Source organism: Acinetobacter sp. V116_7, from assembly GCF_056735735.1.
Genome location: NZ_JBWZIF010000012.1, coordinates 228,060 through 275,961, shown reverse-complemented (window position 1 = coordinate 275,961; position 47,902 = coordinate 228,060). Strand labels below are relative to the sequence as shown.

At 40.3% G+C, this 47,902-nt stretch carries 47 protein-coding genes (1 of these 47 running past the window's edge); 20 read left to right on the top strand and 27 right to left on the bottom strand.

Annotation, left to right across the window (positions count from 1 at the left end; genetic code table 11):
- Nucleotides 1-224: 224 nt before the first annotated feature.
- Nucleotides 225-821, top strand: a complete 597-nt coding sequence (locus AC1PJP_RS03920) for a glutathione S-transferase family protein (RefSeq protein ID WP_479766550.1) — start codon at nt 225-227, stop codon at nt 819-821.
- 64 nt (nt 822-885) lie between these two features.
- Here AC1PJP_RS03920 and AC1PJP_RS03915 read toward each other — a convergent pair whose 3' ends face one another.
- Nucleotides 886-1,587 carry a TIGR04219 family outer membrane beta-barrel protein gene (locus tag AC1PJP_RS03915; protein WP_081399233.1) on the bottom strand — a complete coding sequence of 234 codons (702 nt, stop codon included), beginning with the start codon at nt 1,585-1,587 and terminating at the stop codon, nt 886-888.
- A 641-nt stretch (nt 1,588-2,228) separates the two neighbouring features.
- Here AC1PJP_RS03915 and AC1PJP_RS03910 point away from each other — a divergent pair.
- Both AC1PJP_RS03910 and AC1PJP_RS03905 read left to right on the top strand, forming a co-directional pair.
- Entirely contained in the window at nt 2,229-3,707 is a 1,479-nt protein-coding gene (locus tag AC1PJP_RS03910; RefSeq protein ID WP_005300319.1) for a sodium-dependent transporter, read from the top strand.
- Between the two features lie 12 nt (nt 3,708-3,719).
- Nucleotides 3,720-3,863 (top strand): methionine/alanine import family NSS transporter small subunit, encoded by a 144-nt coding sequence (locus AC1PJP_RS03905; RefSeq protein ID WP_004790262.1) that lies wholly within the window; start codon nt 3,720-3,722, stop codon nt 3,861-3,863.
- A 39-nt stretch (nt 3,864-3,902) separates the two neighbouring features.
- On the opposite strand, the gene rsmB is transcribed toward AC1PJP_RS03905, so the two are convergent.
- A complete protein-coding gene (rsmB, locus tag AC1PJP_RS03900) occupies nt 3,903-5,207 on the bottom strand; it encodes a 16S rRNA (cytosine(967)-C(5))-methyltransferase RsmB (protein ID WP_192454696.1) in 1,305 nt (434 codons plus the stop codon).
- Nucleotides 5,204-6,166: a methionyl-tRNA formyltransferase gene (gene fmt, locus AC1PJP_RS03895; RefSeq protein WP_192454695.1), complete on the bottom strand. Its 963-nt coding sequence runs from the start codon at nt 6,164-6,166 to the stop codon at nt 5,204-5,206. The genes rsmB and fmt overlap by 4 nt, the downstream gene beginning before the upstream one ends.
- Nucleotides 6,167-6,514: 348 nt before the next feature.
- Between fmt and ilvD the strand changes: the two genes are divergently transcribed.
- From ilvD to AC1PJP_RS03880, 3 genes are all read left to right on the top strand, one after another.
- Nucleotides 6,515-8,344, top strand: a complete 1,830-nt coding sequence (gene ilvD, locus AC1PJP_RS03890) for a dihydroxy-acid dehydratase (protein ID WP_034590616.1) — start codon at nt 6,515-6,517, stop codon at nt 8,342-8,344.
- 320 nt (nt 8,345-8,664) lie between these two features.
- Nucleotides 8,665-9,954, top strand: a complete 1,290-nt coding sequence (locus tag AC1PJP_RS03885) for a hypothetical protein (protein WP_144732382.1) — start codon at nt 8,665-8,667, stop codon at nt 9,952-9,954.
- Between the two features lie 79 nt (nt 9,955-10,033).
- Nucleotides 10,034-10,765: a sulfite exporter TauE/SafE family protein gene (locus AC1PJP_RS03880; protein ID WP_318652043.1), complete on the top strand. Its 732-nt coding sequence runs from the start codon at nt 10,034-10,036 to the stop codon at nt 10,763-10,765.
- On the opposite strand, the gene AC1PJP_RS03875 is transcribed toward AC1PJP_RS03880, so the two are convergent.
- The 4 genes from AC1PJP_RS03875 to AC1PJP_RS03860 form a co-directional block, all read right to left on the bottom strand.
- Nucleotides 10,762-11,664: a LysR family transcriptional regulator gene (locus tag AC1PJP_RS03875; RefSeq protein ID WP_151828093.1), complete on the bottom strand. Its 903-nt coding sequence runs from the start codon at nt 11,662-11,664 to the stop codon at nt 10,762-10,764. The genes AC1PJP_RS03880 and AC1PJP_RS03875 overlap by 4 nt on opposite strands.
- A 79-nt stretch (nt 11,665-11,743) precedes the next feature.
- Nucleotides 11,744-13,039 (bottom strand): solute carrier family 23 protein, encoded by a 1,296-nt coding sequence (locus tag AC1PJP_RS03870; RefSeq protein ID WP_004790247.1) that lies wholly within the window; start codon nt 13,037-13,039, stop codon nt 11,744-11,746.
- Between the two features lie 297 nt (nt 13,040-13,336).
- Nucleotides 13,337-16,021: a phosphoenolpyruvate carboxylase gene (ppc, locus tag AC1PJP_RS03865; protein WP_192836115.1), complete on the bottom strand. Its 2,685-nt coding sequence runs from the start codon at nt 16,019-16,021 to the stop codon at nt 13,337-13,339.
- Nucleotides 16,022-16,191: 170 nt separating this feature from the next.
- Entirely contained in the window at nt 16,192-16,815 is a 624-nt protein-coding gene (locus AC1PJP_RS03860; RefSeq protein ID WP_192836116.1) for a TetR/AcrR family transcriptional regulator, read from the bottom strand.
- A gap of 149 nt (nt 16,816-16,964) precedes the next feature.
- Between AC1PJP_RS03860 and AC1PJP_RS03855 the strand changes: the two genes are divergently transcribed.
- The 4 genes from AC1PJP_RS03855 to dnaJ all read left to right on the top strand — a co-directional run bounded on the left by AC1PJP_RS03855 (nt 16,965) and on the right by dnaJ (nt 22,926).
- Nucleotides 16,965-18,071, top strand: coding sequence for an efflux RND transporter periplasmic adaptor subunit (locus tag AC1PJP_RS03855; protein WP_005300346.1), 1,107 nt, complete (start codon nt 16,965-16,967; stop codon nt 18,069-18,071).
- The gene (locus AC1PJP_RS03850; RefSeq protein ID WP_192836117.1) at nt 18,068-21,193 is read left to right on the top strand and encodes an efflux RND transporter permease subunit; all 3,126 of its coding nucleotides are present in this window, start codon (nt 18,068-18,070) and stop codon (nt 21,191-21,193) included. Before AC1PJP_RS03855 ends, AC1PJP_RS03850 begins: the two co-directional genes overlap by 4 nt.
- A 139-nt stretch (nt 21,194-21,332) precedes the next feature.
- Nucleotides 21,333-21,710 carry a hypothetical protein gene (locus AC1PJP_RS03845; protein ID WP_004790237.1) on the top strand — a complete coding sequence of 126 codons (378 nt, stop codon included), beginning with the start codon at nt 21,333-21,335 and terminating at the stop codon, nt 21,708-21,710.
- A gap of 103 nt (nt 21,711-21,813) precedes the next feature.
- A complete protein-coding gene (gene dnaJ, locus AC1PJP_RS03840) occupies nt 21,814-22,926 on the top strand; it encodes a molecular chaperone DnaJ (protein ID WP_002119101.1) in 1,113 nt (370 codons plus the stop codon).
- 114 nt (nt 22,927-23,040) lie between these two features.
- On the opposite strand, the gene AC1PJP_RS03835 is transcribed toward dnaJ, so the two are convergent.
- Nucleotides 23,041-23,400, bottom strand: coding sequence for a hypothetical protein (locus AC1PJP_RS03835; protein ID WP_151988803.1), 360 nt, complete (start codon nt 23,398-23,400; stop codon nt 23,041-23,043).
- Between the two features lie 183 nt (nt 23,401-23,583).
- Here AC1PJP_RS03835 and dapB point away from each other — a divergent pair, with 183 nt between their 5' ends.
- Nucleotides 23,584-24,405 (top strand): 4-hydroxy-tetrahydrodipicolinate reductase, encoded by an 822-nt coding sequence (gene dapB, locus AC1PJP_RS03830; protein WP_056481932.1) that lies wholly within the window; start codon nt 23,584-23,586, stop codon nt 24,403-24,405.
- A 50-nt stretch (nt 24,406-24,455) separates the two neighbouring features.
- Complete coding sequence (locus AC1PJP_RS03825; protein ID WP_004790231.1) at nt 24,456-25,109, top strand: START domain-containing protein; 654 nt, start codon at nt 24,456-24,458, stop codon at nt 25,107-25,109.
- 38 nt (nt 25,110-25,147) lie between these two features.
- Here the strand turns inward: AC1PJP_RS03825 and AC1PJP_RS03820 are convergent, their stop codons facing one another.
- Both AC1PJP_RS03820 and dkgB read right to left on the bottom strand, forming a co-directional pair.
- Nucleotides 25,148-26,338 carry an MFS transporter gene (locus AC1PJP_RS03820; RefSeq protein ID WP_192454690.1) on the bottom strand — a complete coding sequence of 397 codons (1,191 nt, stop codon included), beginning with the start codon at nt 26,336-26,338 and terminating at the stop codon, nt 25,148-25,150.
- Between the two features lie 4 nt (nt 26,339-26,342).
- Nucleotides 26,343-27,146 (bottom strand): 2,5-didehydrogluconate reductase DkgB, encoded by an 804-nt coding sequence (gene dkgB / locus AC1PJP_RS03815; protein WP_005300363.1) that lies wholly within the window; start codon nt 27,144-27,146, stop codon nt 26,343-26,345.
- Between the two features lie 120 nt (nt 27,147-27,266).
- Between dkgB and AC1PJP_RS03810 the strand changes: the two genes are divergently transcribed.
- Entirely contained in the window at nt 27,267-28,169 is a 903-nt protein-coding gene (locus AC1PJP_RS03810) for a LysR family transcriptional regulator (RefSeq protein WP_192454689.1), read from the top strand.
- On the opposite strand, the gene AC1PJP_RS03805 is transcribed toward AC1PJP_RS03810, so the two are convergent.
- Entirely contained in the window at nt 28,153-28,527 is a 375-nt protein-coding gene (locus AC1PJP_RS03805) for a hypothetical protein (protein WP_479766549.1), read from the bottom strand. The genes AC1PJP_RS03810 and AC1PJP_RS03805 overlap by 17 nt on opposite strands.
- Nucleotides 28,528-28,617: 90 nt before the next feature.
- On the opposite strand from AC1PJP_RS03805, the gene AC1PJP_RS03800 reads away from it, so the two are divergent.
- Nucleotides 28,618-30,042 carry an aminotransferase-like domain-containing protein gene (locus AC1PJP_RS03800; RefSeq protein WP_479766548.1) on the top strand — a complete coding sequence of 475 codons (1,425 nt, stop codon included), beginning with the start codon at nt 28,618-28,620 and terminating at the stop codon, nt 30,040-30,042.
- 2 nt (nt 30,043-30,044) lie between these two features.
- On the opposite strand, the gene ahr is transcribed toward AC1PJP_RS03800, so the two are convergent.
- The 8 genes from ahr to AC1PJP_RS03760 all read right to left on the bottom strand — a co-directional run bounded on the left by ahr (nt 30,045) and on the right by AC1PJP_RS03760 (nt 35,330).
- Nucleotides 30,045-31,073, bottom strand: a complete 1,029-nt coding sequence (ahr, locus tag AC1PJP_RS03795; protein WP_192454685.1) for an NADPH-dependent aldehyde reductase Ahr — start codon at nt 31,071-31,073, stop codon at nt 30,045-30,047.
- A gap of 38 nt (nt 31,074-31,111) precedes the next feature.
- Nucleotides 31,112-31,672 carry a DNA-3-methyladenine glycosylase I gene (locus AC1PJP_RS03790; RefSeq protein WP_005300378.1) on the bottom strand — a complete coding sequence of 187 codons (561 nt, stop codon included), beginning with the start codon at nt 31,670-31,672 and terminating at the stop codon, nt 31,112-31,114.
- Between the two features lie 30 nt (nt 31,673-31,702).
- Nucleotides 31,703-31,948 carry a hypothetical protein gene (locus tag AC1PJP_RS03785; protein ID WP_001287364.1) on the bottom strand — a complete coding sequence of 82 codons (246 nt, stop codon included), beginning with the start codon at nt 31,946-31,948 and terminating at the stop codon, nt 31,703-31,705.
- 9 nt (nt 31,949-31,957) lie between these two features.
- Nucleotides 31,958-32,494, bottom strand: a complete 537-nt coding sequence (locus AC1PJP_RS03780) for a M23 family metallopeptidase (protein WP_192454684.1) — start codon at nt 32,492-32,494, stop codon at nt 31,958-31,960.
- Nucleotides 32,495-32,541: 47 nt separating this feature from the next.
- Nucleotides 32,542-33,576: an A/G-specific adenine glycosylase gene (mutY, locus tag AC1PJP_RS03775; RefSeq protein WP_479766547.1), complete on the bottom strand. Its 1,035-nt coding sequence runs from the start codon at nt 33,574-33,576 to the stop codon at nt 32,542-32,544.
- A 141-nt stretch (nt 33,577-33,717) separates the two neighbouring features.
- Complete coding sequence (locus tag AC1PJP_RS03770) at nt 33,718-34,080, bottom strand: HIT family protein (protein WP_005300389.1); 363 nt, start codon at nt 34,078-34,080, stop codon at nt 33,718-33,720.
- Nucleotides 34,081-34,263: 183 nt separating this feature from the next.
- Nucleotides 34,264-35,001, bottom strand: coding sequence for a dienelactone hydrolase family protein (locus AC1PJP_RS03765; RefSeq protein WP_192454682.1), 738 nt, complete (start codon nt 34,999-35,001; stop codon nt 34,264-34,266).
- 170 nt (nt 35,002-35,171) lie between these two features.
- Nucleotides 35,172-35,330, bottom strand: a complete 159-nt coding sequence (locus AC1PJP_RS03760) for a DUF1328 domain-containing protein (RefSeq protein WP_002053759.1) — start codon at nt 35,328-35,330, stop codon at nt 35,172-35,174.
- A gap of 193 nt (nt 35,331-35,523) precedes the next feature.
- On the opposite strand from AC1PJP_RS03760, the gene AC1PJP_RS03755 reads away from it, so the two are divergent.
- The 3 genes from AC1PJP_RS03755 (at nt 35,524) to AC1PJP_RS03745 (ending at nt 38,631) form a co-directional block, all read left to right on the top strand.
- The gene (locus AC1PJP_RS03755; RefSeq protein WP_004790211.1) at nt 35,524-35,982 is read left to right on the top strand and encodes a YcgN family cysteine cluster protein; all 459 of its coding nucleotides are present in this window, start codon (nt 35,524-35,526) and stop codon (nt 35,980-35,982) included.
- Between the two features lie 108 nt (nt 35,983-36,090).
- Entirely contained in the window at nt 36,091-37,263 is a 1,173-nt protein-coding gene (locus AC1PJP_RS03750) for a PQQ-dependent sugar dehydrogenase (RefSeq protein ID WP_199988026.1), read from the top strand.
- Between the two features lie 102 nt (nt 37,264-37,365).
- On the top strand, nt 37,366-38,631 hold the full coding sequence (locus tag AC1PJP_RS03745; RefSeq protein ID WP_004790208.1) for a replication-associated recombination protein A: 1,266 nt from the start codon (nt 37,366-37,368) through the stop codon (nt 38,629-38,631).
- A 1-nt stretch (nt 38,632) separates the two neighbouring features.
- Here the strand turns inward: AC1PJP_RS03745 and AC1PJP_RS03740 are convergent, their stop codons facing one another.
- From AC1PJP_RS03740 to dapA, 5 genes are all read right to left on the bottom strand, one after another.
- Nucleotides 38,633-39,481: a formate/nitrite transporter family protein gene (locus AC1PJP_RS03740; RefSeq protein WP_192454680.1), complete on the bottom strand. Its 849-nt coding sequence runs from the start codon at nt 39,479-39,481 to the stop codon at nt 38,633-38,635.
- 152 nt (nt 39,482-39,633) lie between these two features.
- Nucleotides 39,634-39,837: a hypothetical protein gene (locus AC1PJP_RS03735; RefSeq protein ID WP_013196537.1), complete on the bottom strand. Its 204-nt coding sequence runs from the start codon at nt 39,835-39,837 to the stop codon at nt 39,634-39,636.
- 190 nt (nt 39,838-40,027) lie between these two features.
- Nucleotides 40,028-40,747, bottom strand: a complete 720-nt coding sequence (purC, locus tag AC1PJP_RS03730; protein ID WP_004790203.1) for a phosphoribosylaminoimidazolesuccinocarboxamide synthase — start codon at nt 40,745-40,747, stop codon at nt 40,028-40,030.
- Nucleotides 40,748-40,782: 35 nt separating this feature from the next.
- Complete coding sequence (locus tag AC1PJP_RS03725) at nt 40,783-41,388, bottom strand: lipoprotein-34 precursor (NlpB) (protein WP_081399090.1); 606 nt, start codon at nt 41,386-41,388, stop codon at nt 40,783-40,785.
- Between the two features lie 15 nt (nt 41,389-41,403).
- A complete protein-coding gene (dapA, locus tag AC1PJP_RS03720) occupies nt 41,404-42,297 on the bottom strand; it encodes a 4-hydroxy-tetrahydrodipicolinate synthase (RefSeq protein WP_005300412.1) in 894 nt (297 codons plus the stop codon).
- Nucleotides 42,298-42,626: 329 nt separating this feature from the next.
- Between dapA and pncA the strand changes: the two genes are divergently transcribed.
- The gene (gene pncA, locus AC1PJP_RS03715) at nt 42,627-43,271 is read left to right on the top strand and encodes a bifunctional nicotinamidase/pyrazinamidase (RefSeq protein WP_479766546.1); all 645 of its coding nucleotides are present in this window, start codon (nt 42,627-42,629) and stop codon (nt 43,269-43,271) included.
- 40 nt (nt 43,272-43,311) lie between these two features.
- Nucleotides 43,312-44,274, top strand: coding sequence for a bile acid:sodium symporter family protein (locus tag AC1PJP_RS03710; RefSeq protein ID WP_447500792.1), 963 nt, complete (start codon nt 43,312-43,314; stop codon nt 44,272-44,274).
- A gap of 4 nt (nt 44,275-44,278) precedes the next feature.
- Here the strand turns inward: AC1PJP_RS03710 and AC1PJP_RS03705 are convergent, their stop codons facing one another.
- The gene (locus AC1PJP_RS03705) at nt 44,279-44,749 is read right to left on the bottom strand and encodes a 2-thiouracil desulfurase family protein (protein WP_416707219.1); all 471 of its coding nucleotides are present in this window, start codon (nt 44,747-44,749) and stop codon (nt 44,279-44,281) included.
- 528 nt (nt 44,750-45,277) lie between these two features.
- Here AC1PJP_RS03705 and hppD point away from each other — a divergent pair.
- A complete protein-coding gene (hppD, locus tag AC1PJP_RS03700) occupies nt 45,278-46,333 on the top strand; it encodes a 4-hydroxyphenylpyruvate dioxygenase (protein ID WP_005300424.1) in 1,056 nt (351 codons plus the stop codon).
- Nucleotides 46,334-46,399: 66 nt separating this feature from the next.
- Here hppD and AC1PJP_RS03695 read toward each other — a convergent pair whose 3' ends face one another.
- Nucleotides 46,400-47,179: an IclR family transcriptional regulator gene (locus tag AC1PJP_RS03695; RefSeq protein ID WP_416707220.1), complete on the bottom strand. Its 780-nt coding sequence runs from the start codon at nt 47,177-47,179 to the stop codon at nt 46,400-46,402.
- 296 nt (nt 47,180-47,475) lie between these two features.
- A protein-coding gene (locus tag AC1PJP_RS03690; RefSeq protein WP_013196543.1) for a VOC family protein crosses the window boundary here: on the bottom strand, nt 47,476-47,902 show its 3' portion. The gene runs 122 nt beyond the window's last position; only the last 427 of its 549 coding nucleotides appear in the window; its start codon lies beyond the right edge, outside the window; its stop codon occupies nt 47,476-47,478.

Sequence of the window (47,902 nt, the reverse complement as noted above, 5' to 3'; positions counted from 1 at the left end):
AAGTGAAACCTCTTAGCGCTGATGGTAGTGTGGGGTTTCCCATGTGAGAGTAAGTCATCGCCAGCTCATTATTCTAAACACCCCGGTCTCGAAAGAAACCGGGGTGTTTCTTTATTGCATGAATTAAATGAGAAAAAATAAAACTGAAAATATTATGAAAGATTCATGCTATAAATAATAAGAAAATTACATACTTAAATATGAATAATAAGGGAAAAGTATTTATGATAATTTATGGTGATGTAGGTTCGGGCAATTGTTATAAGATTAAACTATTACTTTCCTTATTAAATATTAAACATAGATGGGTCCACATTGATATTTTAAAAAAAGACACTCAAACAGCAGATTTTTTATTCCTAAATCCTAATGGAAAAATACCTGTATTGGTTCTAGATGATGGTCGTGTTTTAAGTGAATCTAACGCTATTTTAGGCTATCTGGCGGAGGGAACAGAGTTTATTGCTACAGATTCCTATACGAAAGCAAAAATGTATCAGTGGATGTTCTTTGAACAGTATAGTCATGAACCATTTATTGCAGTTGCTCGTTTTATTAATAAATATTTAGGGTTACCACCAGAAAGAATAGAGGAATATCATAATTTACAACCGAAAGGTCATAAAGCACTATCTATTATGGATAAAGCTTTAGTAGAGTATGACTATCTTATTGGAAATCAATTAACTATTGCTGATATTGCCTTAAATGCATACACGCATGTCGCGGAGGAAGGTGGTTTTGATTTGGAGCTATATCCAAATATTCAAGCCTGGTGCCAAAGAATTCGAAAATATTCAGGTTATATAGGTATGGGCTAATTAAAAAAGGACTCTATAAGAGTCCTTTTTTTATATAGGAAGGAAGTTTCGAACCCGTGCCAAGTTAGAAATGGGCTTCTAAACCGACATAAGGGCCCTTAAATTCAAATTTAAGATCATTATTATCGTAGTCATCTAAATCAATATTGAGTACGCGATACCCTGCTGTTAAACCAAGATCAATAAGTAGATTATCTGCAAATTTATATTTTACTTCTGCTAATGCGTCTGTGATTCGTGCATCATCAAAGTTCGTGTAGGTTGCTTCACCTTTAGCACTCAAGCCTGTAAATGGAAGTTTGACTTCACCAGATAAATAAGCAATAGGATATGTTTTATCAATATCCACGCGTTTACCTGTATAAGCAGTAATATCACCATTTAGTACAGTTGCACCAAGCCCAGCATCTACACTCACAATATTGTCTAGTAACTCATAATAGAGAATAAAATCGCTATGATCTAAATCAACTTTATAGTTAGCTTGACCTAGAGTTTCTGATTTAGTTTGAGTATCTAAATTTACATAACGTATTTTTGCATTTGGAATAAATGGGATTGGGTGTTCTATTGCCAATGAGAGTTGAGCACTACCTTTTTGATCTAGATCTTGATCATCAGGAAATTGAGAAGACATATTCGCTTTACCATCGTAAAACCAGTAGCCGACATCTCCCTTTACTCCAACAAAATCTGCTTGAGCAAGGCCACTTAAGCCCATCCCGAGCGTTAATAAAGATATTTTTAATATTTTCACTTTGAACATCCGCATAAAAGAAATCTTTGAGCGCATCATATAGACATCTTGCTACAGATGCATTGATAAAAAATATGAGTCTAAAGCATATATTATTAATAATTTTTCTAAGCTAGATAAAATATTAATCATTTCAAATAATTAATATTTAAATTTTTCATTTGGATGACATTAGTCCTCTACAGATTTTAGTATAAATTTTGTCATCTAAAAAAAGGGTATTATCACATTTTAATTGGAAATTAAGGAAGAAATTAATGGATAAGTCGAGTAATTAAATAGATCTTTTTAAGATTTGGAAGAAAATGTCATTGAACAATATTGTCTGACTATTTGATTTAAACGCAAAGATTAGCTGAAAAATAACCAATTGTGAAAAAAACTTAAAAAATTCGTAAAATTTCTGATGGAAATTACAGTAAAAAGAAATAAAAACAGGTATTGTTCAGCTATATAGGGGCAAAAAATGGACAAAAATCTTTAAGGAAGAATTTTCTATTTTTGCTTGTTTGAAATGAAAATAAAAATACTCACAAGGTGCCTTTTATTCTCAATCAAACACAAAAGTATTCTTTGGTTCTTTTTTTGCATGCGGAATAACAATCAACAATAGCAGTAAAAATAAGCAATCTTTTAACATTAGGTGTTTTATGACAGATTCTCGTGAAAACTGGACGTCACGATCTGGTTTTATTATTGCAGCCGTTGGTTCGGCTGTAGGCTTAGGTAATATTTGGCGCTTTCCATACGTTGCTTATGAAAATGGTGGTGGTGCGTTTCTTATTCCTTATCTATTGGCACTCATTACTGCTGGTTTACCGTTACTATTTTTAGATTATGCGGTTGGTCATCGTAGTACTGGTTCACCTCCAAAAGCATATCGGGCCTTATTTAAAGGTGGAGAAACATTAGGTTGGTGGCAAGTTTGTGTCTGTATCATTATTGGTTTGTATTATGCGAGCGTTTTGACATGGGCAGGTAGTTACGTTTACTTCTCTATTGGTCAAATGTGGGGAAGTGATCCGGAAGGCTTCTTCTTTAATACCTATTTACAAACCTCAAAAGCGACTGGTTTTGATTTACAGTTTGTAAGTCATTTATTCTGGCCGATTGTTGGAATTTGGGCACTTACTTTAATCATTCTTTATGGTGGGGTGAAAAAGGGTGTGGAATTATCCAATAAAATTTTCATGCCATTATTATTCATTCTATTTACTATTTTGGTGATTCAGTCATTGCGTTTACCTGGTGCAGTTCAAGGTTTAAATGCATTCTTTACGCCAAACTGGTCAGCAATGATGGACTATAAAGTATGGTTAGCCGCATATGGTCATACTTTCTTTTCATTATCTGTTGGTTTCGGGATCATGGTTACCTATGCATCTTATTTAAAACCAAAAACGAATTTAACTGGCTCTGGCTTAATCGTTGGTTTTGCAAATGCATCAACTGAGATTTTGGCAGGGATTGGTATTTTTGCTGCTCTTGGTTTTATGGCACATGCAGCAGGTACTGATGTTAAAGATGTCGTGAGTGGCGGTATTGGATTAGCATTTATCGCATTCCCTAAAATTATTTCAAGCTTAGGCGCTGGGGCTGATTTATTTGGTCTTTTATTCTTCTCTTCACTTTTCGTCGCAGGTATTTCTTCGATGGTCAGTATTTTGGAAGTGCCTATTGCAGCAATGCAAGATAAGTTGAAATGGGGCCGTAAAAAAGCTGTAACGATTATTGGTGGTGGTAGTGCACTTGTATCAATTATTTTATTCTCAAGTGTAAATGCAATTAAGCTGGTTGATATTGTTGATCACTTTATTAATAACATCGGTATTATCGGTGGCGCATTAATATCAATTATTAGCGTAGCTTGGTTTAAACGTTCAGCTCTTAAAGAACTTAGTGACCATATAAATCGTATCTCAACCATTCAAGTGGGTAAGGGGTGGGATTTCACTTTAACGGTTATTACATCTTTAATCTTGTTAACGACACTCTGTATGACTGTTTTTAATTTGATCAAAAATGGCTATGATACTTATAGTATGAGCTTACAAGGTGTATTCGGCTGGGGCAGTGTGATTTTCTGTGCGGTCGTTGCAATCGTGCTAAGCAAAATGAAAGATCGCTAGGAGGATAAAATAATGAATACTTCGGCAATCGTGATGATGGTGATTTCGATGGTGTTTTTATGGGGTGGGTTGGCTTTATCCATTCTACATTTATCGAAACATCCTGAAGAGTTAGATGACGTTTTAGAAGATGTAAAAGATCAGCATACGCTTTGATGCTGATCAAATAAAAAGCAGGCTTAAAGCCTGCTTTTTTTATGCAATTTTTTGAATTTTACAATAATAAAATCCGTCGCCAGACTGCGCTTGTGGTAATAATTGTCGGCCATGAATTTGTTCAAGTCCCCAATTCGCTTCAATCTTAATTTCTTTTGCATCAGTATGTTCTGCAAAGAAATTTATCATCTGCTGTTCATTTTCAGCTTTTAAAACTGAACAGGTAATATAGAGCAATGTGCCTCCAACATTAAGCTGTTGCCACATGTGTTCCAAAATCTGCTTTTGCAGTTCAATCGTTTGAGTTATATCGCTAGATTGGCGCAATAGGCGTATGTCAGGATGACGACGAATAACGCCTGTAGCGGAGCAAGGTGCATCAAGCAAGATACAATCTACTGGTTCTGCGGGAACCCATTGGGTTGCATCGGCTGCCAAAATTTCTGTTTGACTTTGATCAAGTGCTAAGCGGTTTAAATTTTCAGTTACACGGATTAAACGATTCGAATCCTGGTCAATAGCAATGAGTTTAGTCGGTTTAAACTTTTCGAGTAAATGAGCTGTTTTTCCACCGGGAGCTGCACAGGCATCAATTACTGTTTTATTATTTAGATCTGGCAATAATGTTGCACATAGTTGAGCATGTTCATCTTGTACAGAAAGCCATCCCTCTTCAAAGCCGGGTAGCTGGGTAATTTGTACAGATTGTTCAAGAACAATACCTGCTTCAGACAGAGTACAAGCACGGGCCTGAATATCTAGACTTTGTAATTTTGCTAAATAAGCATCACGACCAATATGACGCTGGTTAACTCGCAAGGTTAAAGGTGCGACTTGTTTTAATGATTGACAAAGAGATTCAGTTTGTTCCCCCCAATCCTTTTTTAACCTTTTGAAAAGCCAACTTGGTAAGCCATGCGCTTGCTTTAAACCTTGCTGAAAATCATCAGTCTCACGAGTTGCTCGGCGCAAAATAGCATTCACAATACCGCCGAGCGCAGGAAATCCAAGCTGTTTGGTGGCATCTACTGTTTCTGATATGGCAGCGTGCGCTGCAATACGCGTGCATAAAACTTGATAAAGCCCAACATACAGACAGGTTTCAACAGTTTCATTATTTAAAGGTTTACTGAGTAAAGGTAGGCTAATTGATTTAAGAGCAAACCATTGGCGTAGCGTACCTAGAACAAGTTCATGAAATAGTGCGCGATCACGCTCTGCGACTTGATTCAGCTGTGTATTTAAAATACTAGCAAGTGATTGCCCTTGCTGAACTTTTAGTAACGTTTGGACGACTTGAGCACGTAGGTTAAAACGTGATGAATTTGAATTAACCTGACTCATGGCAGAATCTGTCCTACGTGAAGTTTTTGAGTTTGCGCTATTTGTTGAGCATTTAATGCCTTACCACCCGGCCACTGTACACTCGTCAAACAAACAAATGTATTTTCACCGCAAGCAACATGCACGCCTTGTTTATCAATTGCAATAATTTCACCAGCTTGGGCATCTGCTTTGCTTTGGCTAGAAACTAAAGAGTTCCAAACACGCAGTGCATTATTTTCATCGAGTTGAACAAAAGCGACTGGCCAAGGGTTGAACGCACGAATATTTCGGTCAAGTTGAACAGCATCATTTGACCAGTCAATACGAGCTTCTGATTTCACCAATTTGTGTGCATAGACAGTTAGGCTTTCGTCTTGGACTTCGCGTTCTGCCAAATATTTTTGTAGTGTTTCTTCTGACTCAAGTACGTCACAAATTGCTTCCGCACCTTGAGCTGCGAGTTTGTCATGTAAAGTCGCTGATGTATCTTCGGCTGTGATTGGACAGTAGGTTTTATACATCATATCGCCTGTATCTAAACCAGCAGCCATTTGCATGATTGTGATTCCGGTTTCTTTATCACCCGTTGCAATTGCACGCTGAATTGGTGCTGCACCGCGCCAACGTGGTAATAGTGAACCGTGAATATTTAAACAGCCATATTTAGGTGTATCGAGCACAGCTTGTGGAAGAATCAAGCCATAGGCTGCAACGACCATCACATCGGCACCTAAAGTTGCAAGTTCTTGTTGGGCTGCGAGCCCTTCTTCTGTAGATGCTTTAAAGTGAAGTGGTTGATAAACAGGGATACCATGTTCAAGCGCAAGCTGTTTTACAGGAGATGGCGTTAGTTTTTGTCCACGGCCTGCTTTACGATCTGGCTGGGTGTAAACGGCGATAATTTCATGGGAAGTTTTTAATAATGCCGCCAATGCTGTTGCAGCAAATTCGGGGGTGCCAGCAAAAATAATTTTCACAAATGCAATCCAAAAAGAGTTTATGGGTAGTATACGTGAAAAACGTTTGAAGCCCTAAACTCATGGCTATTGAGAGATTTGATTTTTAAATAGTGAACAAAAAATTATTCAAAAAATTTTATTGATAAAAAAAGGTTATGAAAAAATAAAAAATTATTCATGTAAGTTTTGCTAAATATTGACTGACTATTACTGTTCTTGGCTTTCCGAATATTATTTGCTTCTATAGAATGGAGAATGATCAAATTATGATGATGAGTCAATATTCCGACTGATCTAACGCTATATCAGTATCATTCAGCCAGAGTGGGAGAAATTCCGCTCAAGCACAACTTGTTGGAAACACTAATGCCTGACTATCGTTCAAAAACATCGACACACGGAAGAAATATGGCTGGCGCACGTGGCTTATGGCGTGCAACAGGAATGAAAGATGAGGATTTCGGCAAACCGATTATTGCGGTGGTCAATTCATTTACTCAATTTGTTCCGGGCCATGTACATCTTAAAGATTTAGGGCAACTAGTCGCAGCAGAAATTCAAGCGGCAGGTGGTGTTGCTAAAGAGTTTAATACGATTGCAGTAGATGATGGGATCGCGATGGGGCATGACGGCATGCTTTATTCATTACCATCACGTGATTTGATTGCTGACTCAGTTGAATACATGGTGAATGCACATTGCGCCGATGCAATGGTATGTATTTCTAACTGTGACAAAATTACTCCGGGAATGCTCATGGCTGCGATGCGCCTGAATATTCCAGTTGTTTTTGTGTCTGGCGGACCAATGGAAGCGGGCAAGGTCAAGTTCCGTGGTAATGAAAAAGCGATTGACCTTGTTGATGCAATGGTTGTTGCGGCTGATGAAAGTTATACAGATGAAGAAGTTGAAGAATTTGAACGTTCAGCATGTCCAACATGTGGTTCATGTTCAGGTATGTTTACTGCAAACTCAATGAACTGTTTAACCGAAGCTTTAGGTCTATCTTTACCGGGTAATGGTTCGATTGTTGCGACACATGCAAATCGCAAAAAACTATTCTTAAAAGCAGGCCAACTTATTGTTGAATTGGCTAAGCGCTATTACGAACAAGAAGATGCAAGTATTTTACCTCGTTCAATTGCAACCAAGGCTGCGTTTAAAAATGCGATGACCCTTGATATTGCAATGGGTGGTTCAACCAATACGGTTCTGCATTTATTGGCCGCGGCAAGTGAAGCAGAAGTTGATTTTACAATGGACGACATTGACGAGTTGTCACGTCGAGTTCCTGTATTGTCTAAAGTAGCGCCTGCAAAACAAGACGTTCACATGGAAGATGTACACCGTGCGGGTGGCATTATGGCCATTTTGGGTGAGCTTGACCGTGCGAAGTTACTTGATGTATCTGTACCGACTGTACACGAGAAAACTTTAAAAGATGCATTAGATAAGTGGGATATTATTCGTACTGAAGATGCAGATGTATATGAGTTCTATCGCTCATCTCCGGGTGGGGTTCCAACTCAAGTTGCGTTCTCTCAAAATCGCTACTATGCAACTTTAGATGGCGATCGTGAAAAAGGTGTTATTCGTAATGCAGAACATGCATTCTCGAAAGATGGTGGTTTAGCAGTGCTGTACGGCAACATCGCGCTTGATGGTTGTATTGTAAAAACTGCGGGTGTAGATGAATCGATCTTGAAATTTACGGGCACAGCGCGTGTATTTGAGAGCCAAGATGCTGCTGTAGATGCAATCTTGGGTCATGATATTAAAGCTGGTGATGTTGTTGTTATTCGTTACGAAGGTCCACGTGGTGGTCCGGGTATGCAAGAAATGCTTTACCCAACCAGCTACCTTAAATCGAAAGGTTTAGGAAAAGACTGTGCATTAGTAACAGATGGCCGTTTCTCTGGCGGTTCATCAGGTCTTTCAATTGGACATGTTTCGCCAGAAGCGGCTGAAGGTGGTGCAATTGGTTTGGTAGAAGATGGCGATACCATTGAAATCGATATTCCAAATCGTACCATTCACTTAAATGTTGATGATGCGACTATGGCGCACCGTCGTACAGTTCAAGAAGCGAAAGGCTGGCATCCGAAAGAAGAACGTAAACGTAAGGTATCAAAAGCGTTAAAAGTTTATGCAATGCATACAACAAGTGCAGCGAAAGGAGCTGTACGCGTTCTATAAAATATTCAATTTTATTAATTGAATAGAAACTATGCATCCATTTGCACGATGAATTATTATCATGCTGATGGGTGCATTTTTTACATCTGTTCGAAAAAATAGGCTTGTAGATGAGGGTGTTGAAAGTCATTCTATGGGTTTGCTATAAAATGATGATAAAATCTTCACCGATGCAGGAATACGTGCAATAACATGAACTTTGTTCTGCGTAAGCAGAGCTCTTCAGCATTTTGTATATGAAGTTTCTGCGGTACTTTGTACTGCGATCAAAGCAGTTTTTTGGTCTTGCTTAGGATTTATTTTTTAGAGGCTCTACTCTCATGTCACTGCTACGCCGTTGGTTTGACCCTATCCGATCGAGTTGGTTTTACCAAAAACCTTCACGTCAAGCGGTGTTACCCACGGAAAATGGTTTAAGTATTTATTTACGACTTGATGATGTGTATAGCTATTTAGCTGTTCAGCAACTATCTCAGCTCGATGAGATTTTAAGTGATGAACTTAAGCCCTTAAAAATTATTATTTCCCATACTGCTTCTGAACCTCCGAATGGTATGTCGCATGAAGAGTGGCAAAATTATTGTTTGAATGATGCCAAAATATTAGCTAAACAACATCGTTTTGCTTTTGATGAATTTCCAGAAATCCCAAGCCAAGAATCTTTAAAACAAGCCGCCGTCATATTAAAAAGAACCCCATTACAAGGTCAGAATTTCTTACATTTACTTGAAGATATTTTTCACATGCTTTGGCAGCAGCAATACGGAAAGCTGCGTACTTTACATGCCATGGCAGTTAAACATCAGCTTCCTCAACATTTTTCAGAACGTATTTTTACGGATGAGCCTGTACCGGCAGCTTACTTTGAATTTGGTGGGCGTAAATATCATGCAGTAGATGATTTATTGCGTTTAACTCGTCGTCTAAAACAGCAAAAGTTACTGACTGGCAATCCGATTTTTTTAATTAATCATATCGAATGGCGTGAGCATTTAATTAATGATGCTGAAGCACTTACCGAAATTCAGACACTTCATCCTGAACTTGATTTATATATTGCCTTAGAAGATCCAATGAGTTGGCTTTTGCTTGCTTATATTAAGGAAGAACTGGCTGATTATTATGATATTCAATTAAAAGTTTACCCTTTAAGCTACCAAGGCCGAGACTGGTTTGATTGGAGTTTGGCAACACGTGTTTCTAAACGAACAGATGTCGCTTTTACTCCTTTTTGCCGCCCTACCGAAGAAAGTGCGCTTGAAATGGCAAAGCTTTTCTATAGTGTGCAGGAAAATCAGCAAATCGATACGATTTTTACGATCTTGCAGGCCGTTTGGACAAAAGGCAAAGATTTATCTTTCCAAAAGCATTTCCAAGAATTACAGCATCAGCTGGGAATTGAGCAGTTAACCGAGCAGGATGTGCCAGCTGTTTTGGCACAAAATGATGCTTTTTGCAAAGATAAGCATCAGCCTGATTTGCCAGTTCTAGAGTTACGTATTGATGGGCAAAGTTATGTATTTAATAGCTTGTACCGCGTTTGGATGATTGAAAGTATTTTTAGTAATGTTTTAGAAGAAAAATACAAAACGGCCTCAACTTCTAATTGAGGCCTACTCCTAAAAACAAGAATAGGGCAAACCTGTTTTTTTTCCGTAGCATAACCATGTAGGGAATCGGAGATAAACAGTGACTTTTTTAGTAATTATTATGATGGTGTTTGCCTTTGCTGGCATGATTAAAGGCATGATCGGTTTAGGGTTGCCCGCAGTATCGATGGGCTTACTCACCATCGCAATGAGTCCTTTTCAAGCAGCCTCTTTACTCATTGTTCCTTCAATGGTCACCAATGTTTGGCAGCTTTTTGCTGAAGGACATGTCTGGGCTTTTATTCGCCGTTTCTGGACCTTACTCGTAGGCATTGTGGTCGGTTCAATATGGAGTTTTCTACCGACTTTAAGTCAAAGTCATGGGCACAGTAGTGAGATTTTATTGGGCTGTATGTTGGCCTTATATGGGCTTTATGGACTATGCGTGAAGAAGCTCCCACACTTAGGGAAGCATGAGCGTTGGCTATCGCCGATCATTGGATATATTGGTGGAGCAGTCACCGTAGCCACAGGCGTTATTATTATTCCGATTGTTCCTTATTTGCAGTCTTTGCATTTAAAACGTGACGAGCTGGTTCAGGCTTTGGGACTAACATTTACGGTGTCTACCATTTGTCTTGCGGTGTTTTTACACCACAACCCGATGTCGGGAGTAACACTGGATTATCGGTTATCTTTTGCTGCGTTGATGGCTGCACTCGTTGGAATGTGGTTAGGTAAAAAAATTCGCTATCGACTCAACGAGCAGTTATTTCGTCGTATCTTTTTTATAGGTTTGGTGTCATTAGGGCTTTATATGATTTTGCATTAAGCCGTTTTTTCAGGACGATGCTGCAATAAAAAATCTGCAAACTGTTGGTAACTGCTAGGCAGCTGGTTGAAGTTTTGTGTGGCTAAAAGCAGTTTACGATTTGCCCATGCACCTAGCAGTTGGATCGAATGAAAATCATAATCTGATTGCAAACGCTGTGCAGCACGAGCTGGCATAATCGCGATTCCCACGCCTTTGGCGACTACCTCAGCAATTGCGCCAAAGTTAGGTAAGCGCAAACGGTACTGTATGTTAAAGCCTAATAGCTTAGCTTGGGTCTCGATAGACTGTTGCAAAGAGTGATGGGCTTTAAGGCCAATAAAGCCATAACTTAGAGCATCTACCAAATTCAGCTCTCGGTATTGAGCTAAATTGTGAGTAGTAGGGCAAATCAGAACTAACGGATCACTCGCAAATTCTTTAGTTTGCAAATGTCGGGTATCGAAAAAGCTTGAGACTAGGCCTAGACTCGCAATTCCTTGGGTTAATGCATCTACAATTTCTGAGCTTTCTGCCTCATGCAAATCAATATTCATTTCTGGATGAAGCACCAGATATTGCGGTAATAACGTAGGCAAATATTCGCTTTGGGCAGAAGAGTTACACCAAAGTGTTAATGCCTCTGTGGTAGGGTGCCTAAACCGCTGCATTTCTTGTTCAAGTTGATCTTTTTGTACTAAAAGCTGACGGGCATGTTCTACAAAAGCATGTCCAGCTGTGGTGAGTTCTACCCCAGTGGTTTGGCGAACAAATAAGGGTGTCTCAAAATACTGTTCGAGTTTTTTTATACGCTCGCTCGCTGCTTGAAGTGAAATAGCAGAGCGATCAGCACCTTTAGTTAGGCTACCAGTCGAGACAATATGAAGAACTAACTGTAAATCAAAAAAATCAAAACGCATGATAGGAACGTATTGAAACGCAAAAATTCATCATACTAAATCGTAATGAAAAAAGGCAGCTTACGCTGCCTTTTTGAATTTAGGTTTTATCTTTTAAACTAAACAACCAATTTAGAATAATGGCCGCAAATGTTGCTGTACCAATGCCCCCTAAATTGAAATTACCAAACATTAATTCAAAATTTCCGGCACCTAAAATAATTGTTACAGAAGCAACAATCAGGTTTTTATTATTAGAAAAATCAACTTTGTTTTCAATCCAGATTTTTGCACCAGCAATGGTAATTAAACCAAACACAACAATAGATGCACCTGTTAAAACAGCACTTGGAATCGTACTAATTACCGCACCAAATTTTGGAGATAAACCCAAGAAAATGGCGAAGACACCAGCAATCACAAAAACAATGGTTGAGTAGACACGAGTGACTGCCATGACTCCAATGTTTTCGCCGTAAGTGGTCATCCCCGGTGCGCCAACACTACCAGAAAGCGTTGTTGCTAAACCATCTGCAACAAATGCTTTGCCTAATTGCGGCGTCAGGTTTTCACCAGTCATTGCACCAACAGCTTTAATATGACCTAGGTTTTCTGCTACTAAAATAAGCGCAACTGGCGCAATAATTAGCATTGCTTTGGTATCAAAAGTAGGATGTGAAAAGCTTGGGATACCGAACCATGCAGCCTGTGAGATTTGACTAAAATCGATTGGTTTACCAAAACCTAGCCCATTGGTGGTGATGGCATAAATTGCATACGCCAAAATTAAACCGACCAATAGAAGCAGACGTTGCAATAAGCCACGAGTAAAGACTGCAATACTACCCATACAAAGTACGGTAATTAAAGCCATCCACATTTCAAATGGTTGGCCTGCAACACCTTTAATGGTAACGGGTGCGAGGTTTAGACCAATAATCATCACAATGGCGCCAGTCACCACAGGCGGCATGAGTTTTTCAATCCAGCGTGTACCCGTAAGCATCACAATAAAACCGATAATGGCATAAAACACACCACATGCTACGATTCCGCCTAAAGCCATCGAAAGGTTTGGATTTGCACCTGAACCTGTAATATGTCCCGTTGCTGCTGCAACCACACCAATAAATGCAAAACTTGAGCCTAAGTAACTGGGAACACGGCCACCCGTAATTAAAAAGAACAAGATGGTACAGATACCAGACATTAAAATGGCAAGGTTAGGATTAAAGCCCATGAGTAATGGTGCTAAAACCGTTGCTCCAAACATGGCAAACGCATGTTGAATACCTAAAATAGCACTCTGAACAGGGGGGAGATATTCGTTGGTAGAGACCGGTCGGTGGTCAATATCACCTTGGTAAGGCTGCCATTTTGGAAACCAATTGGACATAAAATAAGCTCATTATTCTTTAATTGGTGCCATGATACTCTTTCTTGAGAGTGCATTTAATCTCTAGAGAGAAGTATGTTAGTGAAAAGTAATTGTTTTTTAACGATTGGTATAATTTTATGAATTCTAAATATAAGGAATTAGTTATTTTTTTCTCATAAAGCCTAATTTTTTGATTTTAAAAAAATATTCAAAAAAATAGAAAATCGAGGAAAATTTAAGAAAAATAGAGAATTTTGCAAGTAAAAAGCAGCACATCAAGATGCACTGCCTTGTTAAACAATTGGTAAAATTAGCTTAGCCCGTATTACGTAAACCCGCAGCAATACCCGCAATACTCACCATAAGTGCATGGTCAACAGGTGTGTTCTCTGCCTGACGCTCAGCAAGATAATCACGGCGGCGTTTCATGAGTTCAGCCTGCAAAAGATGCAAAGGAAGTAAGTACGGTTTACGAACTTGCATTGATTGATCAAGAACTTCGTTATTGCTAAGAAGCTTTGATTCATCTTTTAATTTAAGGAGTGTTTCAACAGCATCTTTTAGGCGCTGACGTAATTGATTGCCGAGCACTTTTAAATCTTCATCTTCAGTCAAATGAGACTCGTAATAGAGTGCAATGTTGGCATCAGATTTAGACAATACCATTTCCAACATATCAATAAGCGTCTGGAAATAAGGCCATTGCTGGAGCATTTCATCAAGCGTTGCTTTTTGCTGATCGGCAATCACTTCATTAATGGCAGCACCAGTACCTAGCCATGCAGGTAGCATCAAACGGATTTGAGTCCATGCAAATACCCATGGAATTGCACGTAAAGACTCAATACCACCACTCACTTTACGTTTTGCTGGACGTGAGCCTAATGGCAACATTTGTAATTCAAGTTCAGGCGTAACGGTCCGTAAATACTTCACAAAATGTGGATTTTCACGCACTGTCTGGCGATAAACCTTAACGGAGTGATCTGTCATACGGTTCATGATTTCACGCCACTCGGCTTTAGGTTCTGGTGGTGGTAATAAGGTCGCTTCGAGAGTTGCAGCGGTATAGATTTCAAGGTTTTGCATGGCAATCCCTTCTAAACCGAACTTGAAGCGAATCATTTCACCTTGTTCTGTGACACGGATTGCACCAGAGATCGAACCCGGGGGTTGTGAAAATAGTGCCTGCTGTGTTGGAGCACCACCACGACTAATTGAGCCACCGCGGCCGTGGAACAACGTCAACTGTACACCGTGTTTTTGAGCAATTGCAGTTAGCTCTTCTTGAGCACGATATTGCGCCCAGTTAGCTGACATGAAACCAGCATCTTTTGCAGAGTCGGAGTAACCGATCATCACTTCGTGTTTACCCTGAATGTGCTGCTTATACCAATGCATATTGAACAGCGTATTCATGGTTGTTGCAGCGCCATCTAAATCTTTTAAAGTTTCAAATAGAGGAACTACACGTAAAGGGTGCTGAATACCTGCTTCTTTTTGCAATAACAACACCGCTAAAACATCACTTGGATATTCAGCCATCGAAATAATATAAGCCCCTAAAGATTCAGGCGGTTGGTCAGCCAAAGTACGCATGGTTGCAAATACTTCTTGGACATCTGGGTGCCCAATCAAACTGCCTTCAGGTTCATTAATATATTTCGGTAAAAGTGGGCGCTTGCTTTGTAATTCCTGAATCAGGAAGTTTTGGCGTGCTTGTTCAGTCCACGATTCAAAATTACCTAAACCTAGATATTCGGTAATTGCTGAAATCGCTTGGCGATGACGACCTGATTCTTGGCGAATGTCGAGTTTAAGTAGTTCAATACCAAAACAGTTCACACGGTAAATAAAGTCGAGAAGTTGACCATTCGCAATTTCAGGCAAGTTGCTGTCGATTAACGAGCGATAGCACAGCAATAAAGGCTGTAAGAGTTCGTCTTTGCTCTTAATAACATTGCTGTCGTCTGCCTCTAAGCCTTGTAGGCGCTGCGCTAACCAGTGGCGAGTCGCTTTTAAGCGTTCGCGTGTAGCACGTAAATATTCACGATAAGGCTCTGCATGTTGGTTACCAATAGCCTGAATCATTTCTTCGGAACAGGTTTGGATTGAAAGCTCCCAACGTAAGTTTTCGATATCTCTTAGGTAAAGGTCAGCAGCTTGCCAGCGTGATAACCACAGCACTTCTTGGGTAACTTGGTGAGTAACATTTGGGTTGCCATCGCGGTCTCCGCCCATCCAAGAAGCAAAGCGTACCGGCGCAATGTTAAGGGGTAAGTTTTGTTGGCAATTATCTTGAACCAACTCATTTAACTCACGAATAAATTTAGGTACGGCATTCCAAAGTGTTTGTTCAATGGTTGCAAAGCCCCATTTTGCTTCATCAACAGGGGTCGGGCGGTGCTGGCGAATTTCATCTGTTTGCCATGCCGAACTAATTTGTTGCTTTAAGTTGGCAAGTGCATTTTGTCGTTCGCGTGGAGTAAGTTTTTGCTGATCAAGCTGTGAAAGGCAAGCGTTGATATCATCATATTTTTGAATGAGGGTACGACGGCTGACTTCGGTTGGGTGCGCCGTAAGTACCAATTCAATATTAAGATCACAAATTTGCTGGAATAGTTTTTCTGTCGAAATACTTTTATCTTTAAATTTTTGAAATAGGTGAACAAGCGGATTTGGAGAATTAGCCTCCGAATCAAACTCTGCCTGTCTGCGACTACGCACTACATGGTATTGCTCGGCAATATTGGCAAAATTTAAAAAATGAGAAAAGGCACGGGTAAGAGGCAATAGCTCTTCATCGGGCAATTCTAAAAATAATTGTTCTAATTGCTTTTCGGCTTCAGCTTGACCATCACGTGCACCTTTTGCAAGAGCACGGATTTGCTCGATCTGATTAAACAGTTCTTGTCCTGCATGTTGTTTTAGGGTTTCACCTAACAAATTGCCAAGTAAACGGACATCCTCACGCAGTGGCGCATCGATTTGCTGAACCATGCTATTTTCTCCTGTTCTTATTCTTATCGAATATAGCGCGATTAACAAACATTCCAAGCTTTGAGCGTAAGAAAATGTGAATTTTTGCTTAAAAAATAACATTTAATTCGCTTATTACGTCTTAAAAGTAGACATGCACTCAGTGCAACTTTTGGCAATCGGACTTTGGTTTAATTCCGATATTTGAGCAAAAATAAATGAATTGCATCTTTAATAATGTGTTCTAGCTCTTCTGCATTTGGTACGGCAATAATTCTAAGTAGAACTTTATGGTGACGCACTCCAAGCAACAAAGTTAAAAGAAGCTCTGTTTGATAAATTGGATCATCGGCTTGGATAAAACCTAATTCAGCTGCTTTTTGGAAGAATGCGGCTAACTGATTTTGAAGTCGAGTATGCGATGCATCAAAAAACTGTTCAGCTAAAGGGCTTTGTTCTGCTGCGAGTTCAAATAATACATGTTCAAGCTTTAAGGCTTCAGGTGAATAAATAATCTGCAAAGCGCCTGAACAGACAATAAAGAGTGCTTGATAAAAGTCTACCGATGCATCTAATTCAAATTGTTTAGGATTCAGTGTCTCTTCACAAGTTTGTGTAATTGCACAGATAAACAGGTTCGCTTTGTCTTGAAAGTGATTATAAACCGTGAGTTTAGTGACACCTGCTTCCTGTGCAATCTGGTTCATGCTGGTACCGTGATAGCCAGATTTTAAAAAAATAGCTTTCGCGGCTTGTAAGATACGAGCACGTTTTTCCAGATCTTTGGGGCGACCACTTTGATTAACTGTTTGCACAAAATCCTCTGATAAAAATTTAAAAAGATAGCAATTTATAAGTTTTTCTTTAATTAATGTACCCATGGGTATATTAATTAAAAAATAAACAATTTATGATGCAAGCATATTGTGCCTTAAAAAATCAGTTTGAATAAGAGCGATAAGATATGAATCTGTTAAAACCTCTCATCATGAGTATGGTGATTGTTTGTACGGTCACATTAATGGGGTGTAGTAAAGAAGCTCCCAAAACAGAAGAAATACCCTATGTGATGGTGGCCCAACCCTTAACTACTCTCAATGAACAAAAAAGCTATGCAGGGGATGTGCAGGCTAGACAGCAAACAGCTTTAGCATTTCGGGTCGGTGGACAGGTTACGGCACGTTACGTGGATGTAGGTGATCGAGTTAAAGTCGGACAAGTTTTAGCAAAGCTTGACGTGGCAGATGCTCAACTACAATTAAATGCCGCTAAAGCCCAACTGGACAATGCACAGGCTTCAGCAAAAACAGCAGCAGACGAACTTAAACGTTTTCAGCAATTATTGCCGATTAATGCGGTAAGTCGTTCACAATTCGATACGGTAAAAAATCAATATGACGCTGCGCAAGCGGCTCTACAGCAAGCTCGTTCTAATTATGAAGTTTCTGCAAACCAAACTGGTTATAACCAACTCGTTTCTAATAAAAACGGGGTGATTACTGCACGAAACATTGAGATTGGACAAGTGGTTGCTGCGGGCCAAGCAGCTTATCAACTGGCCATTGATGGAGAGCGTGAAGTTGTCATTGGTGTGCCAGAACAAGCGGTTTCCGAGATCAAGGTTGGCCAAGCAGCTTGGGTGACGTTATGGTCTAAACCGAATGACCGATTTGCTGGTTATGTGCGTGAAGTTTCCCCAGCAGCGGATCAGTCTCGTACATTTACAGTGAAAGTTGCACTCAAAGAAGGTCAATCTGCTATTCAGCTTGGACAAAGTGCACGCGTATTTTTTAGCTCGACTCAAACCAATGTGATGAGTGTGCCACTTTCGAGTGTTTCAGCAACAGATAATCAACCTTATGTGTGGGTGGTTAATGCGAACCAGACTTTGCGTAAAGTACCTGTAACGATTGGTGCATATGGCAAAGATAGTGTACCTGTGTTATCTGGATTGGCTCCAAACGATTGGGTTGTGATCGGCGGCGTACATTTGCTACGTGATAAACAGAAGATTCATCCGATTGATCGTGAAAACCGTGGGGTGAAAATTCAGGGAGCAACCCAGCCATGAAATTCAATCTCTCGGAATGGGCATTAAATAATAAAGGCATAGTCCTTTATTTTATGCTGTTGCTTGGCATTATCGGTGCAATCTCTTATTCAAAATTATCACAAAGTGAAGATCCACCCTTTACCTTTAAAGTCATGGTGGTGCAGACTTATTGGCCTGGGGCGACTGCCAAAGAAGTTTCTACTTTGGTTACTGACCGTATCGAAAAGGAACTCATGACAACAGGGCAGTATGACAAGATTATGGCTTACTCCCGTCCAGGCGAGTCGTTAGTCACTTTTGTAGCGAAGGATTCACTTACTTCTGACAAGATTCCTGATGTTTGGTACAACGTTCGTAAGAAGGTAAATGATATACGCCATGAATTGCCAAATGGTGTACAAGGTCCATTTTTCAATGACGAATTTGGAGACACTTACGGCAATATTTATGTACTGACAGGCAAAGACTTTGACTATGCACTTCTTAAGGAATATGCAGATCGTTTGCAATTACAGCTTCAACGTGTCAAAGATGTCAGTAAGGTTGAATTAATTGGTCTACAAGATCAAAAAATCTGGATTGAGATTTCTAACACCAAAGCGGTACAGCTTGGTATTCCAGTTACAGCGATTCAAGATGCCTTACAAAAGCAAAACAGTATGGCAAGTGCAGGTTTTTTTGAAACAGGCACAGATCGCATCCAGATTCGAGTAAGTGGTCATTTACAAAACATTGATGAAATTAAGAAAATGCCTTTACTGGTAGGTGATAAAACCATTCAGCTCGGAGATGTCGCTGACGTCTACCGTGGTTTTAGTCAACCTGCTCAGCCACGTATGCGTTTCATGGGTGAAAATGGCATTGGTATTGCTTTATCAATGCGTAAGGGTGGTGACATTATTGCCTTAGGTAAAAATCTCGACACAGAATTTGCCCAGCTGCAAAAAACTTTACCTTTAGGCATGAAGCTCCAAAAAGTTTCTGACCAACCTGTAGCAGTACAACGCAGTATTCATGAGTTTATAAAGGTACTCGCTGAAGCAGTTATTATTGTCTTGTTAGTGAGTTTTTTCTCTTTAGGTTTCCGTACAGGATTGGTTGTCGCTTTTTCTATTCCTTTAGTTTTAGCAATGACCTTTGCGGGGATGAATCTATTCGATGTAGGCCTGCATAAGATTTCACTGGGTGCCTTGATTCTGGCGCTAGGTCTATTAGTCGATGATGCCATTATTGCCGTCGAGATGATGGCAATTAAGATGGAGCAGGGGTATAGCCGGATTAAAGCCGCCGGATTTGCGTGGAAAACAACTGCATTTCCGATGCTCACCGGAACACTGATTACTGCGGCTGGTTTCTTACCGATCGCTACGGCTCAGTCTGGTACAGGTGAATACACTCGCTCTATCTTTCAGGTGGTGACGATTGCCTTATTAGTCTCTTGGGTTGCAGCAGTTTTATTCGTACCTTATTTAGGCGAAAAGCTATTACCCGATTTTACTAAAACAGGTCATCAAGCACCTTGGTATGTCCGTTTATGGGCGAGATTAACTAAAAAACCGCAACCGAAAACTGTGGCTATTTCACAGGACCATCACTACGATCCTTATCAATCTAATTTCTATTTACGTTTTAGAAAGATGGTCGAGTTTTGTGTGACTTACCGTAAAACAGTGATTGCGACGACGGTGGGTATTTTTGTGCTATCTGTGCTGATGTTTAAGATAGTTCCTCAGCAGTTTTTCCCACCTTCGAACCGTGCCGAGATTTTAGTTGATTTAAAACTTGAAGAAGGCGCTTCTTTAACAGCGACAGAACAAGCTGTGAAAAAGGTTGAAAAGTTTCTGTCTAAACAAAAAGGTATTGATAACTATGTGGCCTATGTCGGTACAGGATCACCACGTTTTTATTTACCGTTAGACCAGCAATTACCGCAAGCCAGCTTTGCGCAGTTTGTAGTTCTGGCATCATCACTTGATGATCGTGATGAAATTCGTCGCTCGTTAGAAACACAAATTAAGCAATTACTTCCGCAAGTTCGTACTCGCGTGTCATTACTGGAAAATGGCCCACCTGTTGGTTATCCGTTGCAATATCGTGTGTCGGGTGAAGATCAAAATCTGGTACGTCAAGAAGCACAGAAAGTCGCTAAATTGATGAGCGAAAACCCGAATACGACCAATGTGCATTTAGATTGGGGTGAGCCGAGTAAGATTATTTCAATTCAAATTGACCAAGATCGTGCTCGACAAATGGGTGTGTCTAGTGTGGATTTAGCGAATTTCATTAATGCATCAATTACAGGTAGTGCGATTGAGCAATATCGTGAAAAGCGTGAACTCATTGAAATCCGTTTACGTGGTGATCAGAGCGAACGAGTTGAAGTGGCTTCCCTGGCAAGTTTAGCTGTACCAACGTCCAACGGAACGACTGTGCCTTTAGCCCAGATTGCTAAAATTGAGTATAAGTTTGAAGATGGTTTAATTTGGCATCGTAACCGCTTACCGACCATTACTGTTCGCGCAGATATTCGCACTCAATTACAACCAGCTACAGTGGTTGGCGAGTTAGCTGAATCAATGGATAAGTTACGTGCTGAATTACCAAGTGGTTATCTGGTTGAAGTTGGTGGAACTGTAGAAGAGTCTGCACGTGGGCAAAATTCCGTTAATGCGGGTATGCCACTGTTCTTGGCTGTGGTCATGACATTACTGATGATTCAGCTCAAAAGCTTATCTCGCGCGACCATTGTGTTGTTAACAGCTCCGCTTGGTTTAATTGGTGTGGTTTTATTCTTGCTCCTATTTAACAAACCATTTGGCTTTGTGGCCATGTTGGGCACAATTGCGCTCTCTGGCATGATCATGCGTAACTCGCTTATTTTGATTGATCAAATTGAACAAGACAGGCAAGCAGGACATCCAACATGGGAAGCGATTATTGAGGCGACAGTGCGTCGATTCCGCCCGATTATTTTGACTGCATTAGCCGCAGTTTTGGCCATGATTCCACTTTCACGAAGTATTTTCTTTGGTCCAATGGCAGTTGCGATCATGGGCGGCTTGATTGTTGCCACCTTACTGACATTATTTTTCTTACCTGCGCTCTACGCAGCGTGGTTTAAGGTGAAAAAAACCGCATAAAATACATAAATTTTTTGTGAATAAAGGTGCGAAATATTGAAAACTCCAATATAGTAGCACCTGTCTTTACACAAAAAATACAGGATTATTTCACTGCATAAAAAATAGGCTAAGTGCAGTGAATTGAGGTGAAATACAGATGGGGCAAGACCATATCGAACAGCATCGCCGTTATATAGTAATTTCTTATGCGTTCATGTTTCTTGCATTGTTTACGGTTATTTTTGCGGCCTTTGCTTATTTGGTCGCTCGTAAAGTGGCGGTTGTAGATAATGCAGAAGTTTGGATTCATGCGCATGCACTATGGATTATGCGAAACGGGATTCTATTTCTTTGTATGGCAATTTTTGCTGTGGTCTGGTTTATTCCGCTCTTCTTTTTTGCATGGGACAGTAACCTCTGGGTAACCGCCTCTACGGTTGCGGGTGTGGTATTTAGCGCTATTGCGTGGTTATTTCTATTAAATGCATGGTTAAAAGGCTTGTCTAAATATTTAAAAAATAAGGCAGTTTTTTAATATATCTATTTTTTAAACATTTTACCCTTGTAAATTCGGCTAAAGCCCCCCATTTAGTCGGCAATAGAGTATTGATAAAATTCCGTGAGGAGCACCGCCAAAAATGGCTAAACGTGATTATTATGAGGTTTTAGGCGTTTCAAAAACCGCAAGTGATGATGAGATCAAAAAAGCCTACCGTAAATTGGCGATGAAATATCATCCTGATAGAAACCCTGACAATGCCGAAGCTGAAGAGAAATTTAAAGAAGCTGCTGAAGCTTATGAAGTTTTATCGGACAGCGAAAAGCGTAGCATGTACGATCGCATGGGCCATAATGCGTTCGAAGGCGGCTTTGGCGGCGGTGGTGGTGGCTTTGGTGGATTTAGTGCCGAAGACATTTTCAGCCAGTTCGGTGATATCTTCGGTGGTGCATTCGGTGGTGGTGGACGTCAACAGCGTCAACGTCGCGGATCAGATCTACGCTATGTAATGGAACTTACCCTTGAAGAAGCTGTAAAAGGGGTGAAAAAAACCATTACCTTTACTGCTCCAGCACCTTGTGATGTGTGTGATGGTAAAGGTTCAAAAAATCCAAAAGATGTTGAAACCTGTAAAACTTGTCATGGTTCAGGACAAGTACGTATGCAGCAAGGTTTCTTCTCTGTACAACAAACATGTGGTACTTGTCGTGGCCAAGGTAAAATTATTAAAAACCCTTGTCAGGCATGTCATGGTTCAGGTGTGGCTGATCGCCAGCAAACGTTGGAAGTTACAATTCCAGCGGGTGTAGATAATGGTGACCGCGTTCGTTTGAGTGGCAAAGGCGAAGCAATTCGTGATGGCCAATCAGGTGATTTGTACGTTGAAGTCGTTGTTCGTGAACACGAAATTTTCCAACGTGATGGTGCCGATCTTTATATGGACGTACCAGTGAGCATTGCTGATGCTGCACTTGGTAAAGAAATTGAAATTCCAACTTTGGAAGGTCGCGTTAGCTTGAAGATTCCTGAGGGAACTCAAACAGGTAAATTATTCCGTTTACGTGGCAAAGGTGTTCGTCCAGTACGTAGCAGCATGGTAGGTGATTTACTCTGCCGTATTGTGGTAGAAACACCAGTCAACTTAAATTCTCGTCAACGTGAATTACTTAAAGAGTTGCAAGCTTCTTTTGATGGCGAAGACAGTGCTTCTTCACCGAAGAAAAAATCATTCTTTGATCGTTTGTTCGATTAATACTTGATTAGAAAAGAAATTAAAAAGAAGGCGGATATTGATAAAATATCCGCCTTTTTATTGCGCTGATTCATCTTATTATTTTTATTCTGCTTAAAAGAAAATTACGTCTGCTTACTCTGTAGGATGAGCAACATCAATATCATTAACACTTACGGTCGGTTCGCTAGAAGCAAGAGTAGGAGCATTTTCGATTACTGTTGCGGCTACTGCGTCTGCCTGTACAGCTACTTTTGGCGCCTCTGCTGTTGTTTCGCCAATAATCGGGTCAATATCTTCAACTTTAACGTCAGTGTTGGCATCAGTTGCTACAGTTTGAGCTGTAGGAGTTGCTGTTTGAGTACTTACGTTAGTTGTAATACGTGCTTTAGATAAGCTTTCTAATGTGTCTCCTGGCTGGATTGCAGGCTCTGCAAATGCCACTGAACTCATAATCCCCATCATCACCGTAAAGCCAATAATTCTCGAATGCATGCTGAACTCCTTATAGTCATCTTTTTTTCATTCGTGGCCCGTAGTGTGCAGATCAATTCTTTAAGTTTTGTGAAAACAGCTTAAATTTCAATTCATCTCAAAAAATAATTTTTACTTTTTATCGTGAGCAAAGAGTTTTGATATAGTAGACAAATTACGTAAAACAGAAGATTGGGAAGGATTATGTCAGCAGCTCCACGCATTGGTATTTTAGGTGCAGGCGGTCGTATGGGCCGTACGCTTATTCAAGCAGTTCAACAAGCAGGCTATCAATTAGCTGCTGCGGTAGAGCGTCCGGAAAGTAGTTTGGTGGGCACTGACGCTGGTGAACTTGCTGGTATTGGTTCAGTGGGTGTGAAGGTTTCAGGAAGCTTGGCCGATGTTCTGAAAGATTGCGATGTAATCATTGATTTTACTGCACCAGTTGCAACTGCTCAGCATTTGAAGCTTTGCCGTGAAGCTGGGGTTGCCATGGTTATTGGTACAACAGGTATGTCAGATGAGCAAAAAGCTGAATTAGACGAAGTTGCCACTCATACACCTGTAGTTTACGCAGCGAACTATTCAGTAGGCGTAAATGTATCAATCAAGTTACTTGAGCTTGCAGCAAAAGTATTTGGCGATACAGTAGATATTGAAGTGATTGAAGCTCATCACCGTCATAAAGTAGATGCGCCGTCAGGTACAGCGTTAATGATGGGTGAAGCAATTGCAGATACTTTAGGCCGTAACCTAAAAGAAGTTGCTGTCTATGGGCGTGAAGGGCACACAGGTCCACGTGACCGTCAAACGATTGGTTTTGAAACCATTCGTGGTGGCGATATCGTTGGTGAACACACTGTGATGTTCATTGGTGAAGGTGAGCGCGTTGAAGTGACTCATAAAGCAACGAATCGTATGAACTTTGCTGCTGGTGCAGTGCGAGCTGCTGCATGGGTTGTGGGCCGTGAAGCGCGTAAATATGACATGAAAGATGTTTTAGGATTGAACGACGTACAGGTTTAAAACCCTGTCCGTATTCCATGTGTAGCGAGAAAAACAAGATAGAGCAGAACATGAATAAAAAACAAATTGCCTTGACCACTCTTCTTTGCTTAAGCAGCCTCTGGACGGGGGCTGCTTCTACGGAAAAAGCTAAACTCAGCTTAGACCGTAATAATATTAAAGTCTGGACCTATCAAAAGACTGATAATCCAGTCTTTCAATATAAGGCTGAAACGACTTTTGATGTGCCACTTGAACGCGCTGTTGCTGTGATTTTAGATGTAAATCGTGCCGATCAGTGGGTGCCTTATATGGGCAAGGTTCAGATGTTGTCTCAAGATGAGAAAAAAGGTGAATTCACACTCTATATGCTGTTAGATTTTCCTTTTCCTCTAAAAGATCGCGATGTAGTAGTAAAAGGAAAAATGAGTAAAGCGGCCAATGGCCTCATTACCATTAAGAACACGGCGATTAATAGTAATTATCCAATACAACCTGATGTCGTGCGCTTAACTCGCTATGAGGGGGATTGGACCTTCCAGAAATTAGCGAATAACAAAGTTAAAGTAACCACAAGTGGTTATGCTGACCCAGCCGGTGCGATTCCGCTGAGCTTCGTAAATATGTTTGTTCAACAGCAACCTTACCAGATGTTGCTGAAAATGAAGCGGGAAGTGACTAGTCCGATTTACGAGCAACCTAAATTACCAGATATTTTAAAATGAATAACTTAAAAAAAGCGCCTGATCTCAGGCGCTTTTTTTTAATCTGAACATTGCTGCAAAGTTCGAACTGGGCTACTTTCACGTTTGATTTGGTATAGAACCAACAGTAAACCTAAACCCGCTAGTAATGCACCAGCAAATGATACTGCGCTATAACCCCAACCTAAATCGAGTACTAATGCACCTGCTGCTGCTCCAACTGCGTTACCTAAGTTAAAGGCACCGATATTTACTGAAGAGGCAAGGCCTGGTGCTTCGTGAGCGACAGACATTACACGCATTTGTAATGGTGGAACTAAAGCAAAAGTTGCAGCACCCCAGATCACTAATGCAATGGCTGCTCCAATCTGGCTTTGTGCAAGGATTGGGAAAGTCACCATCATCACAATTAACACAACCAAGAAACCAATCAGAGTTTTGTTAATAGACAAATCTGCAAAGCGACCGCCTAAATGGTTCCCCACTGAGAAACCGACACCAATCAACATCAGCATAAACGTAATGAAGGTCGGTGAAGCATGTGTAAACTCAGTCAAACTTGGCGCAATATAGGTATAGAGCGTAAACATTGCACCTGCACCAAGCACGGTGGTGAGTAGAGCAAGTATTACAGGAGTGCGCGTTAACACTTTCAACTCAGCTTTCACATTCGGTTTTTGGGCAACCATACCTTTTGGTAATGCTTTCCATAAAGCGAGCATAGTAATCACACCAAGCAATGAAATCGCAAGGAAGGACATACGCCAGCCAATGTTTTGCCCAACCCATGTTGCCAAAGGTACACCACCAATATTGGCAATGGTTAAGCCCATAAACATGGTTGCTACAGCACTGGCCTGTTTATGTGCGGGCACAATGCTTGCTGCTACAACTGAACCGATCCCGAAGAAAGCACCATGGTTAAGGCTTGTGATGAGACGCGCACCTAATAAGCTCATATAGCTTGGTGAAAACGCCGCTATCAGGTTACCTACCGTAAAGATCGCCATGAGAAAGATAAGCGCATTACGTCGAGCAAAACCACCAAACCACAGGGTCATGAAAGGCGCACCTAGCATGACGCCAAGTGCATAGCCCGTAATTAACATTCCGGCCGTTGGAATTGAAATGCCTAAATCATTAGCAATATTCGGCAACAATCCCATTGGAGAGAATTCCGTGGTGCCAATGGCAAAGGCACCAATTGCCAATGCCAATAACGAGAACGCCGTATTTGATTGAGTGTTCATGAGTTTAGTCCCAAACTGGTGCCCATGGCTCTGGGCTAACTTCACGACTGTTACGATCAAGTTCGGCAATCATTTGCATTTCAGCTGAAGTTAACTCGATATCCTGTGCTTTTAAGTTGCTAATCAGGTTTTCACGTTTAGTCGAAGATGGAATGACTGCAAAACCACGTTGCAATGCCCACGCAAGTGCAATTTGCGCTGTTGTTGCTTTATGAGCTGCTGCAATTTCAGTTAAAACTGGATCTTGAAGCACTTTACCGTACGCAAGCGTCATATATGAAGTGACATCAATATTCTTCTCTTGTAAGAAATTTACAAGTTTATGGTTTTGAAGATAAGGGCTTAACTCAATCTGGTTGGTTGCAATATTTTCAGCACCGATTGTGTCAATTGCTTGTTGGGTAAGCTCAATATTGAAGTTTGAAATACCAATTTGTTTAGTAAGACCTTGTTCTTTCGCTTCAAGTAAAAGCTTCATGATTTCAGGAATCGAAACGCCTAAATCTGGTGCTGGCCAATGAATCAAAGTTAAATCGACATGGTCAGTACGAAGCTTTTCTAAGCTTTCTTTTAAGCTTGGAATAAACTTATCTTGAGCAAAATTATCTACCCAGATTTTTGTGGTTAGAAATAAGTCCTGACGCGATACACCGCTTTCGGCAATGGCTTGACCAATCGCTGCTTCATTGTCATAAATTTGAGCAGTATCAATTACACGGTAACCTACGTCTAAAGCAGTTTTCACAGAATCAATGACTGCTTGTTCTTTAAGACGGAAAGTACCTAGACCAAAACGTGGAATATTCATGTGTTTACCTAAATTTGAATAATCATTTAACTTGATGTGCATTTTGCTTTTTTTATTGTTGCGAAAAAATAGATGAATAAGCAAAATATCTTTGATCATTAGTCAATAATGGAATAAGACATGAAATCAACCATTGAAGAACTCGTCGCGTTTATAGCAATCGTTGATACTGGTTCTTTTGTTGCGGCAGCAGAGCATTTAAAACAAACACCTTCGGGAGTTAGTCGATCTTTAACACGCTTGGAAGCTAAGTTAGATGTGACTTTGTTAGAGCGAACGACACGTAAATTGAAACTCACTCAAGAAGGGCAACAATTTTTGGTAAAGGCCCGTAAAATCTTAAATGAACTAAATGCGGCTGAAGAAGAACTACAAAAATCTGATCAGGGTACTGCGGGACTCATTCGCATTGATTCAGCAACACCGTTTGTTTTACATGTGATCGCACCATTAATGCATAAGTTTCGAGAGTTTTATCCAAATATTGAAATTGAGTTAAATAGTAATGATCAGGTGATTGATCTATTGCAGCATAAAACCGATGTGGCATTTCGGTTTGGGGAGCTTAATGATTCGAGTCTGCATGCCAAACTGGTGTGTAAAAGTCGCTTATTTATTGTTGCGAGCCCAGAATATCTAGCGATTAAAGGCACACCAACACAGCCTGAACAACTCGAACAGCATGATCTGATTGGTTTTACCAGACCTGCCTATATTAATAGCTGGCCGATTAAAATCGGCGATGAATATTTTTTTGCACAAGCAAATATTAAAGCTTCTAGTGGTGAAACGGTACGCCAACTCACGATTAGAGGCCATGGTATTGCACGACTATCTGAATTTGAAATTTGGAAAGATATTCAAGAAGGGCGATTGATTGCATTATTCGAAGATCAAATTGAACATCAATATCAAAGCATCCATGCTGTGTATTATCAACAAGAGCATCTACCAAAACGAATCCGTTTATTCATTGAGTTTTTGGCAGAACAGTTAAAAGATGGTTTTAAAAGCGCTCTCTAAAAGTAGCATAACCATCAGTTGGAAAATGAACTTCTAAAATTGGAGTGATTTGTCCCTCTGATGAATGCTGGGCCAGAAAATAGCTTTTTTGCTGTTGTCGACAACTAAAATATAATTTTGAATAAGTCGAATTCACCATGACAACTTCATTTGAGCTATTACGCTTATATTGATAATGAGAAATCGTACTGGCCTCATCATCAGTGCGTTGCTCCATTTTATAGTCTTGTTGATTGGTCATTTTTAAATAACCTTCAATGAGACTTTGGCAAACCGTATATCTGTACTGCTCGTTTTTTGGTTGTGGCTGGCAACCTGTTAAAACAATAGTAAATAACAATATAGCTTTTAATTTCATGATCTTGCTACTCTTTGAGTTGATTTCTATAGCGTAAAGGTGTTCTATAAACCAGTACAGATACAGAAATTTTTAAAAAAGCAGCACAGAATGACTTTCCAATATCAGGTTCTTGCCAATCAATTAGCACATCGAATTTATCAAGATGAGCTTAAGCATCATCAGAAGCTGATTTCATTACGAGATTTCGCTCGTCAGCACAGTATTAGCTTAAGCACAGCAAAAAGTTGCTATGAATTGCTTGAGGCGAGGGGACTGATTTATGTAAAGCCGAAATCAGGTTATTTTGTGGTTGCTCGTAGTCAATCTAGTCCTATTCCTGATAGCCCAGATTTTTTGTCTTTGCCTCGGCAAGTCTCAAATCTAGAGTTGCATAACCAAATTCAAGAAGCAGCCTTACAAAGCCATCTTGTACCGTTGGGTTCAATTCAGTTAACGCCGCATTTTATTCCGGTAGAAGGGTTACGTCGTTCTATTCAGCGGGCTTTAAAAAATTGCCAGCCACAAGACTTTCTCTATTGTAATAAACAAGGACATGAGCAATTAAGAAAAGCGCTTTCTGATCATTGGCGCGAAGACGGAATCTTCATTGCAACGGAAGATATTTTTATTACCAATGGTTGCATCCCCGCTTTGTCGTTAGTCATTCAGCATCTAACAGAAGTAGGCGATAGTATTTTAATTCCGACACCTACTTTCAATGGGCAACTACAGCTTTTAGCCAGTTTAAAACGGCAAATTATTGAAATTCCAGCACATCATCGTGGCATTGATCTTGAACGTTTAGAATCATTGATGGAGCAGGGGTTGGCGAAGGTTTGCCTGATGACAGCCAACTATCAAAATCCTTTAGGATATTGTTTAAGTAATGCAGAAAAACAAAAGATTGCTGAATTAGCTGCAAAGTATCAGTGCTTTATTATTGAAGACGATATTTTTGGTGAATGTGGTTACAGCAATGAACGCCCGCTACCGATTCGCTATTGGGACCGCGAAGGCTATGTCATTTGGTGTGGATCAGTTTCTAAGTCATTATCGAGTGCATATCGGGTAGGGTGGTTCTGTTTAAGTTCAAAGTTACAGCATTTAAAACTAGAGCTACTGGCAAGTAATATTGGCGTAAATACACCGCTACAATTAGGCCTAGCTGATTTTATTTATAGCCGTGGTTATCGAGAGCATTTAGAGCAGCTACGGCCAAATCTAATGCGACAGGTCGAGCAATATCGCAGTTGTATTTTAAGAGCCTTTGACGGCCTTCCAATTGCGTTAAGTCAGCCCGAAGGGGGCTACGCACTTTGGATACAATTACCTAAGGAGGTAGATACCTTAGCGCTGTATTACACTGCTAAAGCTGAAGGAATTACTGTGGTACCGGGCCATGTTTTTGGTGAGGATGAACGTTATCGACATTTCATTCGTTTAAATGCGGGGCATGAATTAACAGCAGACGTCCGCCAAGCAATTAGTGACTTGGCGGACTGGTCACGACAACAGATGAAAACCTTAAGTTAGTTTTATTCTGCGAAGTCTGCTTTCAACACAATGCGGTAGCGTGCCTGACCTGAGTGTAAACGTTCAATTGCCTCATTAAGCTGTGACATTGGAAATAGCTCAATTTGAGGCGCAATTTTTTTGCGTGCCGCAAACTTCAAGAGTTGACGTAGTGCAGCTGGTGAACCCGTCGGTGAGCCTGTCACTGACTTAGCACCACCAATAAGTGAACCTACAGAAACAGGAACAGGTTCAAGAGTAAGCCCCAAGAAGTGCAACGAACCATTCGGTGCTAGCGTAGAAATGAAAGCACGCCAGTTTAGGGTCACGTTTACTGTGCTGAGCAATAAATCAAATTTCCCTTTTTGTGCTGTTACCGCGTCTGTATCGCGGCTATTCACGACATGATCTGCTCCCATTGCTTTAAGTTCCTCTGTTTTATCAGGGTTGGAACTAAATGCAGTGATCTCACAGCCCCAAGCTTTGAGTAGCTTAATGGCGATATGGCCTAAACCTCCAATACCGATCACACCGACATGATGTGTTGCTTGAATTTTATGTTTGAGTAGTGGGTCAAAAACGGTAATTCCGCCACAAAGTAAAGGACCAGCACTTTCAGCGTCTAAATCTTCAGGGAGGGGAATAGCCCACTGCCAGCCTGCACGGACTTTATCGGCAAAACCACCAGCATGCCCCACGATTGTTGCAACACTTCCGCCTGTACAAAGTACTTGCTGACCACCAATACATTCATCGCAGGCTTGGCAACTTTCCGCGGTCCAACCAATGCCGACACGTTGCCCGATTTGTAGACCTTTGGCTTCTGAACCCAAAGCAACAATTCGTCCAATAATTTCATGACCCGCAACCACAGGGTACACAGTTGAACGCCATTCATTGTTCAAAACAGAAATATCAGAATGACATAAACCACAGTATTCAACTTTTACCTCAACCTGATGCGGTTGTAATTCACCTGCATCAAATTGATAGGGAACCAGTTTCTCACCAGCTTGCATTGCGGCATAAGCCTGAATCGTATTATTGCTCATCGGAAACTCCTTAAGCGGATTTGAACCGTTCGAGTGGGTTATGAAGCTTTAAATTGACAATCGTTTTCATGATCATCGACCATGCCTACTGCTTGCATAAAAGCATAACAGGTGGTTGGGCCGACAAATTTGAAGCCATTCTTTTTAAGAGTCTTGGAAAGTTTTACGCTGAGTTCAGTTTGTGCAGGAGCCTTACGATAATCTACAACATCATTGTGTTGTGGAGCTGCATCTACAAACTGCCAAAGCCATTTAGGAACATCACCAACTTGGGCCTTGAGAGCTTGCCAAGCAATTGCATTATCACGAATAGCTTTGAGTTTGCCTAAGTGGCGAATTAAGCCTGCATCGGATAATTTTAGTTCTAAAAAATCATCTGTGAATGAAGCAATTTCTGCAATCGGATGATTAAAAAAGTGCTGACGGTAGCTTTCTCTTTTTTTCAGTACGGTAATCCAAGATAAACCAGCTTGCTGGCCTTCAAGGCAAAGCATTTCAAATAAACGTGCTTCGTCATGTTCCGGTTTGCCCCATTCTTCATCATGGTAGGCAATATAGAGTGGATCGTCGGAACACCATCCGCAACGTTGAGTTTTCATGATAATGCTCCTTATATTTATCTTAGAATTTTAAAGTTTAAACAGCACCCATTCATTTGGGCGAGTATCCCAATAATACAGTTCAGCTTGAGTTAAGTCTTCAAACTTTAGCCAAAAGTCTTTACCAACTTTATCTGAAAAACCGGTACTGATTAGCAGGGCATCATCACTGATTTCCATGATCCAGCCTTGATAGCTATTGCCATTTAAAATGATCTTTTGCTGGTTGCCAGACTCGGCAAACTCTACTAAGCGATTGATCAGCGCTTCCGACATAAAATGTTCCTAGCGTAAATATGAATAAGGATTAACAGCACCACGTCCTTTACCATCTAGGTAAAGACCATAATGAAGATGAGGTGAAGTATAACGTGCATTGCCCGTATTGCCGACATAGCCAATTAGATCGCCCTTTTTGACATAGTCACCCACATTTAGGCCACGTTTGTGGTCATCAAGGTGGGCATAATAGTGCCATGTCCCGGCTGGACCTAAAATCCAGATGACTTTGCCACCTAAGTTGTTATTGCGAAGATCGGCAATGAGTCCTTCGGTTGCACTGTACACTTTGGTTCCACGTGGAGCCAAAATATCAATTCCTTCGTGACTACGACCCTGACTGCGAGCAGCTCCCCAAGTGTCTTTTAACTCATCTCGATCAACACCTTTCACGGGTACAGGCAGTCGATTTGGAAGCTGCATACTTTTAAGTTTATTAACTTGAGCAGGTGGAAGTGGGGCAGGTTTTTTAGGTGCACTGGCACAGGCCGCCAATAGAATAATCAGAAAACCAAGTGAGAAATGAGAAACCAAACGTCGCACAAAATACTCCCTGTCACAGTCATATCAAAATTATTTTGCTCACTATGTCACGAACGGCTTGTCGAGATCAATTTTTTCATGGCTGTTGGAACTCCTTTAGCAATAGCCTGTTCCGGACTCAACCATTGGCCTTCAAGTTCAATAGCCAGATGTTCTTTTTGGTCAGGTTCCACGTGGAACATGTGGGCATTAAGTAACCATGTGAAGTGAGTGAAACTATGACTGATCTGAAAAGTTTGCGGTTGAGGTTGTAATTTAAATTGCTGACTTAAGCTTAGTCGCTCATGTTCATTTTCTAAAATAGGTAAACAGAATAAACCGCCCCATAGACCATGGGCTTGGCGTTGTTGCCAGAACCATTCATCTTCACATTGAATAATAAGAACATCTGCTGTTCTAACAGGTGGTGTTTTTTTCGGTTTCTTAAAAGGTAATTCTTGTTCTAAACCTTGCTGATAAGCCTGACAATGAGCTTGCATTGGACAATATAAACAAAGCGGTTTTTTAGGCGTACAAATCGTCGCGCCCAAGTCCATAATCGCTTGCGTGTAGTCATGATTACGATGAGTCGGGCAAAGCTCTTCAGCCAGTTTCCACATTTCACGTTCGTGCTGTGGTTTGCTTAAGTCATCTTCAATAGCAAAAAAACGGGCTAAAACGCGTTTCACGTTGCCATCCATAATGACGCCGTACTGACGTAAACCCAAAGACATAAGTGCACCTGCGGTAGAGGGACCAATGCCGGGTAGTGCAATCCATTCTTCTAGTGTTTCAGGAAACTTGCCCTGCTGAGCAACAAGACCAGCAGCTTTATGTAAATTGCGTGCACGAGCGTAATAGCCGAGACCTGCCCAATAAGGCGCTACTTCATCCCAAGTTGCATGACCTAACGTCTCTACAGTTGGGAAGCGCTCCATAAAGCGGTCAAAATATTGCAGAACCGTTTTCACCTGAGTCTGCTGCAACATAATTTCAGAAACCCAAACTTTGTACGGATCATCTGCAACTTGCCAAGGCAAATCGTGACGACCATGTTGATCGAACCAGTTTAAAAGGGCATCAGAAAAAGAAAATTCAGGCATGAATAGCTATAGAAGAGAAGTAAGGGCTAAATTATAGCTGAAATTTAGATGAAATTTTGTTTAAAGCAGGCGAACAGCGAGAGTATGTTAAAACAGAGATTACCTGATAATGAGTAACCTCTGCTTCATGTATAAAAAGGACTAATCCTTTTGTACACCCCAACGTTGGTCAAGTTTCAACGGTTGGTTTTTGTAGTACGGAATGACATGAATGTGGAAATGATCAGAATTTTGTCCGAACACTTCACCATCGTTGAAGCCAATATGGAAACCGTCTGGTTGATGGCGAAGTTGTGTTTCGTGGCGAGCAATTTCAAGAAGTGTAAGCAAGCCTTGATGTTCTTTAGAAGTGATATCAAAAAAAGAACGTACATGGCGTAGTGGCGTTACCACACAGTGGCCTTTAGATAGCGGATTAGAATCAGGCAAAATTACAGCAAATTCATTCTTATCAATGATGTCATATTCATCAAATTCGCAATACGGACATTTCTTGTCAGTCATTGTTGTATCCTCTCATGTTATTCCATTAAACCCCGAGTGCGGGAAATAAGACTAGGCTTTGCTCTAGCTCAACGGGAGTATAGTTATTGAAGTATGGTTTAAAAAATACAGTAAAAATATTGCAAAGTCATAAACATTTAAGGGAGCAAATGCGAAAAAACATTTGCTCCAAATTAGCTTCTTTTATTTTAAAGTACGATCTAACAACTCGTACATTTTAGCAAGGCCTTGTTTTTCCGCTTCGCTATTGTAGCCAAGGTCTACACCGTTTGCTTTAGCTTTTTCATCTGCAAGCGGGTTACTAAAGCCATGTTTAGCACCTTCTAAAACCACTACTTCGTGTTTAACCTCAGCAGCTTGCATCTCTTTTTCAAAATTAGCAACATCTTCTAAGGTGACCATGCTGTCTAGTTCACCATGTAGTACTAAAACTTCACCTTGAATGTTGCCTTTTTGAGCAGGTGCTTTCGGAGCTAATGTAGCATGGAACGTTATAATTGATTTAAGTGGTGCACCTGAGCGAGCAAGGTCTAATACAACTTTGCCACCATAGCAGAAACCAATTGCAGCAAGTTTTTCACTATTTACTTCTGGTTGGGCCGCTAGAGTTTGAAGCGCTGCATTGGCACGGTCAGTAACCGTATCTAAATTTTCAAATGTCTGCATCATCCATTCATAGGCTTGAGCGGCAGTCGAAGTTACTTTTTTATCGCCATACATATCAATTGCAAGCGCAGCATAGCCATGTTCAGCAAGCTCGCGTGCACGTTGTTCCGTATATTCATTACGACCCCACCACTCAGGACCAACAATTACACCCGCAACAGGTGTTTCACTATCTGGAGCCGCAAAGTAACCAATTAAATGGCTGCCATCTGGTGCAGTATATTGAATTTCACGGGTTTTAATTGCTGTACTCATAACCTTAATCCTGAAATTTAAAGAGATTTAAACACGCTTGATTAAAGCATAAAAAGATAAAAGTAATATAAATAACTGTGTAAGAATCTACATCAAAACAAAAGAGAGAAATCTTCAGGCAATAAAAAAGAAGGAAACCAGTTCCTTCTTTTTAGGTGATCATGATTAAGTTACGTTCTGCCTCGCGAAATGAACCCAATTACAGCGAGAATTACAGCCACAACTAATAAAATCACGGCAAAGTCTTTAGATAGTCCTGCAACACCACCAAACCCTAATAGACTGGCAATGAGTGCAATCACTGCAAAAATTATAGCCCAACGGAACATATGCTGTTCTCCTTATTTTTTCATTGTTGTTTAACTATATAGCTTGTTTTTTGCACCGAATGTGTCGTTTATGTGGTTGAAATGTATATTAAACAATCATTTTGTGATGCTAGGAATACAGCTTCTTTTTTCGTACAGACGACTTCAATGTTATACTTATTTACTGTTTCATCTCATCAGCTGCTAAAACATTATGTCTACCGAGACCTCACTTCGACCACTCTTCTGGAAAAACTATCCATTAGAGCAACTCACTCAAATTGAGTGGGAAGCTTTATGCGATGGGTGTGGTTTGTGCTGTTTGGTCAAGCTTGAAGATGAAGATACCCATGAGGTGGCTTATACCAAAGTGGCCTGTAAGTTACTCGATTGTGATACAGGACGTTGTACCGATTATCCAAATCGTCAGCAGCAAGTGCCAGACTGTTTGCAACTAACCCCAGAGTCTTTAAAAACAATTCATTGGTTACCATCGAGCTGTGCCTATAAGCGATTGAATGAAGGCAAAAATCTACCTTCTTGGCATTATTTAAATACAGGTTCGAGACAAAGCGTCGTTAAGGCGAAAAAGTCAGTTGCTGGACGTTGTCTTTCTGAAGTTGATGTCCATGAAGATGATCTTGAAGATTATGTCGTACGATGGGTGCGTTAATATGCTCGTGATGGGCATTTTTAATTACAACGTATTATAAAGTAACATTTTATCGTAAATTTTTTGCTCATCTCCGTTATATAACAATAAAAACAAAAGGAGATAAAAATGATGAGACGATTAGCAACCCCCTTATTATGTAGTAGCTTTTTTTTGTTGATGGCTTGTGGGTCTAATAATACAAATTCAAAAAATCTTGAACAAAATACGTCTGCAAAAACAGAGCAGACAGCCTTAACCAAACAACCTTATCAAACTGAAATATTTGCTCAATTCAATGAACCTTGGGCTTTGACCAGCTTGCCTGATCAGCGTTTATTAGTCACTGAACGGCAAGGTAAATTAAAAATTTTTAATCCTAAAAATAAACAAATCTTGGATGTACAAGGCATTCCAGCAGTGAACTATGGGGGGCAGGGTGGTTTAGGAGATGTAGCTTTACACCCAGACTTTGCCAAAAATCATTGGGTTTATCTCAGCTACGCTACAAAAGGACAAGGGGGATCTGGAGCAGTTATTTCACGTGCGAAACTAGATTTATCTAATCCCAATCAGCCAAAACTTAACGATATAAAGCAGATTTGGCAACAAGTACCTAAAGTTTCAGGACAAGGCCATTATGGACATCGCATGCTTTTTGGGGCAGACGGTAAGCTGTGGGTCAGTTCAGGTGAGAGACAAAAGTTTGACCCTGCTCAAAACATGAAAAGTAACTTGGGTAAAATCTTGCGTTTAAATGAGGATGGTTCAGCGGTTGTAGATAACCCTTTTTATAAGCAAGGCGGGGTCACTGCTGAAATATGGTCGCTTGGACACCGTAATCCATTAGGTATGGCTTTTGATCGCCAAGGACAGCTCTGGGTAGTTGAAATGGGGCCTAAAGGTGGTGATGAGCTTAACGTCATCGTAAAAGGTGAAAATTATGGTTATCCAATCGTTTCAAATGGAGACCATTATTCAGGTCAACCTATTCCAGACCATCACACTCGCCCAGAATTTAAAGCACCAGAAATTGACTGGACTCCCGTAATCTCTCCGTCGAGCCTAATCATTTATCAGGGACAACAATTTCCTGCATGGAAAAATAAGGCGTTAATTGGCGGGCTATCTTCAGAAGCAATTATTGTGGTGGATTTAGAGCATAAACCCGTGAAAGAAGTGCAAAGATTAGATATGAAAAAACGTATTCGTGGATTACATGAAGCCCAAGACGGCTCGATTTGGGTGATTGAAGACGGTTCAAATGCGCGTTTACTGAAGCTAAGTAAGAAACCCTCTTAATACGAACCAGCCAGTAAATAACGGACGTGTCTCATAGATTCAAATTGTAGATTTCTGTGAGACACAATAGACTATAGTGAAAAGACGATAAAGCAATTTGAGATGTCAGACACCCATATTCCACTTCCTGAACGCCTGCGCCCGAGAGACTTGTCTGAAATTATTGGGCAAGATCATTTATTAGGTGAACATGCGCCCTTACGTCAAATGATTGATCAGGGGCATTTGCCTTCTATTATTTTTTGGGGGCCACCAGGTGTTGGTAAAACAACAATTGCTTTGCTTTTGGCTCAAGCGATAGATCGCCCATTTGTGAGCTTATCTGCGCTGAATACGGGCGTAAAAGAATTACGTGAAGTGATTGCAGAAAGTGGTGATTTACTGACACCTGTAGTTTTCATTGACGAAATTCACCGATTTAATAAATCACAGCAAGATGCATTATTGGGTGCAGTTGAAAAAGGCAAAATTACCTTAATTGGCGCGACGACTGAAAACCCATCTTTTGAGGTGAATAGTGCGCTTTTATCTCGCTGTCAGGTCTATACCTTAAATAGTTTAGACAGTGAGGCAATTCAGACACTTCTCAATAATGCACTTCAAGCCGATAAATTCTTAAAAGAGCGTTACATTCATGTTGAAGAATATGATGCTCTCATTCAGTTTGCAGCAGGTGATGCGCGTAAAGCACTGAATTTACTTGATCTGATCGCAAGTACCTTTGAACCAGAAATTGAAAACACGATTACCAATGCGGTGGTGGTGAAAGTTGCTCAGCAAAATATTGCGCGTTATGACAAATCTGGTGAACAGCATTACGACCTAGTTTCAGCCTTTATTAAATCAATTCGTGGTAGTGATCCAGATGCAACCCTCTATTGGATGGCACGTATGCTTAAAGGCGGAGAAGATCCGGTTTTTATTGCAAGACGTATGCTGATTGCTGCCTCAGAAGACATTGGAAACTCTAACCCTAACGCGCTATTGCTAGCAGGCGAGTGTTTCCGCTCTGTACAAGCGGTGGGGATGCCTGAGGCTCGAATTATTTTGGGCCAAACCGCGGTTTATTTAGCAACGAGTGCAAAAAGTAATAGTACTTATTTAGCGATTAATAAGGCTCTGGAACTTGCTGAAAAAACGGCAAATTTGCCTGTGCCTTTACATTTGAGAAATGCGCCGACCAAGCTGATGAAGCAACAAGGTTATGGGATTAATTATCTCTATCCTCACGATTATCCTGAGCACTTTGTGTTGCAGGACTATTTGCCACCTGAGTTAAAGGGAACCAAACTCTATGAATCTGCAAGAAACAAGCGTGAGGTTGAAGGTGAGCGCTTACAGCAACGCAGATGGCAGCAGGAACAATAGTTTATTGATGCTTCTGCTCTAGTTCTTCAGTCACTTGACCATAAATCAGTAGTGTAAATACACCTGTGCCGCCAATAATATTGCCAATAGTGGTGGGGATCAGGAAAGTAAACAGATAGTCATTAATGGAAGCCTCTCCTTGCCAGACGAGATAGGACATTTCTGTAGAACCCACCACTACATGGGTAAAGTCACCCAGTCCTATCAAGTAAGTCATGAAAAAGATGAGCAGGAACTTATTAGTAACTGAGGGCAACATCCAAACCAAGGCAGCAATTAACAGCCCTGACATAATACCTTTGAGCATATTCTGGGTTGCAGAAAAGGAACCGACATGATGGGCGAGTTCATCCAGTGCTTTGTCAATATCTGGAGTAAACAGGTGAGTAGTTAAGAAAAATAAACTCGCCAACGCTGTCCCAATGATATTGCAGAGAATCACAATCCCCCATAAGCGGCCCACTGCTCGTAATTTATCGAAGGTAAAGGGTTTGAATAAAGGCACAACAGTGGTGATGGTATTCTCGGTAAAGAGTTGCATGTGACCCAAAATAGCGATCAGGAACCCAATGGTATAACCGATATTGGTGATTAAATCGGTCCAAACAGCATCAGTTGGGAGATAAGAAGCAATAATGGCTTTAAATACAAATGAAAAACTGATGACTAAACCCGCCGCAATCCCTGAAAAGATCAGTGCGGCCGTTGGACGATCCAGCTCTTCGGCACCATCACGGCGGATAATTTCATAGACCAAACGGGGTGACAGTTTTTCATGTTCTTCAACTGCCATTTTTTCACGCCAGCTTAAGGTTTTCTCGACCTTTTTTTCCTCTATTTCATGATCCATCAGGTTTACTCCTCACTGAATAAATAATTTATATTTCTTATTTTTATTTATTGATAAGGCAGTACTTGGGATAAATCCAGTCGATTCCTAACAGCTTTATGTGTCTTTTTATAAATTGAATGTGAAGTGGCAGCAGATTATCAGCAATAAGATTAAAGAAATGTATAAGCCCTTAACGTACGGATCAGTGCCATATAGTCACCTTGGGAGGCTTTAGAAATAACAGATTCGACTTCTGCCTGACTCCAGCCTTGTTTTAAGGCGGAATTGCTAAAGTTAGTTAATAAGACCAAAGGATTTTCACCAAAAAGGATTGGATGATTCGTTAATCTCTTTTCAAGCTTAGATATTTCCATAGCTTTACCCTAGTTTTGAAATTTAATTATTGTGAAGTGCTTAATGTTTTTTTAGATTTTAGTGTTTTAAATTAAGTTTGTGCAAGTGCTAATTTACTTTAATAGACAAATCTGTCTACTTTTTAATATCTCAAGTAATTAAATATAAAAAAACCGGGCTAAAGCCCGGTTTTTCATGAAGTTTGAACGATTAGAGAGCAGATAAATCTACGCCTAAACGAGCAGCAACTTCTTCATAAGCTTCAACAACACCGCCTAAACCTTGACGGAAACGGTCTTTGTCGAGTTTTTTCTTAGAGTCTTTATCCCATAGACGGCAGCCGTCTGGAGAGAATTCATCACCAAGCACGATACGATCATGGAAAACACCGAATTCAAGCTTGAAGTCCACCAAGATCATGTTGCCTTCAGCAAATAATGCTTTTAATACATCGTTTACTTGGTAAGTTAACACTTTCATTTGTTCTAATTGTTCAGCAGTCGCCCAACCTAAAGCAATCGCTTGAGATTCGTTAACCATTGGGTCGCCTAGACCGTCATCTTTATAGAACAATTCAAATGTAGGAGGAGTTAATTCTTTACCTTCTTCTACACCTAAGCGACGGCATAGAGAACCAGCTGCGTAGTTACGAATTACACATTCAACAGGAATCATTTGAAGTTTTTTAACAAGCACTTCAGTTGGAGAAAGCAATTTTTCAAAATGCGTTTCAATACCTGCAGCAGCAAGTTTTTCCATGATGAAGGCGTTAAAAAGGTTGTTCACCTTGCCTTTACGATCTAGTTGTTCGATTTTTTCGCCGTTGAACGCAGAGGCATCATCACGAAAGACTAAAATCAGATGGTCGGCATTGTCTGTTTCATATACAGATTTTGCTTTACCAGTATAGAGCAAGGTTTGTTTTAACATGAGGGAACCTTTTAAAAAAAATGCCTAGTAAACGACTAGGCTGGCCAATTTTGGTAAATCTGGTTTAACACTTCAGCAGCCACATCTGGGCTTGCAAAAGTGTTGTCTACATTAAATAGAGCAAGAGTATGACTTGAACCTACACCAGTAAGTTTAAGCACATAAGTATTGTCATTTACTTTAATCGTCGCCTGATTACTGCCTTGAGCGATGATGTTGTAATTTAAAGTACTTAATGTCGCTTTGGTGTATTGCCAGATCTCGGTCGTATTCCCATCAACTTTTAATAATGGGTTTTTATTACCGTCGGTCACAAGCTGAGGACGTCCAAGCGCAGTTGTCGTTTGAGCAGATGCATCTGCTGTTGCATTGTTACCTTGAGTTTGTTCAGGGCGTGGCAATGCAAAACGGTTACCACGCTGGTTTTCAAACTTCGGCGCGTGCTCAATAGCGAGCTGGTCAACAGTTGGTGCAGGATACAAAGGTGTCGCTGGTCGTACAGTTGCATCGGCAGGATACTCAAGCGGGGCAAGTTGCTTGGCATTTTTATAATCTAAAGAGTGATTATTAATTGCGAAGCGACCACAACCAGCTAAACTTAAGGCTGAAACTGCAAGGACTAAACCAAGACGTAATTGCATCATAAATTGCTCTTATTAAATAATTCCCGCATCTTTTAGGGCATTGCGGAGAGGTTCGCGATATTGCTCAGCGAGAGGAGTCAGTGGTAAACGAATACCAGTATCAATCAGTCCCATCTCATGTAGTGCCCATTTCACAGGAATTGGGTTTGATTCGCAAAATAGAATATTGTGTAAATTTGCAATCTTATTGTTAATCGTCTTCGCTTGTTGTTCATCTTTGGCAATCGCAACAGCGCATACTTCACTCATTGCTTTAGGTGCAACATTTGCAGTAACCGAAATATTACCGTCAGCGCCAAGAAGCATGAGTTCCCAAGCAGTTTCGTCGTCACCTGAGTAGACAGCCATCTTGCCGTTTAAAGCTTCGATTAATGCTTTACCGCGAGGTACATCACCTGTCGCATCTTTAATACCAACAATATTAGGGATCTCTGCTAAACGTACAGCTGTATCGTTTGCAAGATCTACACCAGTACGACCTGGTACGTTATAAAGAATAAGAGGTAGTTCTACGGCTTCAGCAATCGCTTTATAGTGTTGGAATAGGCCTTCTTGAGTTGGCTTGTTATAGTACGGCGTCACAAGTAAAGCTGCATCCGCGCCAAGATCTTTCGCAGCTTTAGTTAATTCGATTGCTTCACGGGTTGAGTTTGCACCAGTACCGGCAATAATTGGAATACGTTTATTGGCTACACGAATAATTTCTTTAATAACCTGTGTGTGCTCTTCCATGCTCAATGTTGAGGCTTCGCCGGTTGTACCGACGGCTACAATACTGTTTGTACCTTGTTCTATGTGCCACTCAACCAGCTTCTCAAGACCCTTCCAATCTACACCGCCGTCTTTCAACATTGGTGTGACGATTGCGACGATTGAGCCTTGAATGGTCTGTGCTTGCTGAGTCATTTTTAAAAATATCCTATTTATCCATCCGAATCTGAGGTAAGAAAAACAAAATGTGGGATGGTTGCAGTATTTTGATTGTCCAGTTCTAACAATAACAGATTGTTGAATGACAATTATGCAAATTATGACTGATCAGACGCATAAGAACAATACGCCTAACGGATAATCGCGAGGTAAACTTGAGGAAAAGATAGGATGTTTTCATTATTGTCAGCTGAGAGAGGCCAGTAAATATAACAATAGAGCCTGATTCGACTGGACCTTACTTAATATGTACTTTTTTTATGGCAAGATAGAATGCAATTTTCCCGGTTGGGATTGAAGATGACATGAATATGAATAAACAACCACAAAATGCGGTTTTAATCGTAGTTGATGTGCAAAATGGTTTTACACCGGGTGGAAATTTAGCAGTTGCCGATGCCGATAAAATTATTCCAACGATTAACCAACTTGCTGATTGTTTTGAAAATGTTGTTTTGACACAAGATTGGCATCCCGATAATCATATCTCTTTTGCACAAAACCATTCGGGTAAGCAGCCATTTGAAACCATTGAACTCGACTATGGGCCACAAGTGCTTTGGCCTAAGCATTGTGTGCAAGGTACTCACGATGCCGAATTTCATCCGAATTTAAATATTCCGACCGCTCAACTGATTATTCGAAAAGGCTTTCATGCTCATATTGATAGCTACTCGGCTTTTATGGAAGCAGACCACGCTACAATGACGGGTTTAACGGGTTACTTAAAAGAACGCGGTATTGATACGGTTTACGTGGTCGGAATTGCCACGGACTTTTGCGTGGCATGGACTGCCTTGGATGCAGTTAAACAAGGTTTTAAAACTTTAGTGGTTGAAGATGCTTGTAAAGCTATTGATCTGAATGGCTCGTTAGAACACGCGTGGCAAACCATGCAGCAACAAGGTGTTATCCGTATTCAATCGGCTGATCTGTTGAGTGGGCGCTAAGTCTATTGGTCTAGTATTTTAATTTTTAGGGATAGAAAGTATGTCTGCATTACTGCACTTTACCCAATTTATTCAAAAAACTTTTGCCTTATGGGTCATTGTTTTTGCAGCACTAGCGCTATGGCAGCCTGAATTTTTTGTTTGGCTTAAAGCTTACATTCCATGGATCTTGGGCATTATTATGCTCGGCATGGGAATGACCATGACTGTAGACGACTTTAAAGGTGTATTGCAAAGCCCTAAAGCTGTGTTGATTGGGGTGGTTGCCCAGTTTGTGGTGATGCCCGGTTTAGCATATGTTCTATGTAAATTATTTAACTTACCGCCTGAAATCGCCGTTGGGGTGATTTTAGTGGGGTGCTGTCCAGGTGGAACGGCTTCAAACGTGATTACCTACATGGCCAAAGGCAATGTGGCTTTATCGGTTGCTTGTACATCAGTATCAACGCTTTTAGCGCCAGTATTAACACCAGCGATTTTTTATTTGCTTGCTAGCCAATGGCTAAAGATTGATGCAGCTTCGATGTTTATTTCGATTTTGCAGGTGGTGTTGCTTCCTATTGTGGTTGGTCTAATTTTAAGAACATGGCTTAAACGTCAGGTCGAATCCTATATTCAAGTCATGCCATTAGTTTCAGTGATTGCAATTGTAGCGATCGTGGCTGCGATTATTGGTGGAAGCAAAGCGGCTATTCTACAGTCGGGTTTGCTTATTTTGGCGGTAGTGATCTTACATAATGGATTTGGATATTTATTAGGTTTTGCAGCAGCGCGATTCTTTAAATTGCCTTATGCAGACAGTAAGGCAATTGCTATTGAGGTAGGGATGCAAAACTCAGGTTTGGGTGTAGCGCTTGCAGCAGTACATTTTGCTGCTTCTCCAATTACAGCTGTACCAAGTGCGATTTTCAGTCTTTGGCACAATATTTCTGGGCCTGCACTAGCGACTTATTGGGCAAGTCGTACAGAGGTAGACAAATCCATTCAAGTGAAAGCTGACTAATTCACTAAAGAGGATTGATAGCTAACCAACCTTCAATCTCATTTTCAGAAATTACCTTAAAACCATGGCACTGTAACAGTGCTGTGGTAATTCCAGTTCCAACAATTTTTTCCCCTTGAAAAGTCCCGTTATAAATTTTTTGACTGCCGCAAGAAGGGCTATTTTCTTTTAAAACCACACAGCTTGCTTTTATTTGCTGTGCAATTTCTAAAGTGCGGTAAGCGCCTTTCAAATATAAGTCTGTTACATCTAAACCAGATGAGTCGGTAATTTTTGCCTTGCCATCAAGTACATCTTGACCTGTTCCTCCTACAATTTCTGCGGGTAAGCGAGGAGTAGTAAAACCGCCTAATAACTCTGGACATAATGATTGGGCTTTTTTATTGAGTAATAGCTGCTTAAGTAAAGTATTTGGACAAGATTTACCATCATATCGAACAGGTTCACCAATTAAACATGCGCTGACTAGAAGCATAGTTTTCCAAACTCAAAGCAGGTGAGATTTTTGAAGATTAAGAATCATAAACAGAATATGGAATATGACAATTCATTTTAAAAACAGACAAATTAAAAGATTACTAAAATTATGCAATTCATAATTAAGTTATGTATTGCATAATTTAATTGTTTTTAGTAGCATCTAATTCAAGGTAAATGGCCAGTGGAGATCCAACAAGGATGTTGGTCTCCATAAATCTATAAATGATTTTTAGGAAAAGACGATTTTTAAAGGTTTATTGAAAAATCTCAATCGTACTTTTAGATAACAAAGGACAGTGTGTATGGAAAACAAACACTACATGGAACGGAAATTAATCATCAAAGGCTCTACGCTCATCATATCTTCATTTTAATGATTCGTTTTTTTCTCATAGGATGCGTTGGGTTAAGGCATTTTGACGGTTCAAATACTCACCCAATGATTACGTATTCTATAGAGAAAGGAGCTGAGTTCATCAGCAATAGAGATAAACGGAACAGGTAATCACCAGAGGGAAACTAGATGGATATTTTAGAGAACCCATTAGAATTATGCGGTTTTGCATTTATTGAGTTTGTTTCAAAAGAAAATGAATTAGATCCAATTTTTGAAACAATCGGCTTTTCAAAAGTAGCCAAGCATAAATCGAAAGAAGCGTACTTATGGCGTCAAGGAAATATCAATATTATCCTGAATTATCAGCCAGAATCTTATGCTTCATTCTTCTTTAATGAACATGGTCCATCTGCTTGTGCGATGGGTTTCAAAACACGTGATGCAGCAAAAGCTTTCCAAAAAGCAGTAGAGCTTGGCGCTGAACCAATGTATTCAAAAGTTGGGCCAATGGAGCTTAACATTCCGGCAATTAAAGGTATTGGTGGTATGCCGATCTTCTTAGTTGACCGCGATATTTATGAAAATGATTTTACTTTCTTTGATGATGCTCAAAGACACCCAGTAGGTGCAGGCTTAAATGAAATTGACCATTTAACTCATAATGTCTACAAAGGCCGTATGGAGTATTGGGCAAACTTCTATGAAAAAATCTTTAACTTCCAAGAAATTCGCTACTTTGATATTAAGGGCGAATATACGGGCTTAACGTCTAAAGCATTAACAGCACCAGACGGCAAGATTCGTATTCCATTAAACGAAGACTCAGACAAAGGAAACGGCCAAATTGCAGAATTTCTATCTGACTTTAATGGCGAAGGTATTCAACATATCGCGTTTATTTGTGATGACTTAATTTCGACTTGGGATAAGTTAAAAGGCCTTGGTCTGAAATTTATGACACCACCGCCAAATACCTATTATGAAATGCTACCAGAACGTTTACCTGAGCATGGTGAGCCAACTGAAGAGTTAAAACAGCGTGGTATTTTGCTAGACGGCAATACTAAAGATGGTCAGAAGAAACTGTTATTGCAAATTTTCTCTGAAAACATGATTGGTCCAGTCTTCTTTGAATTTATTCAACGTAAAGATGATGATGGCTTTGGTGAAGGTAACTTCAAGGCATTATTTGAATCGATTGAACGTGACCAGATTCGCCGTGGTGTTCTAGAAGCTAAATAAGCTGAGCTTTATTCCTGATGTAAAAAAACCAAGAGTTTGATCTCTTGGTTTTTTTATTGCTATTGATTAGCGGCTTTTAATATATTGATTGATGAGCTTTACTTCATTTTTCAAGATTTCAATCGTTTTACTGTGAGGGTCGACTGGTAAAAACATTTCGCTATCCAGTGCGACAATACAAAATTCAATGCTTTGATTTGAGTTAAACACAGGTAAACCCACCGCATTAATTCCTGTCAGTAAGTCACCTTTTGCTGCCGACATTTCTTGCTGGCGAATGGTTTCTTTAAGCTCTGTAAACGCTTCCCAGTTTTGTGGTGCGATGTTTAGACCTAGCTCTTGATGTTTCTGCCATTCTGTTTCCATTAAGGGGCGAACAAAATGCTCTGGAAGAAAAGAAGCAAATAAACGTCCCGCAGCAGAATTGACTAAAGGCATAATTGAGCCGACTTTAGTGACAATCGAAATAGGGTGGTTTGATTCAATCGATTGAACAACTACAGGGCCTTTAGGCGACCATTTACTAATTTGTATGCCGCAACCAATTTTATTTTGTAGGTCGTAAATTAAATGCTGTACCAGCTGTAGTGTGTCGCTATGCTGAACACAGTTTAGACCTAAGCGCCATGCCTGATCACCTAAAGCATATTGCCCATCATCAAGTTGTTTTGCATATTCCATGCGAATAAGGCTGACCAGATAGCGATGCACTTTGGCAGGATGCATTTCTAGCTTGCTCGATAGATCTTTGAGAATAATAGGTTGATTGTGCTCTAAAAGGGCGTTTAGTACAGATAAACCGACTTCAAGTGATTGAACCCCCCCAGATACTTTTTCTTCAATCATTTAAATACCCTTAATAAAGTTACTTCAGCTGTTAAACAACGATGTTCAAAATATAAATTGAAATTGCTGCGATTTACATCATGCCTGAGCCTAGTGAGAAATAGAAATCACCTTTTTCTATTAGCGAAATTGGCATGTTTAATAATCAACAATTTTCTAAAATCCCGATACTCTTATTTATAGCGCGATTTTCTAAAAAATTTAGCAGTTTTAAATAATATAAATCGGCATTGATACAGAACCGTTCATTTAAACAATTCTAATCAATGCCGACTTTTTAGTTTGCTCTTTTTAAATTAGGTTCCTAACTCTGCTTCATGTAAGAAATGAGTGTGGTGTGGAGCACGTTTGGTTTTGCTCCATTCCTCTAGCATTTCAGCTTTCATTTCTTCAGTAATTTTTGCAATTTTTTCTTCAGCATGCGCATCGTTATAAGTCAGTTCTAAACGATGGCCATTTGGATCGAAGAAGTAAATTGAGTGGAAAATGCCATGGTTGGTTACGCCCAAAACTTTCACGCCATTTTCTTCTAAATGTTGCTTCGCAGCCATTAGAGCATTTAAGTCTTCAACTTCAAAAGCAATATGTTGTACCCATTGAGGGGTATTTTCGTCTCGGCCCATGTCTGGTTGAGTTGGCAATTCAAAGAAAGCCAAAACGTTGCCTTGACCTGCATCTAAGAATAAATGCATGTAAGGGTCAAAGGCTTTAGTTGAAGGCACA

Bases quoted from the DNA above. Each gene is read 5' to 3' on its own strand.
- AC1PJP_RS03920 (WP_479766550.1), top strand. From the start codon at position 225: ATGATAATTTATGGTGATGTAGGTTCGGGCAATTGTTATAAGATTAAA.
- AC1PJP_RS03915 (WP_081399233.1), bottom strand. From the start codon at position 1,587: ATGTTCAAAGTGAAAATATTAAAAATATCTTTATTAACGCTCGGGATG.
- AC1PJP_RS03910 (WP_005300319.1), top strand. From the start codon at position 2,229: ATGACAGATTCTCGTGAAAACTGGACGTCACGATCTGGTTTTATTATT.
- AC1PJP_RS03905 (WP_004790262.1), top strand. From the start codon at position 3,720: ATGAATACTTCGGCAATCGTGATGATGGTGATTTCGATGGTGTTTTTA.
- rsmB (WP_192454696.1), bottom strand. From the start codon at position 5,207: ATGAGTCAGGTTAATTCAAATTCATCACGTTTTAACCTACGTGCTCAA.
- ilvD (WP_034590616.1), top strand. From the start codon at position 6,515: ATGCCTGACTATCGTTCAAAAACATCGACACACGGAAGAAATATGGCT.
- AC1PJP_RS03885 (WP_144732382.1), top strand. From the start codon at position 8,665: ATGTCACTGCTACGCCGTTGGTTTGACCCTATCCGATCGAGTTGGTTT.
- AC1PJP_RS03875 (WP_151828093.1), bottom strand. From the start codon at position 11,664: ATGCGTTTTGATTTTTTTGATTTACAGTTAGTTCTTCATATTGTCTCG.
- AC1PJP_RS03870 (WP_004790247.1), bottom strand. From the start codon at position 13,039: ATGTCCAATTGGTTTCCAAAATGGCAGCCTTACCAAGGTGATATTGAC.
- ppc (WP_192836115.1), bottom strand. From the start codon at position 16,021: ATGGTTCAGCAAATCGATGCGCCACTGCGTGAGGATGTCCGTTTACTT.
- AC1PJP_RS03855 (WP_005300346.1), top strand. From the start codon at position 16,965: ATGAATCTGTTAAAACCTCTCATCATGAGTATGGTGATTGTTTGTACG.
- AC1PJP_RS03850 (WP_192836117.1), top strand. From the start codon at position 18,068: ATGAAATTCAATCTCTCGGAATGGGCATTAAATAATAAAGGCATAGTC.
- AC1PJP_RS03845 (WP_004790237.1), top strand. From the start codon at position 21,333: ATGGGGCAAGACCATATCGAACAGCATCGCCGTTATATAGTAATTTCT.
- dnaJ (WP_002119101.1), top strand. From the start codon at position 21,814: ATGGCTAAACGTGATTATTATGAGGTTTTAGGCGTTTCAAAAACCGCA.
- AC1PJP_RS03835 (WP_151988803.1), bottom strand. From the start codon at position 23,400: ATGCATTCGAGAATTATTGGCTTTACGGTGATGATGGGGATTATGAGT.
- dapB (WP_056481932.1), top strand. From the start codon at position 23,584: ATGTCAGCAGCTCCACGCATTGGTATTTTAGGTGCAGGCGGTCGTATG.
- AC1PJP_RS03825 (WP_004790231.1), top strand. From the start codon at position 24,456: ATGAATAAAAAACAAATTGCCTTGACCACTCTTCTTTGCTTAAGCAGC.
- AC1PJP_RS03820 (WP_192454690.1), bottom strand. From the start codon at position 26,338: ATGAACACTCAATCAAATACGGCGTTCTCGTTATTGGCATTGGCAATT.
- dkgB (WP_005300363.1), bottom strand. From the start codon at position 27,146: ATGAATATTCCACGTTTTGGTCTAGGTACTTTCCGTCTTAAAGAACAA.
- AC1PJP_RS03810 (WP_192454689.1), top strand. From the start codon at position 27,267: ATGAAATCAACCATTGAAGAACTCGTCGCGTTTATAGCAATCGTTGAT.
- AC1PJP_RS03805 (WP_479766549.1), bottom strand. From the start codon at position 28,527: ATGAAATTAAAAGCTATATTGTTATTTACTATTGTTTTAACAGGTTGC.
- AC1PJP_RS03800 (WP_479766548.1), top strand. From the start codon at position 28,618: ATGACTTTCCAATATCAGGTTCTTGCCAATCAATTAGCACATCGAATT.
- ahr (WP_192454685.1), bottom strand. From the start codon at position 31,073: ATGAGCAATAATACGATTCAGGCTTATGCCGCAATGCAAGCTGGTGAG.
- AC1PJP_RS03790 (WP_005300378.1), bottom strand. From the start codon at position 31,672: ATGAAAACTCAACGTTGCGGATGGTGTTCCGACGATCCACTCTATATT.
- AC1PJP_RS03785 (WP_001287364.1), bottom strand. From the start codon at position 31,948: ATGTCGGAAGCGCTGATCAATCGCTTAGTAGAGTTTGCCGAGTCTGGC.
- mutY (WP_479766547.1), bottom strand. From the start codon at position 33,576: ATGCCTGAATTTTCTTTTTCTGATGCCCTTTTAAACTGGTTCGATCAA.
- AC1PJP_RS03770 (WP_005300389.1), bottom strand. From the start codon at position 34,080: ATGACTGACAAGAAATGTCCGTATTGCGAATTTGATGAATATGACATC.
- AC1PJP_RS03765 (WP_192454682.1), bottom strand. From the start codon at position 35,001: ATGAGTACAGCAATTAAAACCCGTGAAATTCAATATACTGCACCAGAT.
- AC1PJP_RS03760 (WP_002053759.1), bottom strand. From the start codon at position 35,330: ATGTTCCGTTGGGCTATAATTTTTGCAGTGATTGCACTCATTGCCAGT.
- AC1PJP_RS03755 (WP_004790211.1), top strand. From the start codon at position 35,524: ATGTCTACCGAGACCTCACTTCGACCACTCTTCTGGAAAAACTATCCA.
- AC1PJP_RS03750 (WP_199988026.1), top strand. From the start codon at position 36,091: ATGATGAGACGATTAGCAACCCCCTTATTATGTAGTAGCTTTTTTTTG.
- AC1PJP_RS03745 (WP_004790208.1), top strand. From the start codon at position 37,366: ATGTCAGACACCCATATTCCACTTCCTGAACGCCTGCGCCCGAGAGAC.
- AC1PJP_RS03740 (WP_192454680.1), bottom strand. From the start codon at position 39,481: ATGGATCATGAAATAGAGGAAAAAAAGGTCGAGAAAACCTTAAGCTGG.
- AC1PJP_RS03735 (WP_013196537.1), bottom strand. From the start codon at position 39,837: ATGGAAATATCTAAGCTTGAAAAGAGATTAACGAATCATCCAATCCTT.
- purC (WP_004790203.1), bottom strand. From the start codon at position 40,747: ATGTTAAAACAAACCTTGCTCTATACTGGTAAAGCAAAATCTGTATAT.
- AC1PJP_RS03725 (WP_081399090.1), bottom strand. From the start codon at position 41,388: ATGCAATTACGTCTTGGTTTAGTCCTTGCAGTTTCAGCCTTAAGTTTA.
- dapA (WP_005300412.1), bottom strand. From the start codon at position 42,297: ATGACTCAGCAAGCACAGACCATTCAAGGCTCAATCGTCGCAATCGTC.
- pncA (WP_479766546.1), top strand. From the start codon at position 42,627: ATGAATATGAATAAACAACCACAAAATGCGGTTTTAATCGTAGTTGAT.
- AC1PJP_RS03710 (WP_447500792.1), top strand. From the start codon at position 43,312: ATGTCTGCATTACTGCACTTTACCCAATTTATTCAAAAAACTTTTGCC.
- AC1PJP_RS03705 (WP_416707219.1), bottom strand. From the start codon at position 44,749: ATGCTTCTAGTCAGCGCATGTTTAATTGGTGAACCTGTTCGATATGAT.
- hppD (WP_005300424.1), top strand. From the start codon at position 45,278: ATGGATATTTTAGAGAACCCATTAGAATTATGCGGTTTTGCATTTATT.
- AC1PJP_RS03695 (WP_416707220.1), bottom strand. From the start codon at position 47,179: ATGATTGAAGAAAAAGTATCTGGGGGGGTTCAATCACTTGAAGTCGGT.